Consider the following 57671-nt stretch of genomic DNA (forward strand, 5'->3'; position numbering starts at 1 on the left):
GACGTCCTGGCCGGCCAGGTCGTCGACGTCTTGGAGCTGCGGCGACTCACCCGTGAACTCGGTCGGTCCAACGACGAGCTCTCGCAGTTCGCCGGTCAGATCAGCCACGATCTGCGCAATCCGTTGACCGCGCTCATCGGACAGCTCGAGCTCGCCGCCGACGGTCTCGCGCTCGACGACGATCCGATGGTCGAGCGCGCGCTGACGCACGCCGAATCGGCGGCGGCCCGCATGGACGACATGGTCGCTGTGCTGCTCGCGTATGCACGCATCGGCGGCGGCGAACTCCGCCGCATCCCGGTCGACCTCGCGGCGACTGTCGAGACCGCCGTCGACGACCTCTCCGTCGCGATCGCCGCCGCCGGCGCCACGGTCACCCACGACGCGGCGCTCACCGTCACCGGTGACCCGACGCTCCTCCACGTTCTCCTGCAGAACCTCATCGCCAACTCGGTCAAGTTCTCGCGCGGGGCGGGCGCCGATCCGCACATCGAGATCACCGCTGCCGCCACCGCGACCGGGTGGCGCATCACCGTCGACGACAACGGTCCGGGTGTTCCCAAAGATCAGCGCGAGCGCATGTTCGAGCTCATGGAACGCGGCGACACGGGCCAGGCGCCGGGGCTCGGTCTGGGGCTCGCGACGTGCCGGCGCATCGCACAGGCACATGGAGGACGCATCGGCCTGGAAGAGTCACCGCTCGGGGGCGCGCGGGTCTGGCTTTTCCTTCCCGATCACCACGCGCCGGGCGCGTAGTCCTTCAGGAAGACGCCGAAAAGGTCCTCGCCCGCTTCGCCGCGGACGATCGGGTCGTACACGCGCGCGGCGCCGTCGACGAGATCGAGGGGCGCGTGGAAACCCTCTTCCGCCAACCGCACCTTCGTCGGATGCGGTCGTTCATCGGTGATCCAGCCGGTGTCCACGCTCGTCATGAGGATGCCGTCGGTCTCGAACATCTCGCGTGCGCTCGTGCGGGTGAGCATGTTGACGGCCGCCTTCGCCATGTTCGTGTGCGGATGCCCGGGGCCTTTGTAGCCGCGGTTGAAGACACCCTCCATCGCACTGACATTCACGATGTAAGTGCGCGCGGCGGGGCTCGCGGCCATCGAGGCGCGGAGCTTCGAAATCAGCAGGAACGGCGCCGTGGTGTTGGCCAGCTGCACCTCCAGCATCTCCAGAGGATCGACCTCATCCACGCTCTGCGTCCACGAGTTGACGTCGTGCAGATCGGGGATGAGACCACCGGCGTCGATCGCGGTGCCGGCGGCGAGTCGCTCGAGGGAGCTCGATCCGGCCGCCATCGCCTGCTCGGTGAGTTCATCCGCGCGGGACGCTGCGGCCGCGAGGATCGGGTGCGCCGTCACCGAGCGCTCGAGCGCCTGCGGATGCTGATCGTTCGTGTGTCCGAAGGTCACGAGCGCCGGCAGTGGCCCGTCCGGCAGCGGAGCGAGTTCGGCATCCACGAGCGGCTGATAGGCACCCGGCGAGCGCCGCACCGTCTGCGTCGCGTTGTTGATGAGGATGTCGAGGGTGCCGCTGGCGGCGACATCCTCGGCGAGTCCGAGCACCTGGGCGGGATCGCGCAGGTCGATGCCGACGATCTTCAGCCGGTCGATCCACTCGGGAGCATCCGGCAAGCTCGAAAACCGGCGCACCGCATCGCGCGGGAAACGCGTCGTGATAGTCGTATGCGCACCGTCGCGCAAGAGCCGGAGCGCAATGTACATGCCGATCTTCGCGCGCCCCCCGGTCAGCAGCGCCCGCTTGCCCGTGAGGTCCGTGCGCGCCTCGCGCTTGCGGTGACTCATCGCCGCACAGTCCGGGCACAGCTGGTGGTAGAAGGCATCCACCAACGTGTACGGCCGCTTGCAGATGTAGCAGGCGCGGGCTTTCAGCAGGGTCCCGGCGGTCGGCGCCGTCGTCGACGTCGAAATCGGGATGCCGCGGGTCTCATCGTCGATGCGATCGGGAGCGCCCGTGGCGGTCGCCGCGACCACGGCCCGGTCGGACTCGGCGACGAACGCGCGGGCAGCTTTGCGCCGCGAGACCTTCACGGCCTTGAACATCTTGCCGGTGGCCTGGCGCACGGTGACGAAGTCGGGGTGGTCCTGGTCCACGGCATCCAACTGCGCGAGCACGCGGAGCGTGGCGGCGAGGTCGTCGGGGTCGATACCGCTCGGCGGCAGATCAGCGGGTGGGGTCGTCTCGGGCACAGGAGATTCTCCCACGGAGCGCCTGGACGCCCGCCCGTCGGATGCTAGCGTTCCAGCGTGCCCGAAGCCCGCATCCATGTCTCGGCCGCCGTCATCACCGATGCGGCCGGACGCCTGCTGCTCGTCCGCAAGTCCGGCACGACAGCGTTCATGCAGCCGGGAGGCAAACCAGAGGTCGGGGAGAATGCTGCCGAGACCCTCGCCCGCGAGCTGGGCGAAGAACTGGGTCTGACGTTGGATGCCGCGGACTTCGTCGCGCTCGGCGAGTTCACGGCCGCCGCCGCCAACGAACCCGGGCACCTCGTCATCGCCGATGTGTTCACCGTCGACATCGGCGCGCAGCATCCGGTCGCCGCGGCCGAGATCGCAGAACTCCGCTGGGTGACGCGCGCTGATGCGGCCACTCTCGAGGTCGCGCCGCTGGCCCGCGAGTACTTCCTCCCCACCTGACCCGGTTCGCGGGGCAGTTGTCGCCGCATCCGGGTGGTGAAGCGGCATCACCTGCCCCGTCAAGCCCCCTCGGCGCGCGTATGGCGAGTGGCTGGCGTTCGGAGCGTTCGCCGCAGCCTCAGTCAGTGGATTCATGGTGGCCATCGCCTTCAGCGATGCCGCCGGCCTGCAATGGGCTGCCCCGACCGCATCCCTCCTCGGTTGGGGCATGACGCTGGCGAGTGCGCTGACCCTGGCGGCCACCTCCGTCCCCCGTCTGCGTCCGTTCTTCGGGCTCTTCGAGCGCCTCATCTACGTCGGGATGTTTGCTCTCTCGGCCTTCGCGGCGACGGCCCTTCTCGCCACCTGACCTCCCCCACCCCCGGCGCGCCTGCGCTGCTCAGAAAGGAACTCCCTGGACGCTCTGTCGTCGATCGACCCCGCCATCACCGTGTACTCCGTGCTGGGCGCGGTGATCAGCTATCTCTTCTACGGATTCGCCCTCACATCCATCTTCCAGAAGGCGGGCCTCAAAGCCTGGCCTGCCTGGGTCCCCATCTTCAATACGTGGCGGGTGCTGCAGCTCGGCGGGCAAAAGGGGTGGTGGGTGCTGGTCGCGCTCGTCCCCGTCGTGGGCTGGATCGCTTTTCTCGTATTCCTCATCATCGCGGGCATCAAGATCCAGACCGCCTTCGGCAAGCCCGGCGGCGTGTTCTACCTGCTTGCGCTGTTCCTCACCCCGGTCTGGTACGGCATCCTCGCCTGGGATAGCTCCACATGGAACCCCCAGCACACGCCCGCGGTGCCGGCCAGCGGATACGACCAGGCTTCTTCCTGAGTCCTGGCCGGCCGTCACCCGAGAGCTGCGCGGATCAACCACTGCTGGTCGCGATAGCCGTCGTCGGGGAGATCTGTGTGCTCGGCGACGTCGACCGTCTCCACCATCTGGTCCAGCGGGATCGGCGGCTCCATGTGCCGGAAGCGGCTGCTCGGGTCACTCTCCTCGTGCTCCATGGCACGATCGTAGGCCTGAACGCCGCGCGGCGACACGTGAAGACGGCCGCGGCTCCACCCGCCGACAGGCGTTCCCGCCACGGAGTGGTCTGCGCAGAAGCGGAGTCGCCAGGCAATCGGATGCTCGCCGTGGTCATGCGCCGACGCGACGAACGGCGGCGCGATCCGCGTCCCCCGGGCGGGTGACCGCGATCGCCCGGAAGGATGACGTCCTCGCCGCAGATGTCCTCCGGGACCCCGGTTAGCATCGCAGGATGGACGAGGAGCAACGACTCGAGGGCGGCAATGCCAGCGGTGTCGTCGTGCGCATCGGATTGACGGTCCGGAAGCCGTGGGCTTCGTCGACGCCCGGGGTCGTCGCGTTCATGGACGCGGTGCGGGAGGCCGGTGTCGATGTTCCCGCGACCTTCGGGCGGGATGCGGAGGGCCGCCAGGTCATCGAGTTCGTGCCGGGGACACTCGCTCTCGACAGGGGCCCGCTCCTCCCCGCGGAGCTTCATCGGGTCGGCGCGATGGTCCGCGCGATCCACGATGCGAGCGCGTCCTTCATCCCGTCGCCCGACGCTCGGTGGACCAGCGCCATCCCCGCTCCCGGGGACGACCTCGTCTGCCACAACGACCTCGCACCGTGGAACCTCGTCATCGGAGACCGGTGGACCTTCATCGATTGGGATGCCGCGGCACCCAGCACGCGCCTCTGGGATCTCGCCTACGCCGCGGGGGCGTTCACACTGTCCGACCCGGCGCAGGATCCCGAAGTGGCGTCCGTGATGCTCGCGGCGTTCGTCGACGGCTACGGCGCAGACCGGTCGCTCCGCGAAGAGCTCCCCCGTGCTCTGCACGAGCGCGCCGCAGCGATGCTCCACCTGTTGCGGTCGTCGCACGAGACGGGCATCGAACCGTGGGGCTCGATGTATGTCGACGGCCACGGCGAGCACTGGCGCTCCGTGACGCGCTACGCGCTGCGGCACCGGGACACATGGTCCGCCGCGCTGGGCCGGTAAGGGCGCTGGCGCGCGTCGCGGCCGGCCGGTGCCACAGTGTGCTTACGAATGACTCCCTGTGGGTGTTGAGGGACTCGGAACGCGATCTCGTCCGGGGCCCGAATCCTCCCCCGCGACCGCGGGCGGAGTGGCGAGTTCTGGACTCCAGCGCAGTCACACGCAAACGACCGGTGGGGCGAAGCGAGACGCATCGAGTCGCGCCCAGGGTGACCGGAGACAAGCCAAGCGACTCCCGCTGAGGCAGCCTGGTTCGGCGCGCGTCGACGGAACGTGCCGGGAAAGCAGGTGTGCGCCAGCGCGCACCACCTCAATATGGAGATGTTTGCCATCGGATCGTGGCTACCGTCCCCGCGCAGCGATCGGTGCTGCGCGGGTCCGTCGCTCGCGGAACCTCCACGCCACCCGCGCCAGCAAGGGACGACAGCACGCCACGGAGAAATGAAGAAGCCCCCAATCCCCGTGTTTACAAGGGATCGAGGGCTTCGACGCTGGCGGTGACGGTGGGATTTGAACCCGATGAGGTTCGACCCGACTCGATCCACGTGACTCGGAATCCGCGGATTTCCGCGGGTTCAGGCGGTTCAGGAGCTGCTCCGAATCCATCCCATTCGCGCCGAACCCGTCTCAGATGTGGGCACGATGTGTGCACGGCACCTCGGTACGAATACGGAATCAGCCACAGACCTTCGTGGGGCGGCAGAGACTGTCCGCGACAACCGCGAGGACATCCTCTCTGAGCTCGACGGTGGCGTTCCCTGCGATGCACGCTGGTGCGGTCACGGGCTTCAGTTCTGCCACTCCGAGTTCACGAGTCGACGCGTGGTCCACCATCCGACGAGGCAGCCGAGTCCTGTCATGAAGACCACCGCGACGAGAAACCCATCAAGCGGCGGTGCAACCGGAATCCCGATCCCGATCGCGAGCGTGATCGCCGCTGCGATCGTGACGGCGACCGCAGACAGCAAGAGCGACAAGCCGATCGTGATCCCGATGCGGACGAACGTCACCCGCGCGAGGAACCGGCCGCTGACCCCAACGGCGCGCAGGCCGGACAGTTCAGGACGCATAGCGCGGGACTGCCCGCCTGCGGACACGAGCAGTACGACCCCGGCCAGAGAAGAGATCATGGCGGCGATAAGGGTCATCCGGAAGGATGCCGTGATGTCCTCGGGAGCGGCGTAGGTCTCGACCCACACGGGGTTGAGGCTGAGGTCTGCGGCTATGGTGCTGGCCCGCTTCAGTAGCGACGGGTCCACGCCCACGTAGGTCCACGTGTCCGCCGGCGGCGTGACGATGCCGCTCTTCGAAGCTGCACTCTCCGTCAGGAAGCCGGCTACCAAACTGAAGCTCGGATCGAGGTCTTGAAGCTCCATCGCCGGGACAATGGCCACAACACTGTCGCCTTGGACGAGCGACACCTCCGAGCCCGATGCCGGTCCGGTCAACAGGTACCCGCCATCCCCGGCGAAGGCGAGCTCCTCGGGGGTGAGGGCTCGATCGATCAAGCGCTCGATGTCGTTCGGGTCGCTGACGATCCAGGTGGATCCGTTGCGCTCTTGGATCTGACCGGGGAATGTCGACGTCGCCACCGGGTCGGTGACGCCTAGGTACTGTTCAATGTCCGCGCGGATGGGCCCCGCGTCGATGTCGGAGGGAATGGCGACGCGGATCTGGTCGGGCGGGACGAAAGATTCTGTCTCGGCGTTCGCTGCGCTGAGGCTGGAGTTCAGGATCGTGATGAGCACGAGTCCGACTGCCTGGAGCGATGCGATGAGCACCACCGTCAGCGTTGACTCTCGATGTTCAGAAGCAAGCCGACGCGCCGCGAGCCGAGTACTGAAAGAGCGAGTGTTCCACCGGCCGACGGCGCGGATAGCGGGACCCGCCACCGCGATGATGATCCCCACGGAGATGAGGACCGCACCGAGTGTCTGGGCCGATCTGCTCGCTTCTCCCGTGACGACGAACACTCCCGCCGCCCCCAAGACAACCGCCAGGGTGTTCCTATAGATCGCGCGATCGGCTTTAGCTCTCGGGGTCGCGACGCGATCGCCGCGGCGCCGAAGGCTGTCAATGAGAGCGAACCCCGCGACCGAGCCGCCGACGGCCAGAGCCGGGCCTACGATAAGGCTTGGCGCTGAGGGGTAGACGCCAGACGGCTGACCGGCCAATGATGCGATCAGCGGGCGCGCAACCAGTCCCGTGCCGACGCCAACAAGTAGACCGATCAGTGCGCCGCGCGTGGACGCGATGGTCACGGTGAGGAATGCGGCCGAGCGTGTCCGGGAGTATGGAACACCGATGGTCCACATGACCCGGCGAGTCCGCCGCAGGAAGGACCCGGCTATGACTCCCGCGAGGATCCCAGCAACGGGCGGACCTGCCCACAGAATAATGGTGAGCGCAGCATCCGAGAATTGAGAGGTTGCTTGAACCTGTGCCCGAGTCTGTAGGAGGCCGCCCTGTCCGAGTTGGTCCGGCGTCAGCGACAAGCTTTCCGCAATCGCTGAGGTGACTGCGTCTACCGAATCGGGGCCGGCCCAGCGAACACTTACGGCCGCTGCTTGGTGCAGCTTCTCCGCAGCATCCGCGCTGAGGGTCGACAGTGAGCCCCATGTGCCGGCGGGGACGACGACGCGACGCGATGAGGTGTCGTAGACGTCGGAGAACACACCGACCACCTTGAGTCGGAGCGCACCGCCGAAGAGCTCGATCGTGCTGCCTACGGGCCAGTCGTGCGTCAACGCTGTACTGACGATCGCTTCGCCAACGGCCCCCGGTTCGTACCGTGAGTCGAGGTCCACTTGGCTCGCGACCGTGGAAAGATCACCGATCTCACTGAGCGCGATCTCGCGCTTTGCCGCATCGTCAGTTCGCAATCCGAATAGCAGGTAGTCGACGGACACTCTCGACCCACCGCCCGACTTCACGGCGTCGTGTAGCTGAGCCTTCAGAGGCGCGGTGTCTGAGCCGAGCGGCACGCCGGTGGGCAGCTGAAACATCGCGTCCGACTCCCCGAGATACCGAGAAGCCTGCTGAGAGGGTGAGAGCAGCAGGGTGGATACGGCGAAGTTCGTGACCGTGATCCCAGCGATGGCGACCGCGATGAAGACCGCGGCCAGCCGGACCTGCCATGCGCGCCTGAAGAGCTGCGCCGTCCGCCATACCCATCGTTCTCCAGAGCTCACGAGATCGTCCCATCGCTGATGAAGACCACTCTGTCCGCGTAGGTGTCGATCTCGGGGTCGTGGGAGGCGACGATGACTGTCACGCCGCGCCGGCTGAACTCGCGCAGCAGCGCGAAGACCGCATGAGAGGTCGTCGTATCCAGGGCGCCGGTGGGTTCATCGGCAACCAGCACGTTGCGTCCGCCGACGAGCGCCCGCGCGATCCCGACCCTCTGTCGCTGACCGCCGGAGAGCTGGGATGGCCGCCTCCGCCCCAACGCTCCCAAGCCGACAGCCTCCATCATGGCGTTGGTTTCAGTCGTGACTTGCGAGGTCGCCCAGCCCCGTGCGCGCAAGGGTAGCTGCACGTTCTCGGAGGCGGAGAACTCGGTGAGAAGGTTGTTCTCTTGGAACACGACGCCGACGTGGGTGAGTCGCATCATCGCGAGCTCTTCCTCGCCGCTGGTCGCGACGTCCACATCGCCGACCCGAACAGTGCCGTCGTCAACGGCCTGTAGCCCTGCGATGACGTTGAGCAGGGTCGACTTCCCCGATCCGCTTGCCCCTCGAATCACCGCCAGCTCGCCGGGCGCCGCTTCGAAAGAGGCGTGATCGATCGCTGTCACGCGGCTTTCGCCGTCGGGAAACGAGACGCTCACATCCCGGAGGTCGACCCTGCTCGTCACGTCAGCACATCCCCGTCCAGCTCGACATTGTGTCGAAATCCGGTCGAACGCTCGCGCCGGATATTGCTGAAACCGCGTTTCTTCATGATCTTGCTCCTTTGCCAGATGATGCGGGGAGTTCCACCACTGATGTTTCCGACGGGGTGCGCATTGTGACACTGCGAGGAACATCAGGTCTCGAGGACTGGGATCAGCGGGGCGGAGATAGAATTTCGCGATCGCGTGTCACACTTTCACGTCGGCCGGAAGCATCTTGAATGTACGCAGCCGGCCCGGACTGTTCGGCCCGGACCTTGCCCAGAGAGGCGGAGTGTGCAGAGCTTTGCGGCGTTCTTCAGGGATAACTACTCCCTGTTACTCGGCGTTGCCGAGCGCCGGCTGAGCTCTAGACACGACGCCGAGGAAGTGGCGACCGATGCATTCCGCCTTGCGTGGGAACACCACCAGTCAGGAGGAGAGCTCAATGTGCCATGGCTGTACGTCACAGTTCGCAACCTCGTCGGCAACGAGTATCGTCGCCGCGACCGCCGCGAAGCGCTCTCAGAGAAGGTCACCGACGACCTTCGACTCAAGTCGCCAGGGCACGGAGAGTTTTACTCCGATGTGCGCGATGCGCTTGACCGCCTCGCTCCGCCCCACCGCGAAATCCTCATCATGACCTACTGGGATCAGCTGACCTCGCGAGAGGCAGCGGGCGTACTCGGCATCTCATCCGTCGCGGTGCGCGCGCGTCTCATGCGGGCCCGCCACATGCTCCGCGCGGCATTAGACACACCTGACTCCTCGGGCCGATCCGCGCCACCCACTGCGGTCGAGAGAGGTGAACTCGCACGTGGCTGACATGCTTATCCGCCGGATGCGGGAAGAGAACCCCAGCAGCGCACACCGTACCGACGCGCTGTCGGAACGAGCTCTGGGGGAACTGAGGTACTACGAGCAAGCAGAATCTGTTCGCGCGTCACGCGATGTCCGAGCTCGCGCCTTCCGGGCCCCCCGCGTACGGCGATTGCGCTCCATCACTGGCCTCGTGACCGCGTCACTAATGATCGTCGTCGCTCTCGTGTTGACGTTCGTGCGCCCTGACGCAGCCGTCGCGAGCACGCCGCCGTTGCTCAGTCTCACGCCCCTGCAGACAGCGGCAAGCGAACTGCTGGAGACCCTCCGAATGTCAACACTCAACGGCCCGAACACCAGCTCAACCATTCGCGCGCAAACCTGGGCCCTGAGCACCTCCCTCGCAGAAGACGGGTCGATCGAATACTCAGAGATCGAGCCGCAGTGGAGCGAAACGACGTTTGCAGCGGACGGGAGCGTCCGCTTCACGCTCGTCGCCGCCGAACCTTTCGAGGGCCAGGAGGGGAAGAATCTGCCTCTGCCTGGGACTGTCCTCGCTGAAGAGACATACACAAGCGAGGAGTGGGCCTTCCCTGCGGAATCAGGCCCACCCGCTGACTCGACAGAGGTTGCCGACTACCTCGCGAACTTCTCAGGCAATCCGTCGCTGACGGCAGGCGACGCTCTTCGTGAGATCGCAGGCATCCTCTCCAACTACGTGCTGAGTCGCGCGCAGGAAGCCGCGCTCTTGGGCTACTTGCAAACCCTGCCAGGACTGGCCTTAGCCGGTGAGACTACGGATCGTCTCGGTCGCGCTGGCATCGCCTTCCGTGCGACCGATCGGGAGCCGGGGGAATTCGAAGACCTGCTGATCATCTCGCCCGAATCCGGCCGGATCATCGCGGCGGAGACGATCTACGTGGGTCCCGATCGCGCTGAGACGGCCAGCCCAGCCGTCATCAGCTATACAGCGTGGGAACGCTGACCCGAGAAGAAGGAAAAGCGCATGAAATCGAAGTCCGCTCTGTCTGTGCTGATGGCCGCGAGCGTTGCGGCGCTGGGCGTGTTCGCGCCCGTGAGCGCTACGGCGGTGGGCCCTGAGGACTATCCATCGATGGCGGAGCGCGTAGCGCAGGTCGTTGCGGAGCACGGCGGCGAGCAGACGGGGTGGAACCAAGTGAGTTGGGACGGTGGCGACACCGTACTGACACTCGCGCCCACCGCCGGGCCCACCGCCACAATCGCACCCCTGGCCGCAGCCACTTGCACAGCTGGCAAGTACTGCGTCTACTCGCAGATCACCTACGGCGGCAACGAACTCGCGTTCACGGCCTGCCCCGCCACACAAACATCGTTCGGTGTCATCGGTTCAGTGCGGTCAATCAAGAACGCTCGCACCTCGTCGACAGTCCGGGCCTACGCGGGTACGACTGTCAGGGCGACGCTGAGCCCCGGTGCGGGCAGCGCGAATGTCTCCGGCGTGACGAAAGTCACCTGCGGCTGAGGCCTAGTCACGGAGTGCCGCAGTTCGGTCGCTTCTCACCAAGGCATTTCAGACCCGACAGGGCGCAGCACCGTCCGCGGCACTCAACCAGCCGACAAATGTGGGCACCATGTGGGCGCGTATCACTTCGGGCATGGAAAAACCCCTGATAAACAGGGGTTTTTCTGGCGGTGACGGTGGGATTTGAACCCAAGCTTACGGACGTCACTGGGGTGCCGATGGACTCGTTTGCCGCGTGATTCTGCGGTTCGCCGCCATGCACGGCGACGTTCACAGCGGTTGACTTGCGCTCGACTTTACCCAAACCGTTCCCACGTTCTGCGGCGGTCCGACGATGGGAAGACGTAGGGATTTGAAATCGCGCCGATGACAACCGAGGAGTGCTGAAACCTCGTGAATCCGCGGGTTCTGATCTCGCCGGCATCCGGTTCGATCAGGTGAGTTCGGTTCGATTCGTGGCAGAAATGTGGCCGATGTTCCAGGTGATTCTCCCGGGAGCGTGCTGGAAGAAGACGTGGTAACGGCCCTCGCGGTAGGTGATGCCATGTGGGTCGTTGATCCAGCCAGCCTCAGCGGTGAGGTGGAATCGGGGCCGCACCGGTCCTCCTGATGGGGTATTGGTCGAGCGTGAGCGTGTCGGACGGACCCGCTCGAGTCCGTCCGACACGCTCGACAGTTCAGCGCAAGCCGCGTGAGAGTTCCAACTCGTCGAACTCGACGGATCCTTCGACCGCACTGAGCACGATCGATCCGCCGGGGGCGTCGGTGGTGCGGGCGTTGAGCGCGACACCGTCGACGTAGAGCGTGGCGATGTCGCCGTCCACGATGACCTCGAACCGGTAGTCACGGTCGGCTTCCCAGGTGATGGGGCGGTCCAGTCCGCGGTTGTCGTAGCGGTACCAGGGGTAGTTCGGTCGGCGGTCGAACTGGAGCCGGTTCTCGCCGAAGATCAACTGGAACTCGTAGCCCTGCCCGGTCGCCGCGTCCTCGAAGAACCGGATGGATGCCGAACGCGTGCCCGCGGTGAACTTAAGCTTCCCGCTCAGGCGGAACAGGTCGGTCGAGGCGTTCGCGACCTCCTGCTCGGCGACACCGTCGGCGCTGCTGGCCTGAACCACGTCGAGCCGCGCGCTGTCACCGAACGCCGCCCGAACTCCGGCCGGCGGGGCAACGCCGAGCGACCCATCCGGGCGTTGGTAGACCTCGTGCACCACAAGCGTGCCACCCCATTCCCAGTCGCCGCGCGGCTGACCGTCGGTTCGTGTGGGCACCCAACCGAACAGGTAGCGGCGTTCGCCGTCCGTCGCGGAACGTGCGGCATAGTAGGCGCGACCATCGAATGCGTCGTCGACCGGCGCGACCCAGGGACCTTCCAGCGACTGCGACATCCGATACACGGTCTTCGACTTGTCGCTGTACTCGGTCGTCAGCAGGTACCACCAGTCCCCGATCCGGAACAGGTCGGGCATCTCGTGCATGCTGTAGAGCCCCGGGGCCCAGAAGTCCCCGTCGAACCGCCAATCCTGAAGATCATCGGAGCGGAAGGCGACCGTCGACCCCGTGAGGACCTTCTCACCGGCCTTCCGGGCGCCGAGGATCATCAGGTAGTTTGAGGCGTCGTCGTCCCACAGCACGAACGGGTCGCGCCAGTCGTTCGGGTCGTAACCGGGCTGTGGCGGGACCAGCTTCCGGTCCGACTTCCGCCAGGTCACGAGATCGTCGCTCTCGGCGATCATGAGGACTTGTGATGCCTTGCCCTGCTCGGGGTAATCCCGGTTGTATCCGGTGTACATCGCGTAGTACGTGCCGCCGGCTTCGAAGACACTGCCGGCGAAGATGAACTGATCCTGATCATCGTCAGCGCCCTTGTGCAGGGACTCTCCGTGATCCTTGTAGGACACGAAGTCGGTTGTGGTGGCCAACGCCCACCCGAAGGGCTCACCGAACGGCCCGGGTTTGCGCGTATCGCGCTGGTGATAGAGGTAGAACTCGCCGTTCGCGAAGAACGGCATGCAGTCGCCGAACCACACCCCTTCGGGCTGGTAATAGATACGGTGCACGGATTTCCTTTCGATTGTGATGGGGAGTCTCGGAGCCGGTTGTCAGCGGCCACCCATGCCGCTGAGAGCGATACCGGAGACCAGGTAGCGCTGCAGAGCGATCACGATGATGGCGCTGGGAATCACGGAGATCGTTGATGCTGCCATGAGCAGGTTCCACTGGTTGCCGGTCTGGCCCAGGAACATGTTGAGTCCGAGCGGGACGGTCGCCATGTTGACGTCGCTCACGATCAGCAGCGGCCACAGGAAGCTGTTCCAGTACCCGATGAACGTGAACACCGCAAGCGTTCCGAGCGCGGGCGTGGCCAGCGGCAGGATGATGCGAGTGAACGACGTCCACCTGCTCGCACCGTCGATACGGCTGGCCTCCTCGAGCTCGTCGGGGAGGGTGAGGAAGAACTGCCGCAGCAGGAAGGTGCCGAAGGCCGTGAACGCCCACGGGATGATCAGCGCCTGGTATGAGTTGACCCATCCGAGGTTGCGCATGAGGATGAACATCGGCACGATCAGCACTTCCTGCGGCACCATGAGCGTTCCCAGGTAGATCAGGAACACGCCGTCACGCCCACGCCACTTGAGCCTGGAGAACGCGTACGCCGCCATCGCCGAGGTGAAGACGACGAGGATCGTGCCGATCCCCGCGACTATCAGGCCGTTGAGCATGAAGCGTCCGAACGGGAGGTAGTTCCACGCTTTCGCGAAGTTGCCCCACTCCACCGAAGAACCGATGAGCACTGGCGGATCGGCGAACACCTCAGCCGACGGCTTCAGCGCGGTGGACAGCATCCAGATGAACGGGATGATGGTGATTACCGCCGCTACGATGACGAGCGTCTGCGAGACCCACCCGCCGATTCTGCGGCGGACGACGTGTCCGGAGACGGGTATGGCGCTCATGAGTAGTGCACCCACTTCTTCTGGCTGCGGAACTGGACGAAGGTGATCACCATGATCAGCACGAACAGCGACCACGCGATCGATGAGGCGTACCCCATCTCGTAGGACTGGAAGCCCTTCTGGTAGAGGTAGAACACGAGCGTCGTCGTCGACGAGCCGGGGCCGCCGCCGGTCAGCACGAACGGCTGCGCGAAGACCTGCAGCGATGAGATGATCGTCATGACGGTGGCGAAGAAGATGCTCGGGGTCAGCATCGGAAACGTGATGCTCCGCAGCCTGCGCCACCACCCGGCGCCGTCGATGGCCGCCGCCTCGTACAGGGACTGCGGAATGCCCTCGATGCCGGCGACGAAGATGATCATGTTGTAGCCGAAGCCGGCCCACACGGACATGATGATGACCGCGGGCATCGCCCACTCGGCGCTGCCGAGCCAGTTGGGCCCGCTGGTGCCCGTGAAGGTGTGGAAAAACCAGGCGATGAGCCCATCGTCGGGGGCGTAGAGAAGGCGCCACACCACGGCGTTGGCCACCATCGGGCTGACCACGGGGAGGAAGAAGACGAACCGGAGGAGCCCCTTCGCCCTGATCTTGGAGGTGAGCCACAGGGCCAGCGTGAGCGAGACGACCAGGTTGAGGATGACGTATCCCACGACGAAGTAGAGGGTGTTGCCTACGACCTGCCAGAAGACGGGGTCTTTCGTGAACAGCCGAACGAAGTTGTCGAGGCCGACGAACACGGCATCGCCGATCATCGGCCACTCGTAGAAGCTCAAGATAAGCGATGCGCCGATGGGGATGATCGTGAACGCGAGGAAGCCGAGCAGATTCGGCGACAGGAAGCCGAGCGCCGAACGGACGTCGGAGTTGCGCCGGCGCCGCCGAACGGGAGGGGTGGTCGGCGGCTTAGAGCGTGTCGGTGAGAGAGTCGTGGTCATGTGAGGTTGCTCCTCTGTGCGCCGGGAGCCCTCGTCGAGGGCTCCCGGCGGCGGTTGAGGTGATTACGGGGCGACCTGCGCCTGGACCTGCTGCAGCACGGACTCAGGCGACTCGCTGCCGTTGAACGCCTGCACGCCGTACTGCTGGAGCAGCGCCGACGTCTCGTTCCACTTCGGCGTGGTGCGGTACGGGTCCACCGTGGCGAGCGCCGTGTCGATGGCTTCCTTCGCTCCCTCGACGCCGGCGACCTCGTACCAGTTCGCCTGAGCGTCGAGGTAGGCCGGGAAGCCGCGACCAGCATCGGCGATGTACTTCTGCGCGTCCGCGCCGATGATCACCGAGATGGCCTTCCAGGCCTCGTCAGGATTCTTGCAGCCCGTCGTCACGCCGAAACCAGTTCCCGACATCGTCGTGATGGAGGTGCCGTCGAACGCCGGAGTGGTGGCGAGGCCGATGGTGAAGGGCACGTTTTCCTTGGCGTTGATCAGCTGCCAGGGACCGTCGACGTACATCGCGGCGTTGCCATTGCGCCACTGGTCGGCGGGCCAGTTCGAGGCGCCGGTGGCGGGGGGGGCGGGCGCGACCTTCTCCTGCGTGGCGAGGTCGGTCACCCAGGTGAATCCCTGAACGACTTTGTCATTGGTCAGGTCGGGCTTGCCGTCCTTGATGTAGGTGCCGCCAATGCTGAGCACGTACGGGAGCCACATGTCCGGTGTGCCGTCCGCAACGAAGCCGTACTTGCCGTCCTTGGTGAGCGCCTTCGCTGCGTCAAGGAACTCCTCCTCTGACCAACCCGGCGTCGGCAGCGCAACCCCGGCGGCCTCGAACATGTCCTTGTTGTAATACAGGACGTATGGGCCAAGGTCGTAAGGGACGGCGAGCTGCTTGCCGTCCTCCTGGAGGCCCTCCACGATCGACGGTGCGTAGTCGGCGATGTCGAAATCGGTGGTCTCGAACGACGGCGTCAGGTCTGTGAACAGCGAGCCCACGTCCGGAACGCGCTGCGCCTGCAGACCTGCGATGCAGGCCAGGTCATTGCTGGCGGCCTGGGCGGTGAGCTTGTTGTAGTAGTCCTTGAACGGCGTGCTCTCGAACTTCACCGTGATGTTCGGGTACTCCTCGTGAACCATGTCCGCGAGGTGGTTCCAGACGTCGACCTCCTTCTGTGAATCGGCCGACATGATCCAGCGAAGCTCGACGTTGCCATCACCGGCTGCGTCCTCGGTACCGCCCGCGCAACCGGCGAGCAGCAGTGCGCCGACGGCCGTAGTCGCGCAGAACGCGACGATTCTTCCACTCTTCATTGATGTGCCTCTCCTGTGTCGATGGCCGTGTCAACACGACCGACAACGTTGTCGGGATGATGATTGCACAGAAATGCGGCTATCGCAAAGGAAATCAGATAACGTTGTCACTAACAGTGAGGATACGGGATGATTGAACACTCAATCGCCGGACGGGCGGCACGGCCCACCATGAAGGATGTCGCTGCCCTCGCCGGCGTCGGCCTGAAGACCGTCTCCCGGGTTGTCAACGGGGAAAAACACGTCAGTGATGAGACGCGGGAGATTGTGGAGCGCGCGATCGCGCAGCTCCGGTTTCAACGCAACGCTAGCGCCGCGAGCCTGCGCAACGGATCATCGTCCACGATCGCGTTGATCCTCGAGGACATCTCGGAACCAATCCAGGGGACGATCGCGCACGCCGTCGAGAACGTGGCACGGCAGCGGGGATCGCTCCTATTCACTGCGTCCTCCTCGGGGGATGCGCACCGCGAGCGCGAACTGAGTGAATCATTCGTGGCCCGGCGCGTCGATGGCCTGATCATCGTCCCCTCCCCCGCAGACCATGGCTACCTTCAGTCCGAACTCGTCGGCGGCTTGCCGATCGTTTTCGCTGACCGACCCCCGCAGGGATTGGTTGCGGACACGGTTCTCAGCGCGAACCGCGAAGGCGCCCGGATGGGTGTCGAGCACCTCATCGGCCGGGGTCATCGCCGCATTGCCTTCATCGGCAATGAGGAGAGCGTGCACACCGGCGGTGAACGACTCGCGGGATACAGGGATGCGCTCGCGCAGGCGCGCATCCCGTACGACGAGCACCTTGTGCACCTTGGTGAGCCGGGGTCGCCTCGCTCCGAGACGGCCATCTCATCCGTACTGGCTCTCACAGATCCGGCGACAGCGCTGTTCACAGGCAACAGCCTCAACACCATCGCCACACTCCGCGCGGCAAACTTCCCCAGCAGCGGGCTCGAGCACGTGGCCTTCGACGACCACGAGCTGTTCGACCTGCTGGCACACCCGATGACCGTGGTTGCGCAAGACCCCGCCGTGATCGGCGAGACCGCCGCCCACCGTCTATTCGATCGGCTCGACGGACTGAACGAACCTGCAACAGTCACTGAGCTGCCCACACACCTGGTCATTCGGTAGCCACCTGGCAGCGAATGCACAACCACACCACACATTGGACCTCCGACATGAGCACACATCCTCACCCACCTGCACACCGCTCCGACCACGTGCTCGTTATTGGTGAAAGCCTCATCGACATCGTCCACAAGGGCGAGCACTCCATCGAAGTCGTCGGAGGTTCACCGGCGAACGTTGCACTTGGGCTTGGGCGCCTGGGAAATTCGCCACGCCTGCTGACGGCGCTAGGGAGCGACGACCGCGGCCGCAGGATCGCCACCCAGCTCGAGTCATGCGGCGTCACCATCGATCCCGCATCCTGGTCGCTCTCGCGCACCTCGACTGCTGCCGCGCGCATCGACCCGGCAGGCGGTGCTTCGTACGAGTTCGACATTGAATGGGTGCTGCGGGAGCCGATTCAGGTGCGCGCTGCACGATTCGTTCATCTCGGTTCGATCGGCGCTTTCCTCGCCCCCGGAGCCGACGCCATCACGACTTTCCTGGAAACGATCCACGGGCAGGCGCTGGTCACGTTCGATCCCAACATCCGTCCCGCGCTGGTGGGATCGCACGCGTCCGCACTGGCCCGGGTCGAGCACCTTGCCGCCCGCGCAGACGTTGTCAAGCTCAGCGACGAGGACGCCAGCTGGCTGTGGCCCGGCGCCTCGACGGACAAAGTGCTCGATCACCTGCTCGAGTGCGGAGCCACGATTGCTGCTCTTACCCTCGGCGGCGACGGATCGATCGCGGCAACCACGGAGTATCGAGTTCACGTGTCGGCGCCGAGGGTGAGTGTCGTTGATACGGTGGGCGCTGGTGACACATTCATGGCGGCGTTCATCCACGGCCTGATCGTCCGGCCAACCCTCCTGAACGACCCCACCGAGTCTGAACTCGCACAGGCCGTTCATTTCGCAGCCGTCGCGGCGTCACTAACCGTGCAACGATCGGGAGCTGATCTGCCGACCTGGACTGAGGTTCACGCTGCGCTTGCCTAGAGCCCAGAAGTGATCGCCGAGGAGCAACTGAAATGAACGAACCCGTCATCTTGCACGCGACCTTCACCGCTCGTACGGGCGAGGAGGATCACGCGGCGCGACTCCTCGCTGAGTACTCCAAGGTCGTTCGCCAGGAACCCGGCAACGTGATATTCGACGCCAGCCGTCTTCGAGGCGCCCCTGACCACTTCTTCGTCTATGAGGAGTACCGCGACGAGGCGGCATTCCAAGCCCACCTCAGCCACCCGGCCGGCCGAGCATTCAACACCGAGCTCACACCGCTGATCGTCGAACCCACCAGTGAACTGACATTCCTGTGTCGTCTGCCTTGACCTGACCCGAAACGGGTGCGCCCCGCGACCCCTCCCCGCGGGTGCTGGTGCGTCCCCGCCGCGGTCAAGGGTAACGGTTCGGTAACGGGCTTCGCGTCAAATAATCTGGGGCTCGCTGGTGTGCTGATGGGTGCGTTCGCCGCGCGATTCCGCGGTTCGCCGTCACTCGTGGCGACGTTCACCGCGGTTGATCTGCGTTCGACTTTTCCCAGACCGTACCCACCGCTTAGGCCTCGAATCGGCGCCGCGATGTGAGCGTTTTGGGCCGGTACCGCGCACTGGGTTCACTGCGTGTCGGGCCGCTCACGTTACCACTCGGCGAGGTTCACGCCGCTCTCGAGCGTCGACGGAGTGGAGCCGCCGAACTGGGGACGCACGGACTCCAGCGTCTCGCGCGCGCAGCGATTCTCGAGAGCTCGTACGGTGTCGTCGCCGAGCATGCACTCTTTGGCGAGCTCGATCATCGCCAGATCGACCCCGCCACCGCCTTCGACTCGAGATGGATCCACGTCTCCGGCCCGTGATCGGTCCCGGCCGAGCGGACGAGATGCCGGAAGTGATGCCTCCGTCCGTCGCCCCCGACGGTCGTGATCTCCGGCGAGGGACATCCGCGCACCGGGCACATCAGGAGAGAGCGAGCGATGTCGCGGTACGCCCCGGCTTCGCCGTCGGGCAGCTCGATCAGCCCAGGGGCACCGTCGCGGCGGATCGCATAGGTGAAGCGCGGATCGCCGGTGGCGAAGTCGACCGTCATGGGAGCATCACACGGCCTCTGCGCGTTCGGACCGAGGCTGTCTGGGGCCCTCGTACGACGGGCGGGCATCGGGGTGAGAAGCCATGCGCGGATGGTATCGGCATCGATGGACAGCGCATCGGCTGCGACGGACGCGGCGGTCGCTCGGCCGAAGACCGGGGTCTAGTGCCAGCTTTCGAGCGCGGTGGGGTCCCTCATCTCCATCTGGGCTACTGCGCCCTCGTGCAGGTAGATCTCCGTGCTCAGGGAGCTTCGAGCGGCCGATGCAGCCAGCTCAGACGAGGTCGAGCCGGTCGGTCAACGCGTCTGCGAAGGTGTACGGGCCCGGCTCGCGTCCGAGCGCGTCGAGGCGCTGTCGTGTTTCGCGATGCAAGAGCTCGCGCAGCGCGGCGACATCGGGAACCATCGCGCCAATCTCGCTTTCGAAGTCCAGCAGGTTCTCGGTGCGTAGTCTGTCGCCCTCAGCGAGAAACAGCATCGTCTCGTCAGGCGAGGATTCCAACGCCTCTTCGGCGCGCTGTCTGAGCTCGTCGATCTCGGAATCCCGGCGGTAGCGACCGTCCTTGACGAACTCGTGCAGTCGCAGGAACTCGTGCCGATCGGGAACGATGCGACCGAGCTCGTATTCGCTCGTCGTCATCACCGGGTCGGGGAACTTCGCGAGACTTCCATCGACGCGGCGCAGGGCGACCGGCCCCCACGCCATACTGCGGATCCACGCTCCTTCGTCGCGAGCTCGACAGTCTGCTTCGACATCGAGAACACGGAGCAACTCGGGGAGGCGTTCGGCGACCGCGTTGAGCGGCGACACCGAGTTCAGCTCGTCGAAGGCGAACAGCGCTATGCCGCCGTCGTTCGCTGCGGCCTGCGCGAGCGCGGTGAACCCCGACGACGAGAAGAACAGTAGATGGGTATAGCGCCACCCCGCACCCTTGAGTTGCTGCACCGCGGGAGCGCCTACGGGTGCCGACTGATGTTTGACCTGAGCGGCTGCCTTGCTCGCGATGACATCCAGCCCGCCGTCTACCGAAGCGCGGGTCGTAGCCGCATCGGCGAACCCGATCTCGCGCATGTACGCAGCCGCCAGCTCTTCGGCCATCCGCCACGAGAACGTCACGCGCTCCAGCCTATGGCGAGCCGGCGACGCCGATCAGGCGTAGCGCCGCATCGTCTCGTCGACGCTGATCCCGAGTGTGTCTACGATCGTCGCCCAGGAAACGGGGACTGAAGGATCTTGCCGAGCAGATCGGCCCGCTCCGCGCCAACCGCCACCAGGCGGGTGAGCAGGGTTAGCAGGGTCGTGAACTCGTACGTCCATTGGACCGGCCAGGTGTCCTCGTGAATCGCGTCGAGCCGTGCGGCGGCATTCAGACCTCCCCGATAACCTGCCCCAACTGCAGATACAGCTCGCTAACCGCCGTGGCCTCCACGCGATACCGCACCCACTGCCCCCGGGTCGCGGTCTCGCGCGGCGGGTCCGGCACGACAAGCCCATACTCGACGAGCGTCGCGAGGGCCTTCGCCGTCGTCGCCTTCGGGATATCGAGCGCAGCCGTGATCTCTGCGCGGAGCGAGTCGGGGTTCTCGCGCAGGTAGCCGATGATCATGGCTCGGACTCGGTTGCCGAGAGCGTTGATGGGATCCTCCGCGTGCTCGCTGTTCGCGGGGCGGGTGTATCGGGGCACGAAACCATTGTCGCGGCTGCGGATGCACGCGTCCAACAAACTGATCAAATTAGTTCTTCACTTGCAGAGTGTATCGCTGTACTATCCACATATGTCAACGACCAGCACGCAGAACGGGGCGATGTGGGTGCCTGGTTTATCCACAACCCCTGGCACGCGTGCATGGGACGCGCGTAGCATGCGGCCACGGCCGTACGCCACGGTTCGTCCTGGGGTAACGGCCGTCATCCTTTCCGCGCACGGAGGAGGCCGATGATGTCCGCAGGAGCGAACCGAGCGCGCGTTTGGGCAATCGTCGGCGGCGCCGTGCTCCTCATCGGGATCGTCGCGCTCATCATCTCCGCGATCGCGGGCCGCACGAACCAGGCCGATCCGACGCCCTCGGCGACAACACCACCTGCGCCTCCGACCGCACCCGCCACCGACAACGCTGGCGAGTTCGTCGACGCGACCGTGACCAAGAAGGGCTGGGTGCCCGAACCCATCACGACGGATGCCGCCGTCTACATGCGCGCGGCGCTGGCTGCGGCATCCACCTTCGACACAACGCTGTCGACGCGGGAGGAGTGGCTGACCTACCTCGACACCTGGCTCACGCCTGACACGCGCTACGACGAGTCCGAGCGGGCAGCGGACCTGCAGTCAGTGAAAGTCGAGCTGCGGCAGGCGATCGTGATCCCGCAAGAGCAGTGGGACGCGCTCGCAGAACAAGACGGCCGCGTCGCGGCCAGCGTCGACGGCGACATCAGCCGCCAGGACGTCCCGGCTGACCAGGCCGGCGACATGACAATCGGGACTGCTGACGTGGTGCTCACCACCACGTCCAGCGACGGGAGTTCTGGGGAACTCTCCTTCGACGAGAACATTCGGGTAAGCGTGCAAGTGCTGTGCGGTGCGGGATCTGTCCCGACGTCGAACAGCGCGCAGCAAGCTGGGGACTGCAAGATCGTGCGCTACTTCACGGAGCCGCTGGAGCCCTGACATGCCCGCGCCGGTTGCAGCAGCTGCAGTCGCCCTCGGCAACACGAGGACTGGCCGGAAGATCTTCGCGATCATGCTGATCGTGGTGCTCGCCCTGGGCGCCGTCGTATCCGCGCCGATCTGGATCATCCCGCTTGCCGTCGCCGGGCAATCCATGCCCGCGGCCGGAGCCGCCGCTCCAGGCCCCGCCGGAGTTCCCTCCATCAATGGCGCGTGGGGGTATCCGCTCGAGGGCACCTGGACGGTGGGTCGCGGATTCGGATGGCATCCCGTGAGCGGGTGTGCCTACTGCCCGTCCGATCACAAGGGCTTCGACATGACCTCGGTCGCGATGCCCTGCGGCGCGGTCGTCCACGCCGCGAGCGCAGGCCGCGTGATCAACGCCGGCCCCATGCCCGGCTGGGGCAACACCGTCCGCATCGACCACGGCGGCGGCATCGTCACCCTGTACGGCCACATGGTGTGGGGATCACTCGTGGTCACCGTCGGTCAAGACGTCGACATCGGCGCCCCGCTCGGCGCCGAGGGCAACACGGGCAAGAGCACCGGATGCCACCTGCACTACGAGATCCAGCGGAACGGGGTCGCCATCGACCCCGAACCGTTCATGGCCGCACTCGGCCTCCCCCTGCAGTAGCCACCTTGAGAGGAAGAATCATGAACCCCATCCGACCGGCGGACGTCGACGTCCCCGATATCCAGCCCGACTTCACCGCACCGTTCTTCGCGGGCTTCCAGACCATTGCGTCGTACATCCTCGCGGGTGCACTGCTCGTCGTCCTGATCATGCTGATCATCGCCGGCGCAGCGCTCGCGTTCCGCGGCCTGGCCTCCGACCGGGTGCGCACATGGGCGGGCGAGAACATCCTCTGGATCTTCATCGCCGCCGCCGTGCTCGGGTCGGCAAGCGGCCTGTTCCAGTGGTTCGTCGGGTTCGACTTCGGGTTCTGATGCGTACCATCCGCGTGGCAGCGATCGGCGCCCTCGTTGGGGCGCTGATGATCGTGACCGCGCCGTCCGCCCAGGCTGCGGAACGAGTGAATGCCGCGCCCCCGATGATTCCCGCCGCGGCAGAGGTCACCGGCGAACCGTGGAGCGCCCCCGACTACCCGGTGAAATGTGACCAGACCGCCAACCAAGTGTCGTGCGTCCCCACGTCGACAGCGGATGCCGTCGCGCAGAAGTGCTTCCTGCGCGTCGTGCTGTCCGGCGGTGATCGTGTGACGATCTGCACTACCTACGACGGGCACACGGGCGCGATCCAAGCCGCCGGCGGCAAGGAAGGAATCGTCGAGTACGGCTGCAGCCTCGGTGACGTCGTCTGCCTCACGTTCGAGAACGCAGGACGAGGCATGGCCGCGGGAACCACCGCCATGATGTTCGCCGTCGCTGAAGTGATGCGCTTCGATACGTCCACCGCGCTGTGGGGCGCTGCCAGCGGCGAGTGGTCGTTCTGGCGCTGGGCGGTGCTGGCCGTGATGTTCGCCGCGATGGTGTGGGCGATCGCGGCCGCCGTCGCATCGCGCGATCGAGGCGAACTCGTCAGCGCGATCGTCCGCTCTTTCCTGGCCTTCCCGGCGACGGCGGCGACACTGTGGCTCACCGGACACGTGCTCAACGCGGTCGACGAGCTCACCTGGTACATCATGAACCGCGACGGGCCCGCCGCACTGTTCGGCACCCTGCAGCAGGTGATGTGGGCCGGCGGCCGCGCCAATTACTTCTTCGGATTCGTGATCCACGGGCTGCTGATGATCTCGATGCTGCTGCTCATGCTCGTCTTCACGTTCCGCAATATCGCCCTCGCCGCGCTCATCATGGTCGGTCCACTCGCCTGGATGCTCTTCCCCGTTCGGAGCATCGGCCCGCAGTGGGTGGTGCGCTACCTTTCCGCGCTCCTCGTCCTGCTGCTCACCGCGCCGCTGACGATCGGGTTCGTCACGCTGATCATCAACGGGTTGGCATCCATGGACTCGATCTGGAATCCCCAGGCGTGGCCGCTGCTCATCGGCCTCGTCCTCGTCGCCTTCGCCCCCTTTGCGGTGTTCGGTCTCTTCAGTTTCGTGGGCGCCGTGACGGCGGATGCCACGGGCTCGAGTCTCGGGTCGCGCGCGGGCCGCACTGCTTCTGGCGCGGCCCGCTCGGCTATGAGCGTTCCCGCGCGCATCGGAGCCAGCCCGGCTGGTGTCGCCTCCCGAACGGGCGCGGCCAGTCGTTCCGGCGCTGCGGCGCCGGCCGGACCTGCCGGGCGCCCGGACAGCAGCCGACCGCTGGCCGGGACCGCGGGATCACGCCCTGCACCTGCCACGTCGACCGCACAGCGCGCCACCACGCCGACGTCCGCAGCCTCGTCATCGACCCCGAGCTCGGCGACCACACCGAAGCCCGCGTCGACACCGCCCGCCCGCCCGGCCGGGGCTGGGCGGCCGATACCCAATCCCTCACCGCGTGACGGGAGACCCTCATGAGCCTCGACGACTACGCCCGCCCCGTGCGCCTTCCCCGCCGTTCCCGTCAAGGGATCGTCATGGGGATGGATGCCTGGCAGCTCACGTTCATCAGCATCGCCGCGGCGTGCGTGCTGATCTGCGTGAACCGGTTCGGCCCACTCGGGCTGCTCTACGGAGCACCGCTCTATCTCGCTTTCGGCATCCTCGCGATGACGACCCTGCACGGCATCTCCGCCCCTCGAATGATCGGACTGTGGACCATGAAGCAACTACGCCACGCGACGGGCGCAACCCAGCAGACCTACCGGCCCGAGAAGCCCCACCTCGCCGGCACGCTCAACCTGCCCGGCGTTCGCGCCTCGGTGCAACTGTGGGAGATCGACGGACTCGCCGCCGCCTACAACCCTCGCGACCACGCAGTATCGGTCACCGCCGAACTGGAAGTGCAGGGATTCCTGATGAATGACCTGCCCGAACGGTTCGAGCTCGCCCAGCAGTGGGAGCGCGTGCTCGCGTCGTTCACTCAGCGTCCCGGTATCAAGCGCGTCAGCCTGCAAGAGCGCACGCTGCCGACAACGATCCGCGCCGCGCGCGACCACTACGAGAACGTGCAGCACCGACGCGGTCTCGACCCGCACACCCCGGTCGCCGAGAACTACGCCGAAGTGATGGATGGCTCGGAACGCTTCGCCGTCGCGCACCGCAACTATCTGACCTTCACGCTCGACCTCATCGGCCAGGGCGCCCAGCTGCGCGCGCTGGGCGGCGGCAAAGACGCGATCCTCGCCCTCGCCGCGATCGAAGCGGCCAACCTGGCGGATGCGCTGCGGGCGGCGAAGATTCGTGTGCGCCGGTGGCTGGCGCCACGCGACATCGCTGCGCTCGCCCGCATCGCGTTCGACCCCGACTTCGCGGCGACCGCGCAGAACCGGGTCGGCGACCTCGAAGGTGTCGATCCGTCGGCGATCGGCCCGATGCACCTCGAAGAGCCCGCCCACCGCAATGCGGTCGTGCTGACCGACTCCGGCATCCACACGACCATGTGGATCCACGAGTGGCCGCGATCGGACGCGCCGATCGGGTTCCTGTCGCCGCTCGTCTACGCTCGGCACCCGGTCAGTGGGGAGGCGGTGAGCCACATCTTCACGCTGGTGCTGACGCCAGTCCCGGTGTCGAAGGCTCTCAAGCGCATCCGCGACGAGAAGAAGATCTGGCGCGGTAACGAGCAGTTGCGCACCAAGCGCGGCACCGACGGCTCAGCGGCGGATGCCGCGGACTGGGAGGCCCTCGAACGGCAAGAGGAGGAGATCGTCGCCGGGCACGGCGAGTACCGCTACGGGGCCTACTTGACGATCTCCGCCGCCGACGATGAAGAGCTCGACCAGGCGATCGCGGGGATGCGCAACGCGCTCTCGCGTGCGGGCATGGAGGCGCAGACCCTCTACTGCCAACAGGCGGAGGCGCTGATGGTCAACGCGCTGCCGCTCGGGCTGGGGATGAAGTGATGTCACGCCGAACCGTCATCTTCGAGCCCGGCGACGCCGACCGCCGCGAGCGTCGCCGGCTGCGCAAGGATGCGCGCGCCGCCGAACGCGCTCCGGCCTCCGAGTCGTCGAGCCGCCGAGATCGCCGACTTCCAGAGTCCGCTGTGCCCGGTCCGTTCGGCCCGGGCCTCGTTGAGGGCGGCTATTGGAACCTTGCGGCACCTGCGATCCCGCCGCACCAAGCCACGTCGCAGCACATCGCCGGCATCTACCCGTTCGTCGCCGACGGTGGGCTCGGACATCGGGGTCCGATCGTCGGCGTCGACCTCAACGCCGACGCGCTCTGGCACTTCTCCCCGTGGGAGGCTTACGTCGACACGAGCGACCGCGGGGCGTTCTCGACCAACATCCTGGTTCTCGGCGCGTATCGGTCGGGAAAGTCAGCAACGGTCAAGACACTGGCCACGCGCTCGATCGCATTCGGCCACCAGGTGGTCGTCCCGTCAGACCCGAAGGGCGAATGGGTCACCGTCGCTGAAGCGATCCCCGGCGGCAAGGTCATCCGCCTCGGTGGCGGCACCGGCGCTCGCCTGAATCCGCTTGCGCGCGGACCGCGGCGCACCGGCACCAGCGACGAGCAGCACGAGCAGATGGTGAAGCAGCGCCGGATCGCCACCCTGATCGCCCTCGTCGAGATGGCGCTCGGCACAGTGCGGCTGACCGCGGTCGAGCACGCGGCGATCCACGATGCGCTGGAGCGTTGCATCGATCGGACCGGCGATCACCCCACGCTGCGCGGGGTCTACGACGAGCTCGGCGCCCTGGCCTCCGACGTCAGCTCGCCGTTCCACGCGAACGAAGGCGCGCTCCAACCGCGGTTCGTGCTGCGGAGATTCGTGACCGGCGACCTGTCCGGCCTCTTCGAAGACGAATCGACGGTGGAGTTCGATCAGGATGCCCCGATCGTCGTGACCGACACCAGCGAGCTCTTCGCGCGTGGTGAGCTCGCCGCGCAGTTGACGCAGGTGTGCACGACGGCATGGATCCAAGCCGTCATCAGCGATCGCGGCGCACACCGAACGCGGTACGTCGTGCGCGAAGAGGGGTGGCGCGACATGACCTCACTCGCCGCCCTGCAGATGTTCCAGCAGTGGCTCAAGCTTTCGCGCCACTACGGCATCAGCAACATCGTCATCCTGCACAAGATCGGCGACCTGGATGCCGTGGGTGAGGCCGACTCGGTGGAGCGAGCGCTCGCCTACTCGATCATCGGCGACATCGAGAACAAGTTCATTTTCCGCGTGAACCAACAGGAGTACCGAGGGCTCCGTGATCGGCTGCAGCTGCCACCCGCGCACGCTGACCTCGCCCGGCAGCTGCGGAAGGGTGAGTTCCTCGCATACGTCGGGCAGTACTCGTACCTTGTCGATTGCTTCGCGACGAGCACCGACTGGGAACGAGACCTCTTCCAAACCGACGACGCCATCGACGCCATCGACGCCGCCGACCGCGACGACTTCGTCGACCGCCTCGCCGTCGACCTGGATGCCCTGTGGCCGATCGACACGGAAGTCGAAACCGATATCGACGGGTGGCTTGCCGCCCCTTCCCCCGAGGAGCAGAAATGAGCACGACACTCCACCGCGCCTTCGCGACCGTCGAAGGGTCGACGGCGCGCTTCACCACTCTGGACGGGCACAGCGAGGAACTCACGGCGCAGGAAGGCTCCGATATCCGGCACGCGATCGTGCAGCGCGCGGTCGCGGAAGCCCGTCGCACAGGCGCCCCCGTGGAACTCGTAACGTCGGGCGACCGCGGCAGCCACCGCATCCGTGTCACGCCGGACGGCACGTCCTCGCCCGTCGATGATGGCGCTTCGGCGCTGCGACGCGTGCGCACCGAGCCTGTCGAGGTCGCGCACGATTACCCGATCCCCGGATCGGCAACCGCTGAGGAGGATCCGATCGACGAGGCGCCGCCATCCGTCGGCCAAGCACCGGCCGCGCGGCGGACTTCCTTCATCCCCGACAGCATCCACCCGAAAGAGCACCTCAGCGGCTGGCGAGCGCTGCTCGCGACATGGGGCGTGGCGATCAAACCGTCACCGTCGCAGTTGGAGCACCATGAGCGTATTCACCTTGTCTCCCGCCACTGGGCGGGCTGCCGCACGATCGCGATCGTCAATGGCAAGGGCGGCGTCGGCAAGACGTTGACCACCGCCATGCTGTCCGCCGTGTTCGGCCGCTATGGCGGGGGCAACGTGCTGGCGTGGGACAACAACGACACTCGCGGCACACTCGGATGGCGCACCGAGGCGGGACTCTACGACACCACGATCCGTGACCTCCTGCCCGCGGCACCGGGCCTCCTCTCCGCCGACGCCGGCGTCTCCGACATCACCCGCTACGTGCACCACCAGTCGGTCGACCGATACGACGTGCTGCGCTCGAACCCCGAACTTCTCGCGACCGACCAACGCCTCACCTCGGTCGAGTTCGAGCTGCTCATGCGCGTAGCGGCCAGGTACTACCGGCTCGTCGTTTTCGACTCCGGGAACGACGAGTCGGCGGACCGATGGCTCAGCATGGTGGACCACAGCACACAATTGGTGATTCCCACCCTGACCGCACCCGAGTCGGCGGAGTCCGCCGCGCTTCTGCTCGAAGCGCTGGAGGCGCGTGACGAACGGTCGCGCGATCTCGCGCGAAACGCGATTGTCGTCGTCACCCAGTCCGAGCCCGCCAGACCGGCCGAGTTGCGCGACATCATCCTCGGATTCGAGGACCGCGTCCGCGACGTCGTCACCATCCCCTTCGACCCCGTCCTCAAACGCGGGCCGCTTCGATTCGACGACCTGCGCTCGCCCACACGCGAGGCCTGGATCCGCGCGGCGGCCGCAGCCGCTGCAGGACTGGGAGGGAGGCCATGAACGACGGCGTGCTCGGCAAGATCGCTGCGGTCGGCATCGCGATCGCATTTGTGCTGAGCGTCGCCTTCGCGTTCATCGCCGAACTCGTCACGACCTGGATCTGCGGCGCCAAACCGCGCGCCCACCATCTGTTCTCTGGACTCTGGCTCGCGCTTACCGGACGAACCGACGTCTACGAGGCATCCAGCGCGTGCACTCTGCCGGTGTGGCAGATCCGTGTGGCCGATCTTCTCGCCGTCCTCATCGTTGTCGGCGCGGGCCTCGCGCTCATCGTCTGGTATCGCCGCTACCGGCACTCGGACCGCGGGTTCATCGCCGACCTGCGGATGCGGCCCGGGTTCGCGACAGCCGCCGACATCCGATCGCACCTGTCCGCGAAGGCGGCCATCCGTCGGGCGAAGCAGCTTCGGCCCGACCTCATGCATCCGAAAGCAACCGACGTCGCCTGGCGAGTCGGGTCCTCGCGCGGCATGGACGTGTTCGTCTCGATCGAGGACTCCGTGACCCTGGAAGGACCACCCCGGTCCGGCAAGGGGTACCGCGTCCTGATCTCCGCGATCCTCGACTGGGCCGGGCCGCTCATCACGACCTCGACCACCAACGACAACCTCACCGCGACCATGCAGATGCGAGCGCGCCGCGGAACAGTCCACGTGTTCGACCCGCAAGGCCTCTCCGGCATCCGTGACACGCTCCGCATCGACCCCATCGCGGGATGCGCCGACCCCCTCATCGCCATGCAGCGAGGCATGGCGATCATCACCGGCACGGCCCTCGGGCGCAGCAACCAGAACGAGGAATGGGCGCAGGCCGCCGGCATCATCCTCGCCCGGCTGCTGCATGCCGCAGCCGTCGGCGGCGGCACGATCGACGACATCTACGACTGGGGCTCGAGCCCGTTTGCAGCCCGCAACGCCGTGCCCTTTCTGAGGACTGCGGGAGCACCCGGCTGGGCGGAGAGCCTCGCGGCAACCATCAACGGCGACGAGAAGCTGCTCTCCTCGATGTGGTTCGGCGTGCAGAACGCGGTCGCACCGCTCGCAGTGCCGCAAGTGCGCGACAGCCTGCAACCACGCGAGGGAGACGCGATCTTTGACGTCAACGAGTTCCTCGCCGGCGAGAACACGCTGTACCTGATCGGGTCGGCCGCCGGTGCGACCGCGATGGGCGGATGGATCAGCGCCCTGCTCGACAGCATCGTCGAGGACGCCCGGACCAAAGCCCTCGCCACCCCCGGCTCACGCCTTCGGCTGCCACTGGGACTGATCCTCGACGAGATCGTGAACATGTTCCGCTGGGCGAACCTGCCCCGCATCATGGCCGATGGTGGTGGTCGCGGCATCTGCACGCTCGTCGTGCTGCAGGCCCTGTCCCAGGCTGAGACCGCGTGGTCGCGGGCAGAGGCCGACACGATCTGGGCGGCGGCGACCGCGAAGGTGGTGCTCGGCGGGGCATCCCACGTCGAACACCTGCGCGACATCGAAGCCCTCCTCGGCGTTCGCGACACGAGCCGGCGGCAACGGTCGTGGTCGACCCAGCAGACCGGACACAACACCACTCTCGTCAACGAACGCCGACCACTGATGTCGGTCGACGAGATTAGACGGATGCCACCCGAGATCGGCCTGCTCGCCTACCGCAACCAGCGCACGGTGCTACTCGACCTCGCCGGCTGGGATGCCCGACGTGATGCGCGAGCGGTCAGCGAGGGCAAGGCCGCGACGGAGCGCGAGCAACGTCGGGTGTTCACGGAGCCGGCCGTTCCGGTGCCTCCCGCTGCTGGGCCGACGGGAACGGAGGCGGACGCATGAGCGATGACCCGAACGAGAAGATGCTGCAGGCCCTCGCCCACCAGTCCGCAGGTCGTCCCGACCCGGGGCCGAGTTCGTATGCGAGTCGCACCGTCGACTGGAGGACCCTGACCGACGACCGCGCACCGGTCGAATGGGCCGCACTGCGGGCGTGGGTCGAGTGGTTCACGGTGCGCTTCGACATACCGGTCAGCGTCGTACCCGACTGCTGGTGGCGGCACGGCGAGATCGTCGAGGAACTCGCGGCACTGCGCTCCGCACACCTGCTGTTGTTCGACCCGTCCGATCGCGGGACGGGCCCAAGCGCGTGGCTGCAGTACCTGTCGACCGCGCTCCCCCGCCTCACGCGCGCGGGCGGCGGATGCACGCGTGAGCACCGGGAACACCGCTCGCGCTCGTGGGCGAATGCGACCGACGAGCAGGCATGGACCGCATGGGTCACTCAGTCCCATGCTCACCAGGACGGCCCCGGCCGCCCCTGACCGAAAGGAACGAGAGATGACAACCAGAATCCCGGTCACGCTCGAGGGCAACCTCACCGCTGACCCCGAACACGGCGAGGCCGACGCCGGCAACCGATGGGCGAGGTTCACCGTCGCCGTCAACGACCGGCGTCTCAACGAGACGACAGGCACCTGGGAAGACGCCGGCACCGTCTTCCACCGCGTCGTCGTGTTCAACCAGCAGGCCAGCCACGTCGCCGCATCGCTCCGCAAGGGGGACAGCGTGCTGGTCACCGGCGATCTGCGGTTCGGCTCGTACACCGACAAGGAATCCGGCGTCACGCGCGAGACCCGCGACGTCGTCGCCGAGAACGTGGGCGCTTCGCTCAAGTTCACCAACGTCGGAGTGGACCGCGCCCCAAAAGCTAGCGGCCCCGCAGCAACGGGGCCGGTAGCAGAGCCGGCGCGATACGCCGACTCGGGCATCGCTCGCTGAACCGCCAGGAACAGGAGCGGGCGAGAGTCATCGTACTCTCGCCCGCTCCGCTGCGTCTCGGCGCGACCTTCGCTAGACGGGGCTCGTGTCTGCGACGGGGGATCCCGCGTAACCGTCGAGGAAGCGGCGGTACATCACCTGATTCGGAAAGACATCACGGACGTGCGTTCCTACTGTGTCGGCCAACTCCATCGCAGGAGTGCCGTGGAATCCCCACCGGTTCTTGCCTCTGTCGTGCGGTTGCTCGGAGCGGAACCAGGAGTCGATCGTGTAGGCGCCCCGCACGATTCCGTACGCGATGCCGAGCGCGAACCCGCCCACCATCCGGCCTCGCGTCCACTCCGAGATCTTCCAGTGGCCGTGCGTCTTTTCGTAGACGTCGCGCTCGTTCATATCGGCGCGCCAGCCGTTCTGGATCTTCAGCATGATGACGGGGTACGGAATCGGAGGGCAAGGGGCAGCGCTATACCGCGCGACGACAGCCGGCAACATCGCAAGGCCGTGGGTGCCGGAGTGATGACCGCGCACGAGGTTGGTGAGAGCATGACCGTCGGCGGCGAACGCATCGATGACGGATTGCTCGACCATGAAAGCGTCCGACTCGTCGTCGATGCCGGAGCGGAGGAACACCAGATCCACGTCACGGCCAGCAGCCTCTATGTCGTTGATCCGACGAAGCTTCGCGACGTGCGACTCGGGGTCTTCACTCGCCTCGCGCGCGTGCGCGTTGATCCTGTCCCCGACGCCCTTGCCCACGTAGAAGACCTTGCCGTCGCGCGGGTCCCGAAGTGCGTAGACATAGTAGCGCAGGACAGCTGCGACCTCAGGAGGAATACGGACGTCGGCACCCATGCCGCGATCGTATCCGGCCTCGAAGCGGTTCTGAGCGCTCCAAGCGGCGCGGACCGACGATCAGTGGGTGTCGCGCTTGCTCCACTCGATCAGCTCGCGGATGTTCTGCTCATAGCGAGCTGCCGTCGCCAGTTGCTCATCCGTAGCGAAGATTGTTTCCGGCGTCTCGTCGCGGGCAAGCTCGGTGACGCGCGGGCCGTAGTTACCCCGCGTGGTCAGGGACGCGAGTGTGTCTACCCAGCCCTCATCGTCTGATTTCCCGAAGATGACCGCGTGCCGCATTCCGGGCGGGACGGCGATAGGGGTGGTGGCGTTGACCCAGTGGGTCTGAGGCAGGGCATGGGTCATCCCGCGATCCTCTCACCACTGGTGCTGGCCTGGACGTCGTACGAACTCCATCGCCAGCTCACCGGCCGAGGGATGCCGCAGGACGCTCGGCCACCCCCGATATCCACTGGTCCTCGTCGTCGATCGGCAAACCCACGGGAGACGCCGCGCCGGTGACGAGCAGTGCAAGACGCTCTGCCGCGGCGGCACGGGCCTCGAGGTCGATTCGCGCGGGGTTCTCGAGCTCGTCAGCGAGCGCCCGGTCCGCGGCTCCCCGCGCGTGGCTGGTTGCGGCTCGACTGGCAATGCGGGAGTCGAGCCCTTGCAAGAGACTGGTCGCTTCAGCGATCAATCGGTCAATCTGGCCCGCGGCGTCCTGCTCATCTGGCTCGGGGTCGCGTGCGGCGCGTGCCAACTCGGCGCGTGCGGCCGCTCGCGAGTCGTCGAGCGTCACCTCCGGCAGTCCGCGCAACATCGCGTCCGCGATCACCCCTGCGGCCGTCTGGTGCGGCTTGACGAGAGCGATCGCGTCGTTGCGCAGACGACCGCGCGTCATGCCGACGTACAAGCCCGCGGCATCCACACTGGGGCCCACCATCGACACGTCGGTCGTCTCGCCTTGGATGCCGTGCACCGTCGACGCATAGGCGAGGTGCACATGCTCCGCGGTGTAGTCCGCGCTCACACGGCGGATGTCCGCACTGTCGGTCGTGCTGACCAACTCGACACCCTCGGCGGTGATGGCGCGCACTATCCAGACGGCTCGGTTCTCGACGCCGGCGCCGGTGTCGTTGAGGCGCGTCTGGACGACGTCGCCGATCAGGATGCGTTGCTCGCCCATCCCCACCGCGATCGCACGCAGGTCAAGCTCTCCACGGTCGACGCGACGTTGCTGGATCTCGTCGTTGATCGCGTCAGCCTCATCATTGGTCGCCACGACGAGCGCGATGCGCTGACGACCGGAAGCCGCCGCGAAGTATGCGTGCAGCATCAGATCTCGAGCCATGCGCTGATCGGTGATGGCGTGCACCTGACCACGTTGCTCCAGCTCATCCGCCACCTCGAGGGCAGCGTCTCGCGACACCGGGTCGCGCATCCGCAGCGTCAGCGCGGCGTACTCAGCGTCACGGAAGCGGTGCACCGCCGACATCTCCACGACCGCACCGCTGCGACGCGCCATGCACGCCATCGCGCCCGAGTGCCCCACGGGCATCGCTTGAAGATGATCGCCCACCATCGCGATCTGCGCCCCCGCCTCTTCGACGAGCTCCGCGAGCGCACGCGCGGTATGCAGGTCGACCATGCCGGCCTCATCCACGACAACGCGGTCGTCGACCTCGATCGCGTATCGACACGGACCAAGGTAGGCGATGCCCGCGGCATCCACCTCCCCCACGCGCAGACGTGTCCAGACCTCGCGGCCCGCATCGTCGAAATCCCACCGCCACCCGTGGTCTGCGAGCAATGCGTGAAGGCTCGAGGCGTCGGCCCCAATCTCGCGTGCTGCGACCGATGCGGCCTTCCTGGTGGGGGCGACGACGATCATGCGGCGATGCTGCAATCGGAGCGCCTCGTTCGCGAGCCGCAGCATCGTCGTCTTCCCCGCACCGGCGGGGCCAGTCACCGCGACGAGCCGGTTGGTGCCCGCGATCGCTGCGGCGGCATCGATCTGCCCGCGATCAAGGTCAATGCCGGGCAGGGTCTTGTTTGCCACACGGTCGAGCACGTCGTCGCTGATGTTGATGCCCGCGACGTTGAGTCTGTCGAATCGCTCGGCGAGCTCGAGCTTCAGACGAGCGGTCTGAGTCGTCATGAATCCTTTGACATGCTGCGGGCGGTCGGGCTCGACGGTCAGTACATCGACGACCTCACTGGTGGCCCGCGCAACAACGTCATCGATCATCGGGGCAAGATCCTCACGGCTCGCGACGATGCCCGACGATGCGACCGCGCGCGTCGCTCCGGCGCGCACATCGACGAGGCTGAACCTGCCCCCGGATGCCGCTGAGCGCCGGTCCGCATCCACGAGTGCTCTGGCGGCAAGCAGGTCGCGGTCTGGATCGGGCGGTGCCGTTACAGCGGCCCTGCGAGGTTCGCCTCCAGTCAGCAGTGCAGGGTCGATGGCCGCGATCTCATCGCGAACCAGCTGCTCCCATTCGTCCTCGTCCACGTGTTGCGGCTTGGTCGGGCGGTCCTTCGACCATGCGAATCGGTCGATCTGGCGGACGATGTCGCGATCGGGCTCTTGCCCGGGATGGTCCGCGCGCCATGCGGCGAGCTTGACGGCGCGGTTCGCTTCGATTTGGTTGGAGCGGCGCGATAGCGGCCGGACCGCGGCCGCGACTTCGGCCACCTCACCATCGTCGTTGATCGTGTAGCCGTGGCGCGCGAGGGCTTCGATCCATTGCGGGTCGGTGCGAGCGGCGAGCTCGCCCTCGGCGTTGATCAGGGTGTGCAGCTTCATCGCGACTCGCGAGTCGACGTTCGACCACGCACCGTCCTCCCCCTGAACCTTGACGCTGAGCCAAAGGTGACGGTGGATGTGGGGATCGAGCGCCCGCGATCGGCGGTGCTGTAGCTCGACGACCTCAAGCCGGCGGAGGCTCTCACGGATCTTCCCGCCAGCGCCTCTCCGCGCGTTGAGCTCCCGTTGCCAGATGCGGATGACACGGTCGCGCAAGCGATCTTGCAGCGCTTCGAACTCGTCAGCGAGCTCCGGGTGAATGAGCGCGACAAGACTGAACGACTTCGGCGTATTGATAGTCCCGTCCAGCAGCAGATCCGCCTGCGGCGAGGTGAGAACGCGACCGCGATGCTCGCCCGTGAGCGGATCGAAGCCGTCCACCCACTGGCAGAGCTGCCCTTTCGACAGCTGATCGGTCTCGATGTAACCGTCTTCGACCACGAACCTCGTGACCGTCCGCTGCCCGGTCTCGCTGTACGCGGCGAGCGCCTCAACGCCGCTCGAGAGTCGCATCGACGCGTCGCACGTGCCCTCGAGCGCGTAGGCGATCGCCGACCGCACCCCGTGCGATTCAACGCCGCGCTTCCAGCGCTCCAGACCCCCGCGCATGTCCGCATCCTACGCTCTTGCGTCTATCCGCGACATAGATTCACAGAAAGTGCCTGCGTGCATTGCTCTTCTCTCTGAATGGGGTCGGCTGCCCTTGAGCAGGCGACCCCCGTCGAGATGACGTGCATGAGGTGTCGGCTGGTGCGACGGTTGACCATAGCGAGAGAGCGTTTGGCGCACCGCTGATGCGACTCAGCGCGGCCCGGTCAACTGAGACGCCCCGTCGAAGGAGAGCGGGACTCGCCGGCCATTGACCATCGTGCCCGTTGAAGGACCCGCCATCGTGCGAGTTGCTGCGCGAGCTTCGGGCGTGTTGCGGTGATCCCGCGACATGAGGAGCGTCCGCCGAGAATTGGCGCAACCGCCGAATGGGCCTATCTGCCGAAAACCTCCGGCCGGCTTTGCGGTGTGCACTTGGCCCGTGACTCGACTACTGGGAGTCTGGGTCGGCGGCATCGCGCCCGTCGAACCAGTTGATAGGAACTTCCGAGTAACTGTTGACGCGATCCTCGAGTAGAGCCAGGCGTTGCTGAAGCAGTGATTCAGGGTCGGCGAGCGACTCCAGCAGCGGCCTTGTCGGCAGCAGTTGGGACTGAAGGGCATCCGCCTGGACCGCGTTCAGAAACGTCACCCGATCGTTTCGGAGTATGCGAGCCGATGAGCGCGTTGCTAGGGCGAGTCCGAGGACACGAAGGTGGTAACCGCCCGTGCCCGACCTAGCGAACAGGCTAACCACAACTGCATCCTCGGACGGGTTCTCGATTAGCTCGCCCGAGAAGAGGTCCAAAGGCTCGCGCGACGCGAGGTTTGAGACAAACGCCGCCCAGAGTGCGGACTGCTGACGTCGGGTTGCCGAAAGCAGGGTGCGACGATCTATGGCGAGTGCGGCCTCTGCCCAGTTGGGTGTCGGTTGTTCCAGCAACCGCGCGTCACCGGCGATCCGAGTGCTCGAGCCGACGCCGTAGTCCATGCCGAAAGATCTTCCCCAGAACCAGCTCGCGAGCTCGCCGTCGTCGTTCAGCGAAGAGTGGCCGAGCCTGAACGCTCGATCGGCCAGAGGAAGGAGGAGACCCCGATACGGCATCCAAGAGGAGGTTGGCACACCGATGTCGTCGCGGAGCTTTCGCACAGCCGCTTCAGTTGCCGCGAAGGCTGGCTCCCAGTTTGAACGGATCTCTCGGGCCTTGAGCTTGAGGAGCGCAGGTTGCCGGACGTCATTCTCCAGTCTGAGAGAGACGACCTGAAGGACGGGCAACCCATCCTCGCCCAGCCAATGCGCGATCGGTTCGCTCTCTCGACGCCCGATGTCCCACCGGTCCCGCAGGTTCCAGTCCGGCTCGTAGACGCGCGCAACGAGGAGGTCGAAAGTGTTGAGGCGAAGACCGGTGAGATTGATGCGCTCGAAGATCCGCGCCACTGCTGCAGGAGGAAGATTGTTGTCGAGAAGCACCGCCGGGAACGCGTAAGTGTTGAGATGGCCGAGGTGCGACCGGTAGACGTTTGCGAGCAGTCTACCGACTGACGCGCGGCTACTCTCTGGCGATGCATCCAGGACGCGATCTCGCCACGCGAAGAAGTCGGAGGCGGTTCGGAGTTCGTGGAGCGGGACAAGCCCCTCCCGGCCCTGGCGCTGGAGGTCGTACTCTCGCTTCCACTTGCTCCGCGCAATTACTTCGATCGATTCCTCGATTGCCTCTGCGGATCCGTCCGATGCGGCAAGTTTTTCTGCGTTCACGACGAACGTAACGTCCCCGCGTCCCCGAAGCGCGTGGAATAGTGCGGTCAGTCGTTGCTGTCCGTCGAGGACGACAAACCGAATTGCGTCGCTCAGCTCGGGTCCGTCCTCAAAGCCGCGAACCTCGAAGAACTCAGGCCGTCCGCTCATAAGCAGGAGGCTGCCCGCGGGCCAGTCCGACAGGAGTGTGGCGAGCAGGCTCACCACATCCGAGTTGGACCAGTCGAAGTCTCTCTGAAACGCAGGGAGTACTGCGGTCCCCGCTTCGACGCTATCCAGAAGATCTTCGAGCCGGATCTGCTTGGCATCGATGGCCAGTGCGCTCACGCGGTCACTTCCTCAAGTCGGTTCAGCGCGCTCAGTCCGCTCACGTGGGTCCTGAAGAAGCTCGTCGGATACTCCTCTGGGCTTTGCTCATACACGAACGCGACCCTGTCCCGCAGAGTCATCTTGACGTCAGGCGCCGCGAGCGTCACCACGGTGACGCGGTCGATCGTGATGACTTCATAGTCGACGTCGACATCGTGCTCTACGACGCTGAGCTTGCTTCCGGCTCGCAGCGGGGCCCCACCGTCCTTCGCTTCACGCCAGAGACGGGCGGCCCGCTCCGTCACTTCGATGATGCCCTCGGACACCTTGTCGGCGCTCGACCCTCGCCTGACTGCCTCCCGTCCGACCACGGCGCTACCTTGCGAGGGAACCGCGACCGTCACGCCAAGGCTGCGGCGCGTGGCGATATCGCGCAGGGTGTACATGTTGCGCTCCAACCACTCGCCGTTGTGGGTGAGCACGGAGATCTCATTCGCGGAGCTGAGCAGCCGCGACCAGTCGAGTTGAGAGCGCGTCGTCACTTCCTGTAGGCCCGACTGGGCAACGCTCGCGCCAAGTCTTAGGTAGTGCCGCAGATCCGTGCTGTGGCTTTGGCGCACGAGGAACTCCCAAGCGAAAGACACGACCGCGAGGCCGAACAATACCGCCAGGACATTTGTTCCGGCAGCGTAAAGCCATGCCGGCATATCGGCCTTCGCAAACTCAAGCAGGACGAGCCCCCCGAGCGATATGAGCCCTACGACGATGGCGATCGCAACGATGCTCCCGCGCGTTCGCCCGAAGTCACCCCGTGTCATCCCGTCCCTCTTCGCTCGGCCTGGGCTTCGCGCTCGGCAAAGACACCCCGTGGTTGCGCTCGCTGCGGAAAATCACTTCCACGACGCTGGCGTCTGCGAGCACGACGGACCCCCATTATGTCGTCCATCCGACGCGCCCGTGGTAGTCCACGCACTCGAGGCTCGATGCAAGGGCCAAGTTGATGGAAGCCATCGATCACGCACGACAACGCGTAGATTCGGTGACGCGCACGCGGGGCTTCTTCTCTTAGTCCGAAGAGCGGGGACCAAATGTCTCGAGGCGACTGCAGGCGGGCGGTCGGCCTGAAGTTGTCGTCGCAGCAGTCCCGGCGGAGCCGCGCACAAGCTCATGCGAGGTTTGGTTACGGGGCGACTCTTCTCGCCGCGTCGCTGATGGATCAATCGCGAGGGCGTGAAGCTCATCGCCACGAGCTGCATTCAGGAGGACCGGTCTGCGGGCGGACGACGTACCGTTCGCGACCCATCGGTTGGAAGGCATATTCGGCAGAGGAGCAGGGGTGCCGCCACGAACGAGCGACGACACCCGCCCGCTCAGGCCGCGGCTTCGCCGAGGCCGTCGTCGTACCGCTCGTCGACGAACCGCTTGAACATCGCCAGGAGGTCATCCCTGTTGCGAATGGCACGCAACGTAACCTCGAGGCTGGTCCTACGTCCACGAACGAGATCGGGACGCTTCTTCAGCAGGCGCTTAGGCGTCCGCAGGGGCTTGCCGTTCCTACCCAGTACCGCCTGCTCCATCTGTACGAAAGAGAGCACCGAGGTCTCGTAGTAACGACCCGCCGACATCAGGAGGGTCGACCGCGCCCATCCAGTGGGGACGAGAAGAAGCTCCTTGCCGTCCACGACCGGCAACGTGAAGTCTTTCTCGTCCCACCCGTAGGTGGCAGGGTTCCACACCTGCTTGCGAAAGGTCCGCACCTCGTGACCGTCAGATGTGAATTCCGGGTACGTCGCGAGCATCTGCTCGGTGAATCGGGCCAGCGGTTCGAACATGATGCGGGTCGCGACGTCGCTGGTGATGTCCTTGTCGACTCCGTCCACGAAGACAGGGAGGTCTTCGAGCTGATGAAGGATGCCCAGCCGCACCAGCGCCTCGACGTCCCCTGTCAGGGTCGCCCAAATCCAGCCGCCCACGACCGCCGCGCCGCCATGACCACCGAATCCTTCCGCAGCCATACCGAGGCGGGTCTCCCACGGCTCTATGAAGTGGCACAGGAGATCCTCGCCGCGGCGAAGCGCCGACGAGCTCCCATCGAAGATGCAGTCTGTGATGGCGGTGAGGAACGTATCCGAGCACCGCACCGCCTCATCAGCGAAAGGCTGCGGCGACCGACGCAGTCGGATGGCGCGCGGATCGACATACAGCCGGTTGTCGGCTGCGACGTCCACGTCGATGAAGGGCACAGGGCCCGTGATTCCGTAGTGAATCGTGATGTTCGCCATGGTGGGCAAACCTCCTCATTGGTGAGGACACGAGAGAAATCACGGGTTCGCCACCCGGGCCTTCCGGTATGGTGTTGGTGACGCTCAAGTCACCACCGTGCACTCGTGTCGGTGTTTCTGGCCCGAATCCCTGGAACGGATTGCGGGCCAGAAGTCTGTTTGGGGACTTCATGTAGCCTCCAGCGGCCGCCACTGACCGCGGCCAACTCTGACGACTCGCTTCGTGCGATTGAGATACGCAAGCGCTGCCCCGATTGCGTCTCGCGAGTCATCACGCCCTCGCTCACGAAGGAAGTCCTCGATGCCTGCGGGGCTAGCAGTCGAACCTGTCCGCGAGAGCATCTTGACCGCGGTCCAGACAGCATCCGAGCGACCCTGCGAAGCAATGTCGTCCACCAGAGGGAAGAGTCCCTCGTTGACTGCCGGCATCGAACCGGGCACGTCCTCGCTTGGGGTCTCCGGGAATCGACGAGTGAGCGCGAGCCGGTAGCCCTGCTCCTCCTGCTCGAGCAGGTCGAGTTCCCGCTCCAGCTCGGCCAGCTCTTCGCGCTTTGCGTCTATCCTGCTCTCCGCAATCGCGCGCGCGTCGATCGCAGACTGAATCAGCTCGATGAGTGTCTCCGCAGTGATGGCCATGTCAACCTCCTCGCACCATCATACCACATCCCAGACTGGGGGTGTGGGAGATCCCCGACCTGACTGAGTGTGTGGGTAAATGCCCACCCCACCCCAGATTGCACACGCATCGATGCGCCAACACTTCCTGACTGCCTCAAGTGCAGCGCTGACCGTGCGGGGCGCCGACGGGGCTCGATGTGCTCGGCGCCGCCCCGCAGCGGCCGCCGTCTGTTCGAAGGTGACGATTCACTCGTTGTCCCCGTATCGAGCCACAGGCCAGCGCGCGCGAGCACGGATCGATGAGATCGAACTGCAACCGGCGATCAAGCGATGGCCCGTTCCGGTCCGTTCGACTTGACCGACTGATCAGTTCACTTCCGACGCCAACGACGCTAACCCGAGAGCACGAAGCAAACGACGCAGGGCCACGAGTCCGATGGCGGTGGTCCTGCCACTCGCGGATCGCATCGAGACGCGCTCGGCGCGCCGGGGGCCGAACGGGGATCGGAGGTCTGCGCCACATTCGGCGGTGCGCAGCCGTGCTTCGCCGCCCATTCTTTGAAACTGCTCGACGCGAAAGTCAGCCCGGGTTGTCTGTGGGTGCGCTCGCGCGCCGCCGTCGCGCCTCTCGGTGGAGGTTCACCGGTGTCGCGTCGAGGACACGTTCGATCATTAGTGCCAGGAAACGCTCTGGCGTGAGGTGCGCTGGCATTGCATCTGATCGGATGCGTACCGTGGGGAGCTGCGCAAGTGTGCTCTCGATGTCCGGTTCCGAAAGGGCGAGCGGTTCGGCGACTTCCGGTTCAGACTCCAGCCCTGCAGCAACGAGTCGATCCTCGGGGTCTTCACCACTATCGGCAGCAACTGCGACGGTGTCGTCGTAGTCGATCATGACGAGGCAGGTGGCGTGGTAGGCGTCGTCTTCGCGACCGAGTTTGCCGAGCAGGTCGACGAGCCACTCAGCGGTGTCAGGCTCCTTGTGGAGGATGTCGGAGCGGAGTCCGAAGACGAAGCCGAGCGCGGCGAGGGGGTGACGCAGGCGCAAGTTCTTGGCGTCCCCGTAGGATTCTTCGACTCGATTGGCGGCGTTCTTCCCGTACGACGAGTCCATCCGCTTTGTGGAGATGAGTAGCTCTGGGCCGGTGTGCCAGTCGGTCATGATGACGTCGACTTGTTTGAGGTAGTTCTTGCCTAGAATGTTGGCGCTGGCGGAGGTTACTCCGGGCACCGCGCCTGTCTTCGTGAGGCGTGCTTCAAGATCGCTGCGCTCCTTGACGGGCAGGGTCTTCAATAGGTTCGCGACGGACGCCGGGAGGATGCGGGGATGGGTGGCTCGCGGCCATGTTGCGTCGGAATCGAATCCTGCTCGGCGCAGCTCATAGCTGATCCATACGTCGAGCGCGAGGGCCGGCACCCCGGTCCGAGTGTCGGCATTCAAGTGCAGGGGGACGCCGAGGAGTTTGATGAGGGTGCCGTAGTCCGGCGAGTATCGTAGCTGGCCGTTCGCGACCTTTACCCAAGGGTTGGTGTGTTCGCCGTCCGGTGCGGCGTCGGCGACGATGCGGTCGAAGAGGACCCATGCCTTCTCTTTCGCGCTGGGTTCAGCGGCCACTCGCGCCCCTCACTGTGCGGCGGCGGGCAAGCTCGGCGCGCGCCCGACGGACATATTCGATCTCTTCCGCGGACACGTGCCCTGTGGTGGTCAAGAGAACCTGGTCGACGAGCGCAACCGCGTCAAGCAGACGACCAGCCTGCAGGAGGCGAGCCACCTTGCTCTTGATCTCCCGGAGAGCGGGAGCGTTCTCCTCGATGAGCGTCGCGGAAGGCATGGCCCACTGGTCTGCTTCTTTGGGTTCGATCTTGAGGATGCCGCCGCCGTAGGCGCGTCCGACCATCTCGGCATTCAGTAGCGTGACGGAGTTCAAGCTGGCGAGCGGGAGGAGCTCGTTCCCGAGGTCGCGCTGGGGCTCCTTGAGGTAAACGCCGTGGACGGAGTTGAGGTGGTGAGCGCGGGCCGTGTTCGTCGTCAGCCGCGGAGTGTCCGCGTTCATACACGTCAGCAGCAGGTCCGCCGGAGGGATGATCGGGACTCGGTACCAAGTCTTCCTGACGCGGCATTTATACGCCTCGTCAACACCGGTGCGGTGACCATCGGCAACGTACCCGCGTGCTTCCTTGGACAGTTTCTCGCCCGGGTAGAACAGGTAGGTGGCCTTCCCGTCAGCCCCGAGGCGAGTGAGCATGTCGTCGGACAGATGCAGCCCGCGCAGGTGAGAGCTGCCGGGGGGTGAGAGTCGAAGTAGTTCGTTGCGGTGCAGCCCGAGTTCCTTCACACGCTTCGGTGAGAGCGTGAAGTACGCGTTATTTCCCGTCACGATCCCAAGGGTGGTGTCTCCCCACTCCTCAAGCGATGTGAACTTGCCGTCGCGAATCAACGTCCGCAGCGGCTCGACGGCGTTCGGGGCGACGAGGCTGCCTGTCCACTTGCCAGCGGGATCAGTCGGGATCCAGAGCTGGCCGGCATCGAGTGAGGCCAACCCTGTTGCGTTCTTGGCCTGACGGATCGTCGCCCCAGTTGTGGGGCCTTGGCCGTATCCGTCGGCGAGCAACAGAACAACGTCCGCTTCAGCGTCGGGGAAGACTTGCTCGTCGAAGAGAACAAGTTCAACTGTGCGGAAACTGTCGAACAAGAAACGGCGCACTGGGGCCGCGTAGTTCACCGAGAGGAGTTCAGCCGGCAGCACGAGCCCGAGACGCCCGCCCTTCCGGAGGAACAGCGCCGACTGAACCGTGAATGCGGCCCAACTCGACGCAAGCCCCGTGAGAGTCACCCCTGCGGCGAGCGCGGCCCTGCGCGCGCGTGTGCGCGATTCGCCTGTGAAGTCCTGGTAGCGGATATAGGGCGGGTTGCCGATGACCGCGTCGTAGCTCGGAGCAGGTTCGACGAGGAAAAAGTCGCTGTGACGGATGCGAGCTTCGCCGCCAGCTTCAGCGACCCTCTGGGTGCCGACCGCCGCACTGTGCTCGTGAATCTCTACACCGTCGACGACCGGGCGTGCGCTCTCGTCACTCCCGAGTTCGCGGAGCCGGTCGACCGCAGAGACCAGGAACGCCGCATCACCCGCCGACGGCTCGAGTACGCGGTCAGCGGCATCGCGGATCGCCCATGCGGAAATGAAGGCGGTGATGTCATCTGGTGTGAAGAACGCGCCGCGTGCCTTGCGCAGCGTGGGCGTGTCAGCCGGGTTGATGGCAGGCACGATAGTCACCTTCCTATTGTCGATGATTTGTGCGCATATCGAGGAAGCGACAGCCGCTCCGCGCACGTTTCTGCGGCCGCCTCTGACGTGAGTAGCTGGGGATGGCTTACGGGCGATGGTTTCATCCGCTACCGACATCGGATGGATGCCGCGCCTCCTCCCCAGACCCTCGTGGGAGCGGCTTATTCACATCGCAACCGCGACGTGCCAACGCGGGGCATTTCGCTAGGAGACTCACGCCATGGGAATCTGCTACGAGCTGCGAGCCGTGCAACCCGGGGCCCCGTGCTCGGAGGGCGCGGCAACTCCCGCAAGTCCTGCCAACATGTCGAGGGACAAGACTCAGGATTGTCTACAGCTCGGGGCTTGCTGGCGATGCATGCAAAAGGCGCTCGACGTCGACAACGTCAACGCAGGTCCGGCGGCCGCCCTTGTTCGAACTCCGCCGCACCACCCGGGTCACGCGTGGGTCCCAGTAAGCGGGTTCCTCACCGCAGCGGAGGTGAAGGAGATTGCCCAGCATCTCGCTGAGATCCTGGACGCCACAGGTACTGCTCGGTCCGCGGACCGTTGTTCTTCGGCGTACGCCGACACCCTGAACTGCAGTGCGCTCGCACGCTGTCTGAACTTCACCTCCGCGCTGTGCGATGCGGGGCTCGGGCTGGAATGGCGGATTGGGTGATAGATGCTCTCAGGCGTGGCGCCCGCGAGGCCCGGCCTGAGCGACTTCCACTCAGAATGATCCGGCTCTAGTCAAGCAGCACCGTGTCCGCGATCTTTGTCGCTACCTCGTCGAGCGACGCGTAGTCTGAGGTCGTCAGCCCCGAATGCGATGCCAGCAACGGGCTCACGTCGAGAAGCTCCTGGAACGTCGTTCCATGAGCGATTGGGATAACGCGGCCAGTCGCAAGCAGCACCGACAGCTCTTTGTCCGCGATGCCCTCCGCGTTGAGGCTCTTCAAGAGCGCCGGAGTCACGAGCACGATGCCCGCGCGGGAACTCTTCAATCCCTTGTCGATCTGCCGCATCAGAGGCGTCCCGAGAGGAACATCCTTCTCGCTGAACCAGACTTTGACGTCAAGACCTGTGAGAAGGTCATAGAACTCAAGCGCCGCGCCAGCTCGGTCGTCCCATGCGTGGCAGAGGAAGAGATCCCGACGGTCGGCGTCAGCCAGCCGCACCACGTGCTCGTGAACGGGATTGAGGGTGCGGTACTCGGCTGTGGAGTATGACACGGCTGTCCGGCGGGATCGACTCGCACTCGTTGATCCGCTCCCGCCGCTGGACCGACGACTGGCGTAGCTCGAGTAGTGTGTCGGCGGCGTGTACGTCGGTCGGGGCGGCGTGTAGTCGCCATACGACGAGTAGCGGCTACGGCTCGACGAGCGGTAACGGCAGACCGGACAATTCGCGGCACCGCTCGCGGTGCGGTGGCCCTCGCGGGGTGCTGTGCATTGCGACATGGCCAGAATTGTACGAAGGGGCTCCGACATGCCCGCATCGTCGCGGGTGGTGGGGCGACACCTGCCGAGATAGCGGTGTGCAGCTGGACAGGGACTCCGACCGAACCTGCCCCCGTGACACGGCCTGATGCAGCCCACGTCCGATCTTCGGCCGAGGGCCCGCATTGGTACCGCGCGTCAACACGCGCTCCGCGGCTGATGTCGTACCCAGCGGCTAACGTCGTCGCCATGGACTCCGGACTCGCGATCGCGTTGGTTGGTGTTGGTGGGGCATTGTTCGGTGCTCTCATCGGTTCGGTTACGACCGCCGCTCTCACAGCGAGCAATACCCGGAAGGTCGAGGATCGGGCGGTCGTTCGGAGCTCGGCGCAGGAGCTGCTCGCGGCACTCGAGGCGGTTCGGGCGGTAACGCAACGTTCGCTGCCGGTGAACTCGATTGATGGCGAGGATGTGTCGGCCGCCGTCATCACCTGGGGTGATGCTGTGACCAGGCGCGAAAGTCAGTTCCCTTTGGACGCTCTCCATGTGGGGCATAGCATCGTTGACGCGCTCGCGGAGCATGTTGGGATTGCCGCTCGGGCGTACCGTGACCCAAGGTGGGGTTCCTTGCCGCTTGGCGAACTCACTGAGGACGGACGAGAGACTGCGATCGCCTACATCGACCTCGTCGGCAGGTGGATCGGTCGCAGCGAACAGAAGGGCACGTGGCTTGCTGGCCCGAAGCGCTATCACGAATGGGTTCGCGAGTATGACCGTCGACGTTCCGAGCCGATGCCCAGTCGTCTTGACTGGATTCTTCGCCGGCTTCCCAGCGAACGCCCCGCAAGCTAGTCGCCTCCGCAGGCTCGCGCGCCGCGCGTCCACTTCTGCCCGCGCAGCGGCCTCGACGATCGCGATGCCGTACGGGCTCATTGGCCCGCAAGAGCAAGAGCGCGAACTGTCCATGTCGACCTGGCCGACTTCGGATTGGACGTCAGATGGAACGCGTCACAGTGCGCGCACGGGTGGACGCCCACGACTATCCGATCTCGGTTCTGGTCAAGCATCTTCGCGCGCGCCGCGAGCAGTGCGCGGCCGGCTGAGTAGAGGGACGGAAGAGGGGTTTTTGGGCAGGTAGACACCGCGGCTCCATGTCGTGAAACAGGAACGACCGCGGGTAACAGCGGTACTTTGTCGTGGCCTTTCAAGCCACGGCATCACGTGCCCCAAGTCGTCAATCTCGCCACCCTGGCCGGTTTCTCGCGGGCCGTGTGCGAGCGATCTAGTGGCACCGATCGTAGCGGTCGCGCCGCCTGGCGTCGACCGCCGGATAATTTGCGTGGCCAGCAGATCAGATCAGCGCCATTGAGCGAGCCGTGAGCGCACGTGAGCTACATGGACTGCACTGAGCGGATCCCACGAGCTGCCATGAGCATGTTCCGGGATCTTTCGCGAAGTACCCGACGAACGGCCTTGCCGCGATCCTCGCGGCCGAGCTCAGCACTCAATCGCGCAGCTGTCGTGGCGCCATCGACCGCACTCCGCGTAGCCGACCCGACGGGCGATCGACGCACCCGGAAAGCAGCCGATGCCCGCAACGCAACGCGATTCCAGATCTCGTGCGTCCGAAGCAAACCCACCGCGGCGGTCTCGAGCGCCCGGGCAGTATCAGGGTCTCGCATTCAGCCCATCGGACTTCGACGTCGAGCCAACGGATTGCATCCCGCGCCCACACGGACGCCCGAGCAGGCTTGCCAGCGCGGACGCCGTCGAGTTGCTCCGCGACGAACGCGGCGTCCGCAAGGGCACGGTCAAGGGCAGCCTCGCCGAACCCGCTGACGGCACCCTTGCCGCGACGATAGATCGAGAGCCGACCTCTCCGGCTCGCCTGCGCATCTGATAGTCGCCGGGGACGAGCGGCGCGCGTGGGGCGGCCACCACGAATGGCTCCCACTCCGACCACGCCGCGAGTGCGCCAACCGCGGCGTAGGCAGCTGCCCGGTCAGTCGTCACGCCAACGTCATGACGCGCGAAGCAGACAGGCGGAGGGATCCTCGCTCCGTACCGCCCTCAAGCCCGAGCATCTGACGTCGTTCGTGCCCGCAACGGCTCCTCCTGCGGGCAGTGCCCGGATGGGGATCACCAGCGGAACAGAACTCCTTGTCCCTGCGAGCGTGGCTCGGCCGGCGCGGCCACTGTCCACCCATGCTTCACGAGTACATCCGCGGCTTCGTCCTGGAGGTCGCGGACAGTGGCGCGAAACTGCATCCTGCGCCACTTCTCGCGCCCGTCGCGAATTGCCGTCTCCCATTGAGGTTGACGGTCGATCCCGAACTCTCGAACGAGGAACTCGAGTACATCCTCGAGGCAGGGACGGAACCTCTCCCCACCGACTGGGAAGTGCAGCGACGACATGTCGTGGGGCTTGGTGACGATGTCGGGACGGACGGCGTGGGCCCGACCGAGGAGGTGAGAGAGTGATCCGCGATCGGCGTGGACGTGCCAGTGTGCCATCGGCACTGCGGTCGTCATGCCGGCGTCGAACTCCTGGCGGACGAGCGGAGTGCGATCGAGGGTGGAGTGGACGGCAATCTTCGATTTCCACGCCTTCAGGTACTTGCCGGAGCTGTCCAGGCCGAGGTAGATCTGTACCCCGAGGGTCGCCAGGACGGCGCCATCGACGCTCAGTGGAATGTGCTGCTTTGACGGGTCGTCACCCGACGGGCGCACGACGTATCGACCTGCATGAGAGATCGACACGATCTGGAACGAACCGGGCAGGACTCCTTCTAGGGTGTCCTGAACCTCCTGAGCGAAGTTGCCTGCGCTGGCATTCAGATCCACGAACGGGAGTTAGCCCTCGTCACCGAGGAGGAACGCGATTTCCTCGAGCTCTTCTTTCGCTTCCCACTCATCGCTAGACAGGCTGCGGGTTTCTCGCGCGCGCTCGAACTCGCTCGCGCTCAACTCGATACGACGCAGAACTGCGGCGCGACGGGCGATGAGCTCGTCGCGTGAGACGTCGATCACGGGTGCCATGGAGACCTCCTGCTGTCTTGGTCTCACAGTAGACCACGACGTTCCGACATCCAGTTCTTGAAGGCCGGCCGTTTCAATGCTCACACTCGGCCCGGCCCAATCGCGCCATGACCGGCGGCGACGCAGCAGCAACACTCGACTACATCGACAACGCCCACATCACCAGCACCGCAGGGCCAAAGGTGCGCGTATGGGGATCCTCGGAGCACCCATCGAGCAAGCTGCGAACGGGCGTCCACGTCGCACGTGCTCACCCGTCTGCCGGCAACGCCTCGCCCGCCGCACACGCGCCCTGCAGGCGCGTCGGTAATCACGCTCGCGCACCCGAGCCGGGATGCCCCACAATCGGGCTGTGGACGCACAACCCGACGCACAGGACCCGCAAACCCCGGCTGAGATCGAGGCAGCCCCGTCGTCGCGGCCGCCGTTGTGGCGTCGGTTCGGCGTATGGGTGACCGTCAGCGTCGTCCTTTACGTCATCGCCGGCGCGATCCTGCTCGTGAAGTGTCACCGATGTCCTGATGCAGAACTGTCACCGATGTCCTGCGAGATGACAGTGGAAATTCCGGGCCTCTTGCGCGCCAGTGGGCTAAAGGAACGCGGCTGAACGACGGATCGAGCGCTGTGGTGACTCCTACTCGCCCTCCGCTCGAGGTGCGGACAGCCCGACCGCGACCTGCCGGTGACGCAAAGCAGATCGGACGGCTCGCACAAGCTCCGGGGCCTCGTCCGTATCGCTGTGCACGCAGATCGTCTCGACGGATCCGAAGGCGCGGTTGCCCAGCATCGCTGCGACGCGGGAGGCAGTACCCTGCTCACCGCCGAGTTGATCGTAGGTCCACCCGAACATGACGACGTCGCTGCCCTCGTACGGGCGGTCCGCAAAGAACTCCCGCCGTACGGCAAGCCCGGCGCTCTCCGCGGCGTGCTCGGCGTGGGAACCGGGCAGCACGTACATCGCCAGCGTGGGGTCGAAGTCGCGGACGGCCGCGCTGATCCCCTCCGCAAGATCGGGGCTCTTCGACGCCATCATGTAGAGCGCGCCGTGCGGCTTGACGTGGCGCATCCGAGCTCCGGCCGCCCGTACGAACCCGTCGAGCGCGGCCAACTGGTACAGGGTGTAGTCGTACGCGTCTGCAACGCTGATATCGATCTCGCGTCGGCCGAAGCCGAGCCGGTCGGGAAGGCCCACGTGCGCTCCGATCGCTACCCCGTGCTCGATCGCGCTCCGCACTGCCTCGCGCATGCTCGCCGGGTCGCCCGCGTGAAACCCGCACGCGATGTTGGCGGACGTGATGAGCGGCATCAGCTCGTCATCGTTGCCATACCGGTACGCGCCGAAGCTCTCGCCGAGATCGGCGTTGATGTCCATCCTCCGCGGGGCGGGCCGTGCGAGCGGCGCCGACCCCTGCATCGGCCGCGCGTCAGCCAAGGACCGGCGCCCGACGCGCGTCGACGAGCGGGGCGAGGGCAGCCGCGAACTGCAGCAGGCGCTGCTCGGTGAACGGCGTGCCCAGCACTTCGAGCCCGACCGCGAGCCCGCTCTCGGTGAACCCGACCGGAATCGAGATGGCGGGGAAGCCCGCTTGCGAGGCGATGACCGTGTTGGTGGGGAACGTGAGGGCGGTGTACTCGCCCGAGCGGAGCCCGTCATGCGTCGGCGCCGGCACCTGCACGGTGGGATAGACGATCAGGGCGGCACCCGAGTCGGCGAAGAGCGTGCGCAGCAGGCGGCGGAAGTGCTCCTGGTTGAGGCGGAGGCGTGTCACCTCGGCATCGCCCTCGACCTGTTCAGGCCCGGCTGCGATCGCGGGGATGAGGTCGTTCAGCTCATCAAACGCGCCCGCCTCGGTCAGCTCATCGAAGGAGGAGACGGGGCCTTTCCGTGACCCGAGGAAGCGGTTCAGGTCGCTCCGCGACTGCCTGACGTAGACCGACGTGTCGGAGATCCACCCCGGCAGGCCGTCGATCTCGAGGCCCTCGACGATCGTCGCACCCGCATCCGCCATCGCCGCGATCGCGTCGCGCACCACCCGGTTGACCGTTTCGGCGTCGCCCGCAGTGCCGAACGCGGTCTCGAGCACCCCGACACACCACTGCGACATGGGCGGCGCGTCGACGACGGCCGCGGCGTATCCGCCGACCGACGACTCCGTGGCGGCCACCGCCGTGTACTCGTCGGCGGGGTCGTAACCCACCATCACCTCGAGCAGCGTCGCGAGGTCCTCGACCGTGCGCGCCATCGGACCTGGGGTGTCCTGGAAGTGGACGAGCGGCGAGAATCCGGTGCGACTGATCAGGCCGGTCGTCACCCGCAGGCCGTAGATGTTGTTGAACGACGCGGGGATGCGGATCGAACCGCCCGTGTCTTCGCCCACGCCCACGAGGCCGAAGTCGGCCGAGACACCCGCGCCGGTGCCTGCGCTGGACCCGCCCGAGTCGCGCGCCGGGTCGTACGCGTTGCGCGTGTGGCCCGTCCGCGACGACGACGAGAACCAGCCGGCCGCGAAGTCGCACATGGCCGTCTTGGCGAGGATAACCGCGCCGGCCGCGCGCAGCAGCGCGACGACCCGCGCGTCGGCCTTGGGGATGTAATCGGCGAAGGCGGCCGATCCGAACGACGTGGCGATGCCCGCCGTCTCGGCCTGATCCTTCACCAGGATCGGGACGCCGTGGAGCGGGCCGGTGAGCTGCCCCGAGGCGGAGAACGCGGCGTCCCGCGCCTCCGCCTCGGCGAGCGCCGACGGATTGACCGTGACCACGGCGTTGATCGCGGCCCCGTCGACGTTGTGTGCCGCGATGCGGTCGAGGTACCACTGGGTGAGCGCGCGCGAGGTCAGCTGCCCCGTGCGTATCCCTTCGTGGAAGCGAGCGATGGTGAGCTCTTCGACGTTGTGGTTCTGGGGCATCAGCGGATTCCTTTCGGGAGGGAGGTCGTCTGGTTCAGGCGGCCGTCGTGACAGCCGGGGTGCGAGAGGCTGTGCGGGTCAGCATGCTGAGCGCGAGGTACGCGACCGCCGAGACGGCGAGCCCGGCCACGACGGTCGACCAGGACGGTGCGGCGAGGTTGACAGCGAGAGCGACTCCCGAGCCGACCGCCCAGGCCGCGAACGGTTGCCAGCGGAAGGCGGCCACGGCACCCGTTGCGATGCCCAGGCCGACACCGCGACGGACGACGAGCTGGTCGACGATGATGATGGCGCCGATGGGCGGCACGATGACGCCCAACAGGTTCAGCCAGTCGATGAAGAAGCCCCACACGCCCAGAGCAGCGGCCACGACTCCGACCGCGCCGAGGATGACCGTCAGCGCGCGCATCTTTCCCCCGACGATGGTCGACCATCCGACGGCACCGTTGTAGAGGCAGTGGGTGCAGACCGATCCCAGGTTGATGACCAGGAAGGCGATCGCGAGGATCGGGAAGATGCCGCCCTGCCCGGCGATGATCCCGAACAGGTCGCCAGTGCCGGCGGTCGAGGCGGCGATGATCCCGCCGATGATCATCGCGAACAGGTTGCCGACCGGGAAGGCGGTCGACGTGGCGATCCACGCCTGACGCGGAGTCTTCGCCCAGCGGGTGAAGTCGGCCGTCATCGTGCCTGAGTCGGCGAAGAGCGCGAAGACAAGCGTGACCCCGACGCCGAGCGCGAGCGAGGTCGTCCCGTCGCCCTCGTAACCCCAGACATCCGCTCCGCCGGAGGTGGCCTGGACGGCGGCGTAGATGCCGAGCACCAGGAACAGGGGCACGGAGATCGCCCCGATGATGGCGAGCGCGCGGATGCCGAGCAGGGTGAACAGGGTGAAGAGGATGCCCGCGACCAGGGCGACGACGGCCGCGTTGAGGCCGAATGCGCTCTCCATGCTCGCGCCGACCAGGCCGGTCTGCACCGCAAACCATCCGATCACCAGCGTCGAGAGCAGAGCGGAGCAGACGATGTATCCGGTGCGCCCGAACGTTTGCGAGGCCTGGAGCGAGAAGTTGAAGCCCGTCTTGGCGCCGAGGCCGCTGAGCAACCCGACGTACACGAAGAGCAGGACGTTGCCGATGATCATCGCAGCCAGTCCGCCGCCGAAGCCGAGGCCGTGGACGAGCGTCGCGCCGGTCATCGCCCCCGTGATGATCATGGGGAAGCCGGCCCAGACGGACGACACCGACAGCAGCGACTTGCGCTTGTCTGCGGGTACGGGCGTGGACTCGTACTCGTCTTGGAAGACTTCTTTTTCGAGTGTCTGAGACATGGTGACGTAAACCTCCAGTGGGCAGGCGGAACCTGCGAAGGGGTGGATGCGCTCGCCCGCGGATGCGGGCTCAGCGGTGGTGCACGAGCCGGGTACGCCGCGCCGGCACGTCATGGGTCAGGACGAAGCCGGGGGCTCCTCCAGGGCGGCGACGACCGTCTTCGCCGTGTAATCGAGGTGATGAGCTGTCGCGACGAGGAGACCGGAGAGGTCGCCTCGGCGGATGAGGTCGAGCAGGAATCGGTGCTGCTGCTGCGCCTCGGCGAAGTCGTCCACGCGCGAGGCATAGATCGCCATGTACGGCTCGACCTTGCTCCAGACGTCGCGAATGAGCCGGATCAGGTGGTCGCTCTCGGCCACCTCGTAGAAGCGCAGATGGAAGCGCTGGTTGAGCACGCGCCACTGCTCGGCCGACAGGTCGGGTTCATCCATGTCGGCGAGGATCCGTTCGAGCTCGTCGAGATCGTGGGGGCCGACACGGGAGATGGCCCACTCCGCCGCGAGCTGCTCCAACCGGAGCCGGATCTGGAAGACCTGCTCGACCTCGTCAGGTGAAAGCAGAGTGACGGTGACACTCCGACGGCCGAACACGACGAGGCCGTTGGCCTCGAGCCGGCGCAAGGCATCGCGCACCGGCATCGTACTGACCTGGAACGAATCGGCGATCGATCGGATCGTCAGCTTCATCCCCGGCAAGAGTGCACCGCTCGTGATCGCCTTGTGCAGACGGGTGTACACCTCGTCGTTGACCGTGGCGATCCGGACCGGCTGCGCTTCCATACGTGCTCCGCTCTTGTGATTTGTGATCACAGTAAGAGTTACGCACGTCCGCGTCGGGACGATTGCGTCCGTGTTACGGCCGCGTGAACGCGCGAACTTTCCGGGTCAGCAGACACGACGATGGTGGGCTGTTGGCACAACCTGTCCTGGTGCGGATCGGGGCGTGGTGCTGTTCCTGCGTTTCCTGTAACCAATACGCGGTTTTCCCGTCGGGGCACCGCCGCCGCGAACCCCCGGGCCCCCTCTATCTCTCGGCTGGGCCGTCAGGCGCTTCGTTCGGGTCGCTGATCTGAAGGCACCTCGGCGAGCAGCTTCTCCCAGGTGCCGTCCTCGGCCCAGCGCGCGAACCGCTTGTAGATCGAGTTCCACTTCCCGAACCGCTCCGGCACATCCCGCCAGGGCGCCCCCGTGCGGTACTTCCAGGCCATGCCCTCGACCGCGAGACGATGATCCGTCCACGGCCGCGACCTGCCAACCGGCACCGGCATCAGCGGCTCCAGAACAGCCCACACCTCATCCGAGATCTCCTGACGCGTCACACCATCGAGACTCGCCGATCCTGAGCCTGAACCTCTTGATCAACACGCCCTAGCTCGACTGGGTGAAGCAGGAAATAGTTCGGCTATCGCCCGCGTCAAAGCAGATGCTTGTCAGCCGGCGCACGCGACCTGAGCCGGCGGGGTGAACTCGATGCCGAGTTCTACATCGAGACCGCACACGGATCCCAGGAAGCCTTCCGCGAAGCTCGAACTCAGTGGTGGTCGACTGCTCGCGGACGAAGACGCCCAAACGATCAGTTCCGAGACCGCCGCACCCGCTCGGGCCGGCCCGCAATGCTGCCCCATGTTCTCGCCCGTTTGGCTGAACAGATCATTCATCGGGGCTGAGGCCTCCTCGGCCTCAGCTGCTGAGGAGGCCCTGTCCATCCGGTCCATCGCTGCGTTTAGAAGCTCGATCGATTCCGCCGTCGAAGTCTCGCAACTGTCCGGGGCGACGGTCTCTTGCGGCGATGCCACCTCGCCTTCAGATTGACTCGCTGTTGGCATCGCAACGTCGTTGGGCGCTGCGGTGCTGCATCCCGCGCAGCTCAACACGATGATCGAGCATGCAACAAACAGTGCTCTCGTCTTTCCGGTCGGCATTGGTTCCCCCCAAGTCGCGCGATAGAGACGTGCTCAGTCGTCTCTGATCGGGCTCCGTCGGCGTCAGCCTATAGCTCGAACCCGTCGCCTCAGTCCCTCGCAGTCGTCGATTCGGCGGGGCACGCCGGATGTTCGTATAGGGATCGCGACCGCGCGCGCCGCGTCACGCCGCGTCACGCTGTTCGCATGGATGCAATACAGATTGGGTATGCCAGGGTCTCGACCGCAGATCAAGACCTCACCGCTCAGCGCGATTCGTCGCCATTGGTTCCTCGACCAGCGCGCTACGACCGATCGAACCGTACATGGTTACTAGGACGGTGCCGCGTGCGCACGAACCTCCCGCGCGTTCGGCGCCGGATTCAGTCACGCGATTGGCGGTCTCCGCGATCGGACCGTTCTGGACATCACGGATATTGGCCCAACGTACGGTCCCGTTCTCATAGAACTCACGCTGCGATACCGGCGGGGTACCACCAGAGCGCCACGTTGCGACGTCCCCCAGGGTCAGTGCGTCACCGCGGGTCTCCTCGATGAGCTGAAGCGCGGTTGCGCGAGTCGTGTCCTCCGTGGCGGCGGCCTCCGCCTCGGCCGCGTCCACGGCGTCGTCGACGGCCGCGATCAGGTCCACGATCCGCCGCTGCTCGTCGAGCGGCGGAAGCGCGACGGGCACCGTTGCGAGGTTCGTGATCGAGAGGGAGACATTCGCCGTTCCCTTCATCCGCGTCACGATCTCAGCATCCTTGAAGTGCTGCAGGTAGTGGAACAGGAAGCGCGCATCCACACCGGCTCCCGCTCGAGGCACACACGCGGCGATGATGTTCGCGACGGCAAACTTCCCGCTCGCGTAGTGGACACGCTTGAGCGATGCATGGCCGTGTCCGGTCGAGGAGACCAGCGGCACGCACACGGCCTCGCCCTGGAACTGGAACGAATCCGAGGAAAGAGGTTCGGGTCCGGTGACGATCAGGGGGTAGGGCCCGGGGAGAGTCTTCTGGGTGGGCGACGTCCCTTTCGTGATGGTGCAGAGATCCCCCAGCGTCGTGTCCCGCCATTCGTCACGCATCGAATCCGGCTTCCTTGAGGCGGAGGTCGAGTGCGGCGCGTGCGGTGTCCATGCGTTCCTGCGCCTCACGGAGCGCGGCGAGGGCCGCGTCGACGTCCGCTTCGGCTTTCGTCTCGGTCTGGATGTACCGGCCGATGTTGAGGTCGTAGCTGTTAGCTTCGATGTCGCTGCGTGGGACGAGGCGGACGTTCACACCGCCGTCTCCGTCGGCGTCGTCACCAGTCATGTAGGTGGCGGTGATGGCATCGACATCGTCGTCGCTGAGGGTGTTCTGGTTCTTGCCGGGCTTGAACCGTGCCAGCGCGTCGATGAACAGGACGTGCCCGCGACGCTCCGCCGGCTTGTCCGCCCGGAAGATGAGGAGGGCGACGGGGATGGACGTCGAGTAGAAGAGGTTGTTGGGGAGCCCGATGACCGCTTCCAGCAGGTCGTTCTCGATGACGTGCTTGCGCATGTCCGTTTCGCGGCCACCACGGAACAGTGTCCCGTGGGGCATGACGACCCCGACCCGCCCCGTCTCGTCCCGCATCGTTGAGAGCATGTGCTGAATCCACGCCCAGTCACCGTTCTTCGCCGGCGGGACGATCCCGCCGAGCGCACGCTTATGCGGGTCTTTCGCCCACGTTGCCGACGGCCAGTTGTCGAGGGAGAACGGCGGGTTCGCGATGACGATGTCGAACTTCCGGAGACGCCCGTGCTCGTCGAGGAGCTTCGGTTCCCGGAACGTGTCGCCCCGCTTGATCTCGAAGTCCTCGAGCCCGTGGAGGTACAGGTTCATGCGGGCGATGCCCGCGGTGGTGAGGTTCTGCTCCTGCCCGTACAGCATCAACGATTCGGGATTGCCACCCGCGAGCTTCACCGCTTCGACTGTCTCAACGAGCATTCCCGCTGAGCCACATGCCGGGTCACACACCGAATCGCCGGCTTGCGGGTTGAGGATCTTCACGAGCAGGTGGACGACGTGGCGGGGCGTGAAGAACTCCCCGGCCTTCTTCCCGGATGCTTCCGCGAACTCGCGGAGCAGGTACTCGTACGCGGACCCGAGCATGTCCCCGGCCATGTGCGCCGGGTCGAGGGTGAGCCGGTCGAACACACCCATGAGGGCTTTCAGCGCCGACTCGGGGATGCGTTCCGTGTTCGCCCAGTTGACGTCGCCGAAGACGCCGGCGAGCTTCCCGGGGTTCGCTTCCTGGATCGCGACGAGCGCCCTGTTGAGGACGGACCCCGGGTTCTTGGTCACCTCGTAGGTGTCGTCCCAGTGGGCACCGTCGGGGATGAGAACGTCTGGTAGTCCTCGTCTTCGATGTCCTGCGTCCAGTCGTCGCCAAGCTCGTCGACGGCCTGGGTGTGGTGGTAGTCGTAGACGTCGCTGATCCACTTGTAGAAGAGGACGGGGAACACATACGCCTTGAAGTCCCCGGGGTCGACCGGCCCGCGGAGCGCGTTCGCCGCAGCCCAAAGGGCCTGCTCGAGCTCACGCTGGGTGAGGTAGTCGGGGTTCGCGGGGGCGAGCGTCATCGTTACTCCTTCGATGGACGGCTCAATCCGTACCCATCCTCATTACGGTAGCCGCGTCCTCCCTCACGGGCGTCACGGCGCACCCTGGGAAAGAACGGCAGGCGGGGTCTGGATGCCGTCGACGGCGATGTCGTATCCGCCGTAGGGACTGTATTCGGGGACGTGGCGTGTGCCGGATCCGCCTCGGTCGGTGAGGATGGGGGCGCCGGGGACGTGGAACTGGGCGGGGTAGTTGGCTTCGAACCATTCCTCGAGTTTGGGGGTCATCTTGCGGGTGCCCATCTGTCCGCGGAGTTTGGCGGGGAGGATGGGGAGGTTGCGCCAGCCGGGGTAGGCGTGGTCGTTCCATGCTTCGACGACGGCGTTTTCGTCTTCGTGGATCCAGTGCAGCTCGCAGGTGTCGCAGACGATGAGGTGGAGGAGCCCGCCGATGCATTCGCAGGGGATGCGTTCGGAGACGAGCCGGGG

The 57671-nt window shown here is 65.9% G+C and carries 57 protein-coding genes and 1 pseudogene (2 of these 58 running past the window's edge); 23 read left to right on the forward strand and 35 right to left on the reverse strand.

The window, feature by feature from the left end; all coding sequences use genetic code 11:
- Positions 1-756: the 3' portion of a GAF domain-containing sensor histidine kinase gene (locus Q0653_RS10590; RefSeq protein ID WP_298944546.1), read on the forward strand. It extends 432 nt beyond the left edge of the window; only the last 756 of its 1188 coding nucleotides appear in the window; the start codon falls outside the window, past its left edge; its stop codon occupies positions 754-756.
- Here the strand turns inward: Q0653_RS10590 and Q0653_RS10595 are convergent.
- Entirely contained in the window at positions 735-2213 is a 1479-nt protein-coding gene (locus tag Q0653_RS10595) for an SDR family oxidoreductase (protein ID WP_298944547.1), read from the reverse strand. The two genes, Q0653_RS10590 and Q0653_RS10595, sit on opposite strands and share 22 nt — an antisense overlap.
- 57 nt (positions 2214-2270) lie before the next feature.
- On the opposite strand from Q0653_RS10595, the gene Q0653_RS10600 reads away from it, so the two are divergent.
- The 3 genes from Q0653_RS10600 (at position 2271) to Q0653_RS10610 (ending at position 3480) form a co-directional block, all read left to right on the forward strand.
- Complete coding sequence (locus Q0653_RS10600; RefSeq protein WP_298944548.1) at positions 2271-2663, forward strand: NUDIX domain-containing protein; 393 nt, start codon at positions 2271-2273, stop codon at positions 2661-2663.
- A 133-nt stretch (positions 2664-2796) separates the two neighbouring features.
- Complete coding sequence (locus Q0653_RS10605; protein ID WP_298944549.1) at positions 2797-3012, forward strand: hypothetical protein; 216 nt, start codon at positions 2797-2799, stop codon at positions 3010-3012.
- 90 nt (positions 3013-3102) lie between these two features.
- Entirely contained in the window at positions 3103-3480 is a 378-nt protein-coding gene (locus Q0653_RS10610; protein WP_298944550.1) for a DUF5684 domain-containing protein, read from the forward strand.
- 14 nt (positions 3481-3494) lie between these two features.
- Here Q0653_RS10610 and Q0653_RS10615 read toward each other — a convergent pair whose 3' ends face one another.
- Positions 3495-3656 (reverse strand): hypothetical protein, encoded by a 162-nt coding sequence (locus Q0653_RS10615; protein ID WP_298742014.1) that lies wholly within the window; start codon positions 3654-3656, stop codon positions 3495-3497.
- 254 nt (positions 3657-3910) lie between these two features.
- Between Q0653_RS10615 and Q0653_RS10620 the strand changes: the two genes are divergently transcribed.
- The gene (locus Q0653_RS10620) at positions 3911-4660 is read left to right on the forward strand and encodes a phosphotransferase (RefSeq protein ID WP_298944551.1); all 750 of its coding nucleotides are present in this window, start codon (positions 3911-3913) and stop codon (positions 4658-4660) included.
- 785 nt (positions 4661-5445) lie between these two features.
- Here Q0653_RS10620 and Q0653_RS10625 read toward each other — a convergent pair.
- Positions 5446-7848, reverse strand: coding sequence for a hypothetical protein (locus tag Q0653_RS10625; RefSeq protein WP_298944552.1), 2403 nt, complete (start codon positions 7846-7848; stop codon positions 5446-5448).
- A complete protein-coding gene (locus Q0653_RS10630; RefSeq protein WP_298742010.1) occupies positions 7845-8513 on the reverse strand; it encodes an ABC transporter ATP-binding protein in 669 nt (222 codons plus the stop codon). Before Q0653_RS10630 ends, Q0653_RS10625 begins: the two co-directional genes overlap by 4 nt.
- A gap of 312 nt (positions 8514-8825) precedes the next feature.
- Here Q0653_RS10630 and Q0653_RS10635 point away from each other — a divergent pair, with 312 nt between their 5' ends.
- From Q0653_RS10635 to Q0653_RS10645, 3 genes are all read left to right on the forward strand, one after another.
- Positions 8826-9353: a sigma-70 family RNA polymerase sigma factor gene (locus tag Q0653_RS10635; RefSeq protein WP_298944553.1), complete on the forward strand. Its 528-nt coding sequence runs from the start codon at positions 8826-8828 to the stop codon at positions 9351-9353.
- Between the two features lie 187 nt (positions 9354-9540).
- Positions 9541-10332 (forward strand): hypothetical protein, encoded by a 792-nt coding sequence (locus Q0653_RS10640; RefSeq protein ID WP_298742005.1) that lies wholly within the window; start codon positions 9541-9543, stop codon positions 10330-10332.
- A 21-nt stretch (positions 10333-10353) separates the two neighbouring features.
- Positions 10354-10851 carry a peptidase inhibitor family I36 protein gene (locus Q0653_RS10645; protein ID WP_298944554.1) on the forward strand — a complete coding sequence of 166 codons (498 nt, stop codon included), beginning with the start codon at positions 10354-10356 and terminating at the stop codon, positions 10849-10851.
- Between the two features lie 433 nt (positions 10852-11284).
- Here Q0653_RS10645 and Q0653_RS14070 read toward each other — a convergent pair whose 3' ends face one another.
- The 5 genes from Q0653_RS14070 to Q0653_RS10665 all read right to left on the reverse strand — a co-directional run bounded on the left by Q0653_RS14070 (position 11285) and on the right by Q0653_RS10665 (position 16048).
- Positions 11285-11641: a hypothetical protein gene (locus Q0653_RS14070; protein WP_366521985.1), complete on the reverse strand. Its 357-nt coding sequence runs from the start codon at positions 11639-11641 to the stop codon at positions 11285-11287.
- The gene (locus tag Q0653_RS10650; RefSeq protein WP_298944555.1) at positions 11529-12911 is read right to left on the reverse strand and encodes a family 43 glycosylhydrolase; all 1383 of its coding nucleotides are present in this window, start codon (positions 12909-12911) and stop codon (positions 11529-11531) included. The genes Q0653_RS14070 and Q0653_RS10650 overlap by 113 nt, the downstream gene beginning before the upstream one ends.
- Before the next feature lie 42 nt (positions 12912-12953).
- Positions 12954-13808: a carbohydrate ABC transporter permease gene (locus tag Q0653_RS10655; protein ID WP_298944556.1), complete on the reverse strand. Its 855-nt coding sequence runs from the start codon at positions 13806-13808 to the stop codon at positions 12954-12956.
- Positions 13805-14743, reverse strand: coding sequence for a sugar ABC transporter permease (locus tag Q0653_RS10660; RefSeq protein WP_298944557.1), 939 nt, complete (start codon positions 14741-14743; stop codon positions 13805-13807). The genes Q0653_RS10655 and Q0653_RS10660 overlap by 4 nt, the downstream gene beginning before the upstream one ends.
- Positions 14744-14806: 63 nt before the next feature.
- Complete coding sequence (locus tag Q0653_RS10665; protein WP_298944558.1) at positions 14807-16048, reverse strand: sugar ABC transporter substrate-binding protein; 1242 nt, start codon at positions 16046-16048, stop codon at positions 14807-14809.
- 129 nt (positions 16049-16177) lie between these two features.
- On the opposite strand from Q0653_RS10665, the gene Q0653_RS10670 reads away from it, so the two are divergent.
- The 3 genes from Q0653_RS10670 to Q0653_RS10680 are packed head-to-tail and all read left to right on the forward strand — an operon-like array spanning position 16178 to position 18488.
- Positions 16178-17179, forward strand: coding sequence for a LacI family DNA-binding transcriptional regulator (locus tag Q0653_RS10670; protein ID WP_298944559.1), 1002 nt, complete (start codon positions 16178-16180; stop codon positions 17177-17179).
- 14 nt (positions 17180-17193) lie between these two features.
- On the forward strand, positions 17194-18156 hold the full coding sequence (locus Q0653_RS10675; RefSeq protein WP_298944560.1) for a carbohydrate kinase: 963 nt from the start codon (positions 17194-17196) through the stop codon (positions 18154-18156).
- A gap of 32 nt (positions 18157-18188) precedes the next feature.
- Positions 18189-18488, forward strand: a complete 300-nt coding sequence (locus Q0653_RS10680) for a putative quinol monooxygenase (RefSeq protein ID WP_298944561.1) — start codon at positions 18189-18191, stop codon at positions 18486-18488.
- Between the two features lie 308 nt (positions 18489-18796).
- On the opposite strand, the gene Q0653_RS10685 is transcribed toward Q0653_RS10680, so the two are convergent.
- From Q0653_RS10685 to Q0653_RS10700, 4 genes are all read right to left on the reverse strand, one after another.
- On the reverse strand, positions 18797-18952 hold the full coding sequence (locus Q0653_RS10685; RefSeq protein ID WP_298944562.1) for a hypothetical protein: 156 nt from the start codon (positions 18950-18952) through the stop codon (positions 18797-18799).
- Positions 18949-19242: a hypothetical protein gene (locus Q0653_RS10690; RefSeq protein WP_298944563.1), complete on the reverse strand. Its 294-nt coding sequence runs from the start codon at positions 19240-19242 to the stop codon at positions 18949-18951. The genes Q0653_RS10685 and Q0653_RS10690 overlap by 4 nt, the downstream gene beginning before the upstream one ends.
- Positions 19243-19516: 274 nt before the next feature.
- Positions 19517-20359 carry a restriction endonuclease gene (locus tag Q0653_RS10695; protein WP_298944564.1) on the reverse strand — a complete coding sequence of 281 codons (843 nt, stop codon included), beginning with the start codon at positions 20357-20359 and terminating at the stop codon, positions 19517-19519.
- A gap of 250 nt (positions 20360-20609) precedes the next feature.
- Complete coding sequence (locus Q0653_RS10700) at positions 20610-20927, reverse strand: winged helix-turn-helix domain-containing protein (protein WP_298944565.1); 318 nt, start codon at positions 20925-20927, stop codon at positions 20610-20612.
- A gap of 252 nt (positions 20928-21179) precedes the next feature.
- Here Q0653_RS10700 and Q0653_RS10705 point away from each other — a divergent pair, with 252 nt between their 5' ends.
- The 10 genes from Q0653_RS10705 to Q0653_RS10750 are packed head-to-tail and all read left to right on the forward strand — an operon-like array spanning position 21180 to position 31521.
- Positions 21180-21908 carry a hypothetical protein gene (locus Q0653_RS10705; protein ID WP_298944566.1) on the forward strand — a complete coding sequence of 243 codons (729 nt, stop codon included), beginning with the start codon at positions 21180-21182 and terminating at the stop codon, positions 21906-21908.
- A gap of 1 nt (position 21909) precedes the next feature.
- A complete protein-coding gene (locus tag Q0653_RS10710; RefSeq protein ID WP_298944567.1) occupies positions 21910-22545 on the forward strand; it encodes a M23 family metallopeptidase in 636 nt (211 codons plus the stop codon).
- 20 nt (positions 22546-22565) lie between these two features.
- On the forward strand, positions 22566-22859 hold the full coding sequence (locus tag Q0653_RS10715) for a hypothetical protein (RefSeq protein WP_298944568.1): 294 nt from the start codon (positions 22566-22568) through the stop codon (positions 22857-22859).
- On the forward strand, positions 22859-24376 hold the full coding sequence (locus Q0653_RS10720; protein WP_298944569.1) for a hypothetical protein: 1518 nt from the start codon (positions 22859-22861) through the stop codon (positions 24374-24376). Before Q0653_RS10715 ends, Q0653_RS10720 begins: the two co-directional genes overlap by 1 nt.
- Positions 24373-25863 carry an SCO6880 family protein gene (locus Q0653_RS10725; protein WP_298944570.1) on the forward strand — a complete coding sequence of 497 codons (1491 nt, stop codon included), beginning with the start codon at positions 24373-24375 and terminating at the stop codon, positions 25861-25863. The genes Q0653_RS10720 and Q0653_RS10725 overlap by 4 nt, the downstream gene beginning before the upstream one ends.
- Positions 25863-27470, forward strand: coding sequence for a hypothetical protein (locus Q0653_RS10730; protein WP_298944571.1), 1608 nt, complete (start codon positions 25863-25865; stop codon positions 27468-27470). Before Q0653_RS10725 ends, Q0653_RS10730 begins: the two co-directional genes overlap by 1 nt.
- On the forward strand, positions 27467-28771 hold the full coding sequence (locus Q0653_RS10735; protein WP_298944572.1) for an AAA family ATPase: 1305 nt from the start codon (positions 27467-27469) through the stop codon (positions 28769-28771). Before Q0653_RS10730 ends, Q0653_RS10735 begins: the two co-directional genes overlap by 4 nt.
- Positions 28768-30582 (forward strand): TraM recognition domain-containing protein, encoded by a 1815-nt coding sequence (locus Q0653_RS10740; protein ID WP_298944573.1) that lies wholly within the window; start codon positions 28768-28770, stop codon positions 30580-30582. The genes Q0653_RS10735 and Q0653_RS10740 overlap by 4 nt, the downstream gene beginning before the upstream one ends.
- Positions 30579-31064, forward strand: coding sequence for a hypothetical protein (locus tag Q0653_RS10745; protein WP_298944574.1), 486 nt, complete (start codon positions 30579-30581; stop codon positions 31062-31064). The genes Q0653_RS10740 and Q0653_RS10745 overlap by 4 nt, the downstream gene beginning before the upstream one ends.
- 16 nt (positions 31065-31080) lie before the next feature.
- Entirely contained in the window at positions 31081-31521 is a 441-nt protein-coding gene (locus tag Q0653_RS10750) for a single-stranded DNA-binding protein (protein ID WP_298944575.1), read from the forward strand.
- Positions 31522-31593: 72 nt separating this feature from the next.
- On the opposite strand, the gene Q0653_RS10755 is transcribed toward Q0653_RS10750, so the two are convergent.
- From Q0653_RS10755 to Q0653_RS10800, 10 genes are all read right to left on the reverse strand, one after another.
- A complete protein-coding gene (locus Q0653_RS10755) occupies positions 31594-32373 on the reverse strand; it encodes a hypothetical protein (RefSeq protein WP_298944576.1) in 780 nt (259 codons plus the stop codon).
- 60 nt (positions 32374-32433) lie between these two features.
- Complete coding sequence (locus Q0653_RS10760) at positions 32434-32721, reverse strand: hypothetical protein (RefSeq protein ID WP_298944577.1); 288 nt, start codon at positions 32719-32721, stop codon at positions 32434-32436.
- A 58-nt stretch (positions 32722-32779) separates the two neighbouring features.
- Complete coding sequence (locus tag Q0653_RS10765; RefSeq protein WP_298944578.1) at positions 32780-35773, reverse strand: AAA family ATPase; 2994 nt, start codon at positions 35771-35773, stop codon at positions 32780-32782.
- 430 nt (positions 35774-36203) lie between these two features.
- Positions 36204-37835, reverse strand: a complete 1632-nt coding sequence (locus tag Q0653_RS10770; RefSeq protein ID WP_298944579.1) for a DUF262 domain-containing protein — start codon at positions 37833-37835, stop codon at positions 36204-36206.
- Positions 37832-38635: a hypothetical protein gene (locus Q0653_RS10775; RefSeq protein WP_298944580.1), complete on the reverse strand. Its 804-nt coding sequence runs from the start codon at positions 38633-38635 to the stop codon at positions 37832-37834. Before Q0653_RS10775 ends, Q0653_RS10770 begins: the two co-directional genes overlap by 4 nt.
- Before the next feature lie 552 nt (positions 38636-39187).
- The gene (locus Q0653_RS10780; protein WP_298944581.1) at positions 39188-40099 is read right to left on the reverse strand and encodes a hypothetical protein; all 912 of its coding nucleotides are present in this window, start codon (positions 40097-40099) and stop codon (positions 39188-39190) included.
- 168 nt (positions 40100-40267) lie between these two features.
- Positions 40268-40735, reverse strand: coding sequence for a hypothetical protein (locus tag Q0653_RS10785; protein ID WP_298944582.1), 468 nt, complete (start codon positions 40733-40735; stop codon positions 40268-40270).
- A 562-nt stretch (positions 40736-41297) separates the two neighbouring features.
- Positions 41298-42329, reverse strand: coding sequence for a hypothetical protein (locus Q0653_RS10790; RefSeq protein WP_298944583.1), 1032 nt, complete (start codon positions 42327-42329; stop codon positions 41298-41300).
- The gene (locus tag Q0653_RS10795) at positions 42319-43986 is read right to left on the reverse strand and encodes an N-6 DNA methylase (protein ID WP_298944584.1); all 1668 of its coding nucleotides are present in this window, start codon (positions 43984-43986) and stop codon (positions 42319-42321) included. Before Q0653_RS10795 ends, Q0653_RS10790 begins: the two co-directional genes overlap by 11 nt.
- A gap of 740 nt (positions 43987-44726) precedes the next feature.
- Positions 44727-45158 carry a toll/interleukin-1 receptor domain-containing protein gene (locus Q0653_RS10800; protein ID WP_298944585.1) on the reverse strand — a complete coding sequence of 144 codons (432 nt, stop codon included), beginning with the start codon at positions 45156-45158 and terminating at the stop codon, positions 44727-44729.
- A 510-nt stretch (positions 45159-45668) separates the two neighbouring features.
- Here Q0653_RS10800 and Q0653_RS10805 point away from each other — a divergent pair.
- A complete protein-coding gene (locus tag Q0653_RS10805) occupies positions 45669-46271 on the forward strand; it encodes a hypothetical protein (RefSeq protein ID WP_298944586.1) in 603 nt (200 codons plus the stop codon).
- Positions 46272-47558: 1287 nt separating this feature from the next.
- Here the strand turns inward: Q0653_RS10805 and Q0653_RS10810 are convergent.
- Both Q0653_RS10810 and Q0653_RS10815 read right to left on the reverse strand, forming a co-directional pair.
- Positions 47559-48263: a hypothetical protein gene (locus Q0653_RS10810; RefSeq protein ID WP_298944587.1), complete on the reverse strand. Its 705-nt coding sequence runs from the start codon at positions 48261-48263 to the stop codon at positions 47559-47561.
- Positions 48264-48272: 9 nt separating this feature from the next.
- The gene (locus Q0653_RS10815; protein WP_298944588.1) at positions 48273-48458 is read right to left on the reverse strand and encodes a hypothetical protein; all 186 of its coding nucleotides are present in this window, start codon (positions 48456-48458) and stop codon (positions 48273-48275) included.
- Between the two features lie 352 nt (positions 48459-48810).
- On the opposite strand from Q0653_RS10815, the gene Q0653_RS10820 reads away from it, so the two are divergent.
- Complete coding sequence (locus Q0653_RS10820) at positions 48811-49065, forward strand: hypothetical protein (protein ID WP_298944589.1); 255 nt, start codon at positions 48811-48813, stop codon at positions 49063-49065.
- 27 nt (positions 49066-49092) lie between these two features.
- Here Q0653_RS10820 and Q0653_RS10825 read toward each other — a convergent pair whose 3' ends face one another.
- From Q0653_RS10825 to Q0653_RS10870, 10 genes and pseudogenes are all read right to left on the reverse strand, one after another.
- Positions 49093-49830, reverse strand: a complete 738-nt coding sequence (locus Q0653_RS10825) for a 5-oxoprolinase subunit PxpA (protein WP_298944590.1) — start codon at positions 49828-49830, stop codon at positions 49093-49095.
- A gap of 52 nt (positions 49831-49882) precedes the next feature.
- Entirely contained in the window at positions 49883-51367 is a 1485-nt protein-coding gene (locus Q0653_RS10830; protein WP_298944591.1) for an amidase, read from the reverse strand.
- A 34-nt stretch (positions 51368-51401) separates the two neighbouring features.
- Positions 51402-52697, reverse strand: a complete 1296-nt coding sequence (locus Q0653_RS10835) for a cytosine permease (RefSeq protein WP_298944592.1) — start codon at positions 52695-52697, stop codon at positions 51402-51404.
- A gap of 117 nt (positions 52698-52814) precedes the next feature.
- Positions 52815-53477 carry a GntR family transcriptional regulator gene (locus Q0653_RS10840; RefSeq protein ID WP_298944593.1) on the reverse strand — a complete coding sequence of 221 codons (663 nt, stop codon included), beginning with the start codon at positions 53475-53477 and terminating at the stop codon, positions 52815-52817.
- A 305-nt stretch (positions 53478-53782) separates the two neighbouring features.
- Positions 53783-54016 (reverse strand): annotated as a pseudogene (locus tag Q0653_RS10845) (transposase); the annotation flags it as partial.
- A 111-nt stretch (positions 54017-54127) separates the two neighbouring features.
- Complete coding sequence (locus Q0653_RS10850) at positions 54128-54619, reverse strand: hypothetical protein (RefSeq protein ID WP_298944594.1); 492 nt, start codon at positions 54617-54619, stop codon at positions 54128-54130.
- 238 nt (positions 54620-54857) lie between these two features.
- Positions 54858-55685, reverse strand: a complete 828-nt coding sequence (locus Q0653_RS10855; RefSeq protein ID WP_298944595.1) for a restriction endonuclease subunit S — start codon at positions 55683-55685, stop codon at positions 54858-54860.
- Positions 55678-56925 (reverse strand): N-6 DNA methylase, encoded by a 1248-nt coding sequence (locus tag Q0653_RS10860; protein ID WP_298944596.1) that lies wholly within the window; start codon positions 56923-56925, stop codon positions 55678-55680. The genes Q0653_RS10855 and Q0653_RS10860 overlap by 8 nt, the downstream gene beginning before the upstream one ends.
- On the reverse strand, positions 56922-57203 hold the full coding sequence (locus tag Q0653_RS10865) for a type I restriction-modification system subunit M N-terminal domain-containing protein (protein WP_298944597.1): 282 nt from the start codon (positions 57201-57203) through the stop codon (positions 56922-56924). Before Q0653_RS10865 ends, Q0653_RS10860 begins: the two co-directional genes overlap by 4 nt.
- A gap of 72 nt (positions 57204-57275) precedes the next feature.
- A protein-coding gene (locus tag Q0653_RS10870; RefSeq protein WP_298944598.1) for a DUF6349 family protein crosses the window boundary here: on the reverse strand, positions 57276-57671 show its 3' portion. 312 nt of this gene lie beyond the right edge of the window; only the last 396 of its 708 coding nucleotides appear in the window; its start codon lies beyond the right edge, outside the window; it ends in the stop codon at positions 57276-57278.

Source organism: uncultured Microbacterium sp. (assembly GCF_947488465.1).
In the GTDB taxonomy this organism is placed as follows: Bacteria; Actinomycetota; Actinomycetes; order Actinomycetales; family Microbacteriaceae; genus Microbacterium.

Bases quoted from the DNA above. Each gene is read 5' to 3' on its own strand.
- Q0653_RS10805 (WP_298944586.1), top strand. From the start codon at position 45,669: ATGGACTCCGGACTCGCGATCGCGTTGGTTGGTGTTGGTGGGGCATTG.
- Q0653_RS10730 (WP_298944571.1), top strand. From the start codon at position 25,863: ATGTCACGCCGAACCGTCATCTTCGAGCCCGGCGACGCCGACCGCCGC.
- Q0653_RS10670 (WP_298944559.1), top strand. From the start codon at position 16,178: ATGATTGAACACTCAATCGCCGGACGGGCGGCACGGCCCACCATGAAG.
- Q0653_RS10750 (WP_298944575.1), top strand. From the start codon at position 31,081: ATGACAACCAGAATCCCGGTCACGCTCGAGGGCAACCTCACCGCTGAC.
- Q0653_RS10690 (WP_298944563.1), bottom strand. From the start codon at position 19,242: ATGACGGTCGACTTCGCCACCGGCGATCCGCGCTTCACCTATGCGATC.
- Q0653_RS10780 (WP_298944581.1), bottom strand. From the start codon at position 40,099: ATGGCGAACATCACGATTCACTACGGAATCACGGGCCCTGTGCCCTTC.
- Q0653_RS10685 (WP_298944562.1), bottom strand. From the start codon at position 18,952: ATGATCGAGCTCGCCAAAGAGTGCATGCTCGGCGACGACACCGTACGA.
- Q0653_RS10865 (WP_298944597.1), bottom strand. From the start codon at position 57,203: ATGACGCTCGCCCCCGCGAACCCCGACTACCTCACCCAGCGTGAGCTC.
- Q0653_RS10655 (WP_298944556.1), bottom strand. From the start codon at position 13,808: ATGAGCGCCATACCCGTCTCCGGACACGTCGTCCGCCGCAGAATCGGC.
- Q0653_RS10665 (WP_298944558.1), bottom strand. From the start codon at position 16,048: ATGAAGAGTGGAAGAATCGTCGCGTTCTGCGCGACTACGGCCGTCGGC.
- Q0653_RS10840 (WP_298944593.1), bottom strand. From the start codon at position 53,477: ATGGAAGCGCAGCCGGTCCGGATCGCCACGGTCAACGACGAGGTGTAC.
- Q0653_RS10775 (WP_298944580.1), bottom strand. From the start codon at position 38,635: ATGACACGGGGTGACTTCGGGCGAACGCGCGGGAGCATCGTTGCGATC.
- Q0653_RS10735 (WP_298944572.1), top strand. From the start codon at position 27,467: ATGAGCACGACACTCCACCGCGCCTTCGCGACCGTCGAAGGGTCGACG.
- Q0653_RS10645 (WP_298944554.1), top strand. From the start codon at position 10,354: ATGAAATCGAAGTCCGCTCTGTCTGTGCTGATGGCCGCGAGCGTTGCG.
- Q0653_RS10815 (WP_298944588.1), bottom strand. From the start codon at position 48,458: ATGGCACCCGTGATCGACGTCTCACGCGACGAGCTCATCGCCCGTCGC.
- Q0653_RS10830 (WP_298944591.1), bottom strand. From the start codon at position 51,367: ATGCCCCAGAACCACAACGTCGAAGAGCTCACCATCGCTCGCTTCCAC.
- Q0653_RS10725 (WP_298944570.1), top strand. From the start codon at position 24,373: ATGAGCCTCGACGACTACGCCCGCCCCGTGCGCCTTCCCCGCCGTTCC.
- Q0653_RS10760 (WP_298944577.1), bottom strand. From the start codon at position 32,721: ATGACCCATGCCCTGCCTCAGACCCACTGGGTCAACGCCACCACCCCT.
- Q0653_RS10660 (WP_298944557.1), bottom strand. From the start codon at position 14,743: ATGACCACGACTCTCTCACCGACACGCTCTAAGCCGCCGACCACCCCT.
- Q0653_RS10765 (WP_298944578.1), bottom strand. From the start codon at position 35,773: ATGCGCGGGGGTCTGGAGCGCTGGAAGCGCGGCGTTGAATCGCACGGG.
- Q0653_RS10615 (WP_298742014.1), bottom strand. From the start codon at position 3,656: ATGGAGCACGAGGAGAGTGACCCGAGCAGCCGCTTCCGGCACATGGAG.
- Q0653_RS10720 (WP_298944569.1), top strand. From the start codon at position 22,859: ATGCGTACCATCCGCGTGGCAGCGATCGGCGCCCTCGTTGGGGCGCTG.
- Q0653_RS10620 (WP_298944551.1), top strand. From the start codon at position 3,911: ATGGACGAGGAGCAACGACTCGAGGGCGGCAATGCCAGCGGTGTCGTC.
- Q0653_RS10755 (WP_298944576.1), bottom strand. From the start codon at position 32,373: ATGGGTGCCGACGTCCGTATTCCTCCTGAGGTCGCAGCTGTCCTGCGC.
- Q0653_RS10825 (WP_298944590.1), bottom strand. From the start codon at position 49,830: ATGGACATCAACGCCGATCTCGGCGAGAGCTTCGGCGCGTACCGGTAT.
- Q0653_RS10745 (WP_298944574.1), top strand. From the start codon at position 30,579: ATGAGCGATGACCCGAACGAGAAGATGCTGCAGGCCCTCGCCCACCAG.
- Q0653_RS10785 (WP_298944582.1), bottom strand. From the start codon at position 40,735: ATGGCCATCACTGCGGAGACACTCATCGAGCTGATTCAGTCTGCGATC.
- Q0653_RS10850 (WP_298944594.1), bottom strand. From the start codon at position 54,619: ATGCCGACCGGAAAGACGAGAGCACTGTTTGTTGCATGCTCGATCATC.
- Q0653_RS10605 (WP_298944549.1), top strand. From the start codon at position 2,797: ATGGTGGCCATCGCCTTCAGCGATGCCGCCGGCCTGCAATGGGCTGCC.
- Q0653_RS10855 (WP_298944595.1), bottom strand. From the start codon at position 55,685: ATGCGTGACGAATGGCGGGACACGACGCTGGGGGATCTCTGCACCATC.
- Q0653_RS10710 (WP_298944567.1), top strand. From the start codon at position 21,910: ATGCCCGCGCCGGTTGCAGCAGCTGCAGTCGCCCTCGGCAACACGAGG.
- Q0653_RS10740 (WP_298944573.1), top strand. From the start codon at position 28,768: ATGAACGACGGCGTGCTCGGCAAGATCGCTGCGGTCGGCATCGCGATC.
- Q0653_RS10705 (WP_298944566.1), top strand. From the start codon at position 21,180: ATGATGTCCGCAGGAGCGAACCGAGCGCGCGTTTGGGCAATCGTCGGC.
- Q0653_RS10715 (WP_298944568.1), top strand. From the start codon at position 22,566: ATGAACCCCATCCGACCGGCGGACGTCGACGTCCCCGATATCCAGCCC.
- Q0653_RS10680 (WP_298944561.1), top strand. From the start codon at position 18,189: ATGAACGAACCCGTCATCTTGCACGCGACCTTCACCGCTCGTACGGGC.
- Q0653_RS10675 (WP_298944560.1), top strand. From the start codon at position 17,194: ATGCACAACCACACCACACATTGGACCTCCGACATGAGCACACATCCT.
- Q0653_RS10835 (WP_298944592.1), bottom strand. From the start codon at position 52,697: ATGTCTCAGACACTCGAAAAAGAAGTCTTCCAAGACGAGTACGAGTCC.